Source organism: Hydrogenophaga sp. RWCD_12, from assembly GCF_046604225.1.
In the GTDB taxonomy this organism is placed as follows: domain Bacteria; phylum Pseudomonadota; class Gammaproteobacteria; order Burkholderiales; family Burkholderiaceae_C; genus Hydrogenophaga.
In genome coordinates, this window is record NZ_JBKIXC010000003.1 from 222,523 (window position 1) to 279,373 (window position 56,851).

49 protein-coding genes (1 of these 49 cut by a window edge) are annotated in these 56,851 nt (G+C 67.1%); 26 read left to right on the forward strand and 23 right to left on the reverse strand.

What is annotated here, in order from left to right; translation table 11 throughout:
• The first annotated feature begins 68 nt into the window (after positions 1–68).
• Genes ACLIJ1_RS13025 through ACLIJ1_RS13060 form a run of 8 tightly spaced genes read left to right on the forward strand, consistent with a single transcriptional unit; the run spans position 69 to position 8,654 of the window.
• Positions 69–503: a hypothetical protein gene (locus tag ACLIJ1_RS13025; RefSeq protein WP_411365962.1), complete on the forward strand. Its 435-nt coding sequence runs from the start codon at positions 69–71 to the stop codon at positions 501–503.
• A 48-nt stretch (positions 504–551) separates the two neighbouring features.
• Entirely contained in the window at positions 552–914 is a 363-nt protein-coding gene (locus tag ACLIJ1_RS13030; protein ID WP_411365963.1) for a response regulator, read from the forward strand.
• A 36-nt stretch (positions 915–950) separates the two neighbouring features.
• Positions 951–3,092 carry a chemotaxis protein CheA gene (locus ACLIJ1_RS13035; protein WP_411365964.1) on the forward strand — a complete coding sequence of 714 codons (2,142 nt, stop codon included), beginning with the start codon at positions 951–953 and terminating at the stop codon, positions 3,090–3,092.
• Positions 3,093–3,122: 30 nt separating this feature from the next.
• Positions 3,123–4,007 (forward strand): CheR family methyltransferase, encoded by an 885-nt coding sequence (locus tag ACLIJ1_RS13040; protein ID WP_411365965.1) that lies wholly within the window; start codon positions 3,123–3,125, stop codon positions 4,005–4,007.
• A complete protein-coding gene (cheD, locus tag ACLIJ1_RS13045) occupies positions 3,994–4,707 on the forward strand; it encodes a chemoreceptor glutamine deamidase CheD (RefSeq protein WP_411365966.1) in 714 nt (237 codons plus the stop codon). The genes ACLIJ1_RS13040 and cheD overlap by 14 nt, the downstream gene beginning before the upstream one ends.
• A gap of 12 nt (positions 4,708–4,719) precedes the next feature.
• Positions 4,720–5,817: a protein-glutamate methylesterase/protein-glutamine glutaminase gene (locus ACLIJ1_RS13050; RefSeq protein WP_411365967.1), complete on the forward strand. Its 1,098-nt coding sequence runs from the start codon at positions 4,720–4,722 to the stop codon at positions 5,815–5,817.
• A gap of 42 nt (positions 5,818–5,859) precedes the next feature.
• The gene (locus ACLIJ1_RS13055) at positions 5,860–6,366 is read left to right on the forward strand and encodes a hypothetical protein (RefSeq protein WP_411365968.1); all 507 of its coding nucleotides are present in this window, start codon (positions 5,860–5,862) and stop codon (positions 6,364–6,366) included.
• Positions 6,363–8,654 carry an ATP-binding protein gene (locus ACLIJ1_RS13060; RefSeq protein ID WP_411365969.1) on the forward strand — a complete coding sequence of 764 codons (2,292 nt, stop codon included), beginning with the start codon at positions 6,363–6,365 and terminating at the stop codon, positions 8,652–8,654. The genes ACLIJ1_RS13055 and ACLIJ1_RS13060 overlap by 4 nt, the downstream gene beginning before the upstream one ends.
• A gap of 102 nt (positions 8,655–8,756) precedes the next feature.
• Here the strand turns inward: ACLIJ1_RS13060 and ACLIJ1_RS13065 are convergent, their stop codons facing one another.
• The 5 genes from ACLIJ1_RS13065 to ACLIJ1_RS13085 all read right to left on the reverse strand — a co-directional run bounded on the left by ACLIJ1_RS13065 (position 8,757) and on the right by ACLIJ1_RS13085 (position 12,996).
• The gene (locus tag ACLIJ1_RS13065) at positions 8,757–9,428 is read right to left on the reverse strand and encodes a hypothetical protein (protein WP_411365970.1); all 672 of its coding nucleotides are present in this window, start codon (positions 9,426–9,428) and stop codon (positions 8,757–8,759) included.
• Positions 9,429–9,529: 101 nt separating this feature from the next.
• A complete protein-coding gene (locus ACLIJ1_RS13070) occupies positions 9,530–10,069 on the reverse strand; it encodes a VOC family protein (RefSeq protein WP_411365971.1) in 540 nt (179 codons plus the stop codon).
• A 42-nt stretch (positions 10,070–10,111) separates the two neighbouring features.
• Complete coding sequence (locus tag ACLIJ1_RS13075) at positions 10,112–10,336, reverse strand: DUF2783 domain-containing protein (protein WP_411365972.1); 225 nt, start codon at positions 10,334–10,336, stop codon at positions 10,112–10,114.
• Between the two features lie 17 nt (positions 10,337–10,353).
• On the reverse strand, positions 10,354–12,054 hold the full coding sequence (locus ACLIJ1_RS13080) for an FAD-dependent oxidoreductase (protein WP_411365973.1): 1,701 nt from the start codon (positions 12,052–12,054) through the stop codon (positions 10,354–10,356).
• A 486-nt stretch (positions 12,055–12,540) separates the two neighbouring features.
• Complete coding sequence (locus ACLIJ1_RS13085; RefSeq protein ID WP_411365974.1) at positions 12,541–12,996, reverse strand: universal stress protein; 456 nt, start codon at positions 12,994–12,996, stop codon at positions 12,541–12,543.
• Between the two features lie 82 nt (positions 12,997–13,078).
• Between ACLIJ1_RS13085 and ACLIJ1_RS13090 the strand changes: the two genes are divergently transcribed.
• The 5 genes from ACLIJ1_RS13090 (at position 13,079) to ACLIJ1_RS13110 (ending at position 17,325) form a co-directional block, all read left to right on the forward strand.
• Entirely contained in the window at positions 13,079–14,218 is a 1,140-nt protein-coding gene (locus ACLIJ1_RS13090; protein ID WP_411365975.1) for an NAD(P)/FAD-dependent oxidoreductase, read from the forward strand.
• Positions 14,219–14,340: 122 nt separating this feature from the next.
• A complete protein-coding gene (locus ACLIJ1_RS13095; RefSeq protein ID WP_411365976.1) occupies positions 14,341–14,715 on the forward strand; it encodes a hypothetical protein in 375 nt (124 codons plus the stop codon).
• A 46-nt stretch (positions 14,716–14,761) separates the two neighbouring features.
• Positions 14,762–15,235, forward strand: a complete 474-nt coding sequence (locus tag ACLIJ1_RS13100) for a MarR family winged helix-turn-helix transcriptional regulator (RefSeq protein ID WP_411365977.1) — start codon at positions 14,762–14,764, stop codon at positions 15,233–15,235.
• A gap of 93 nt (positions 15,236–15,328) precedes the next feature.
• Complete coding sequence (locus tag ACLIJ1_RS13105; protein WP_411365978.1) at positions 15,329–16,366, forward strand: Rieske 2Fe-2S domain-containing protein; 1,038 nt, start codon at positions 15,329–15,331, stop codon at positions 16,364–16,366.
• Entirely contained in the window at positions 16,363–17,325 is a 963-nt protein-coding gene (locus tag ACLIJ1_RS13110) for a PDR/VanB family oxidoreductase (protein WP_411365979.1), read from the forward strand. Before ACLIJ1_RS13105 ends, ACLIJ1_RS13110 begins: the two co-directional genes overlap by 4 nt.
• Here ACLIJ1_RS13110 and ACLIJ1_RS13115 read toward each other — a convergent pair whose 3' ends face one another.
• From ACLIJ1_RS13115 to glmS, 4 genes are all read right to left on the reverse strand, one after another.
• Positions 17,326–17,763, reverse strand: coding sequence for a response regulator (locus tag ACLIJ1_RS13115; RefSeq protein WP_411365980.1), 438 nt, complete (start codon positions 17,761–17,763; stop codon positions 17,326–17,328).
• On the reverse strand, positions 17,760–21,548 hold the full coding sequence (locus tag ACLIJ1_RS13120; protein ID WP_411365981.1) for a PAS domain-containing protein: 3,789 nt from the start codon (positions 21,546–21,548) through the stop codon (positions 17,760–17,762). Before ACLIJ1_RS13120 ends, ACLIJ1_RS13115 begins: the two co-directional genes overlap by 4 nt.
• Positions 21,545–22,606: an ABC transporter substrate-binding protein gene (locus ACLIJ1_RS13125; RefSeq protein ID WP_411365982.1), complete on the reverse strand. Its 1,062-nt coding sequence runs from the start codon at positions 22,604–22,606 to the stop codon at positions 21,545–21,547. Before ACLIJ1_RS13125 ends, ACLIJ1_RS13120 begins: the two co-directional genes overlap by 4 nt.
• Before the next feature lie 152 nt (positions 22,607–22,758).
• Positions 22,759–24,621, reverse strand: a complete 1,863-nt coding sequence (gene glmS, locus ACLIJ1_RS13130; RefSeq protein ID WP_411365983.1) for a glutamine--fructose-6-phosphate transaminase (isomerizing) — start codon at positions 24,619–24,621, stop codon at positions 22,759–22,761.
• A 145-nt stretch (positions 24,622–24,766) separates the two neighbouring features.
• On the opposite strand from glmS, the gene ACLIJ1_RS13135 reads away from it, so the two are divergent.
• A complete protein-coding gene (locus tag ACLIJ1_RS13135; RefSeq protein WP_411365984.1) occupies positions 24,767–25,279 on the forward strand; it encodes an Lrp/AsnC family transcriptional regulator in 513 nt (170 codons plus the stop codon).
• An 81-nt stretch (positions 25,280–25,360) separates the two neighbouring features.
• Positions 25,361–26,065 (forward strand): DUF2726 domain-containing protein, encoded by a 705-nt coding sequence (locus ACLIJ1_RS13140; RefSeq protein WP_411365985.1) that lies wholly within the window; start codon positions 25,361–25,363, stop codon positions 26,063–26,065.
• A gap of 46 nt (positions 26,066–26,111) precedes the next feature.
• Here ACLIJ1_RS13140 and glmU read toward each other — a convergent pair whose 3' ends face one another.
• On the reverse strand, positions 26,112–27,521 hold the full coding sequence (glmU, locus tag ACLIJ1_RS13145) for a bifunctional UDP-N-acetylglucosamine diphosphorylase/glucosamine-1-phosphate N-acetyltransferase GlmU (protein ID WP_411365986.1): 1,410 nt from the start codon (positions 27,519–27,521) through the stop codon (positions 26,112–26,114).
• Between glmU and ACLIJ1_RS13150 the strand changes: the two genes are divergently transcribed.
• On the forward strand, positions 27,520–28,428 hold the full coding sequence (locus ACLIJ1_RS13150; RefSeq protein ID WP_411365987.1) for a DUF6279 family lipoprotein: 909 nt from the start codon (positions 27,520–27,522) through the stop codon (positions 28,426–28,428). The two genes, glmU and ACLIJ1_RS13150, sit on opposite strands and share 2 nt — an antisense overlap.
• 30 nt (positions 28,429–28,458) lie before the next feature.
• On the opposite strand, the gene ACLIJ1_RS13155 is transcribed toward ACLIJ1_RS13150, so the two are convergent.
• Positions 28,459–29,721: an anion transporter gene (locus ACLIJ1_RS13155; protein ID WP_411365988.1), complete on the reverse strand. Its 1,263-nt coding sequence runs from the start codon at positions 29,719–29,721 to the stop codon at positions 28,459–28,461.
• Positions 29,722–29,841: 120 nt separating this feature from the next.
• On the opposite strand from ACLIJ1_RS13155, the gene ACLIJ1_RS13160 reads away from it, so the two are divergent.
• Positions 29,842–30,264 carry a PKD domain-containing protein gene (locus ACLIJ1_RS13160; protein ID WP_411365989.1) on the forward strand — a complete coding sequence of 141 codons (423 nt, stop codon included), beginning with the start codon at positions 29,842–29,844 and terminating at the stop codon, positions 30,262–30,264.
• Between the two features lie 65 nt (positions 30,265–30,329).
• Here ACLIJ1_RS13160 and ACLIJ1_RS13165 read toward each other — a convergent pair whose 3' ends face one another.
• Both ACLIJ1_RS13165 and ACLIJ1_RS13170 read right to left on the reverse strand, forming a co-directional pair.
• Complete coding sequence (locus tag ACLIJ1_RS13165; RefSeq protein ID WP_411365990.1) at positions 30,330–31,319, reverse strand: MBL fold metallo-hydrolase; 990 nt, start codon at positions 31,317–31,319, stop codon at positions 30,330–30,332.
• A 111-nt stretch (positions 31,320–31,430) separates the two neighbouring features.
• A complete protein-coding gene (locus ACLIJ1_RS13170) occupies positions 31,431–32,027 on the reverse strand; it encodes a TetR/AcrR family transcriptional regulator (protein ID WP_411365991.1) in 597 nt (198 codons plus the stop codon).
• Between the two features lie 155 nt (positions 32,028–32,182).
• Between ACLIJ1_RS13170 and ACLIJ1_RS13175 the strand changes: the two genes are divergently transcribed.
• Complete coding sequence (locus ACLIJ1_RS13175) at positions 32,183–32,560, forward strand: TfoX/Sxy family protein (protein ID WP_411365992.1); 378 nt, start codon at positions 32,183–32,185, stop codon at positions 32,558–32,560.
• On the opposite strand, the gene ACLIJ1_RS13180 is transcribed toward ACLIJ1_RS13175, so the two are convergent.
• Positions 32,546–33,046, reverse strand: coding sequence for a DUF2917 domain-containing protein (locus tag ACLIJ1_RS13180; protein ID WP_411365993.1), 501 nt, complete (start codon positions 33,044–33,046; stop codon positions 32,546–32,548). The genes ACLIJ1_RS13175 and ACLIJ1_RS13180 overlap by 15 nt on opposite strands.
• A gap of 127 nt (positions 33,047–33,173) precedes the next feature.
• On the opposite strand from ACLIJ1_RS13180, the gene ACLIJ1_RS13185 reads away from it, so the two are divergent.
• Positions 33,174–34,190, forward strand: coding sequence for a LysR substrate-binding domain-containing protein (locus tag ACLIJ1_RS13185; protein WP_411365994.1), 1,017 nt, complete (start codon positions 33,174–33,176; stop codon positions 34,188–34,190).
• 6 nt (positions 34,191–34,196) lie between these two features.
• On the opposite strand, the gene ACLIJ1_RS13190 is transcribed toward ACLIJ1_RS13185, so the two are convergent.
• From ACLIJ1_RS13190 to ACLIJ1_RS13215, 6 genes are read right to left on the reverse strand one after another with little or no spacing between them, the layout of a single operon-like run.
• Complete coding sequence (locus ACLIJ1_RS13190) at positions 34,197–35,714, reverse strand: hypothetical protein (protein ID WP_411365995.1); 1,518 nt, start codon at positions 35,712–35,714, stop codon at positions 34,197–34,199.
• A complete protein-coding gene (locus ACLIJ1_RS13195) occupies positions 35,695–37,134 on the reverse strand; it encodes an ABC transporter substrate-binding protein (RefSeq protein ID WP_411365996.1) in 1,440 nt (479 codons plus the stop codon). Before ACLIJ1_RS13195 ends, ACLIJ1_RS13190 begins: the two co-directional genes overlap by 20 nt.
• A complete protein-coding gene (locus ACLIJ1_RS13200; RefSeq protein ID WP_411365997.1) occupies positions 37,131–37,709 on the reverse strand; it encodes an SCO family protein in 579 nt (192 codons plus the stop codon). The genes ACLIJ1_RS13195 and ACLIJ1_RS13200 overlap by 4 nt, the downstream gene beginning before the upstream one ends.
• Positions 37,706–39,592 carry a YncE family protein gene (locus tag ACLIJ1_RS13205; RefSeq protein WP_411365998.1) on the reverse strand — a complete coding sequence of 629 codons (1,887 nt, stop codon included), beginning with the start codon at positions 39,590–39,592 and terminating at the stop codon, positions 37,706–37,708. Before ACLIJ1_RS13205 ends, ACLIJ1_RS13200 begins: the two co-directional genes overlap by 4 nt.
• Positions 39,589–40,155: a hypothetical protein gene (locus tag ACLIJ1_RS13210; RefSeq protein ID WP_411365999.1), complete on the reverse strand. Its 567-nt coding sequence runs from the start codon at positions 40,153–40,155 to the stop codon at positions 39,589–39,591. The genes ACLIJ1_RS13205 and ACLIJ1_RS13210 overlap by 4 nt, the downstream gene beginning before the upstream one ends.
• A gap of 32 nt (positions 40,156–40,187) precedes the next feature.
• The gene (locus ACLIJ1_RS13215; protein ID WP_411366000.1) at positions 40,188–46,412 is read right to left on the reverse strand and encodes a hypothetical protein; all 6,225 of its coding nucleotides are present in this window, start codon (positions 46,410–46,412) and stop codon (positions 40,188–40,190) included.
• Between the two features lie 275 nt (positions 46,413–46,687).
• Here ACLIJ1_RS13215 and ACLIJ1_RS13220 point away from each other — a divergent pair, with 275 nt between their 5' ends.
• Complete coding sequence (locus tag ACLIJ1_RS13220; protein ID WP_411366001.1) at positions 46,688–47,602, forward strand: DMT family transporter; 915 nt, start codon at positions 46,688–46,690, stop codon at positions 47,600–47,602.
• Positions 47,603–47,614: 12 nt separating this feature from the next.
• Here the strand turns inward: ACLIJ1_RS13220 and ACLIJ1_RS13225 are convergent, their stop codons facing one another.
• Positions 47,615–48,775, reverse strand: coding sequence for an alpha/beta hydrolase (locus ACLIJ1_RS13225; protein WP_411366002.1), 1,161 nt, complete (start codon positions 48,773–48,775; stop codon positions 47,615–47,617).
• Positions 48,776–48,779: 4 nt separating this feature from the next.
• Positions 48,780–49,412 carry a 5-formyltetrahydrofolate cyclo-ligase gene (locus tag ACLIJ1_RS13230; RefSeq protein WP_411366003.1) on the reverse strand — a complete coding sequence of 211 codons (633 nt, stop codon included), beginning with the start codon at positions 49,410–49,412 and terminating at the stop codon, positions 48,780–48,782.
• 18 nt (positions 49,413–49,430) lie between these two features.
• On the opposite strand from ACLIJ1_RS13230, the gene ACLIJ1_RS13235 reads away from it, so the two are divergent.
• The 6 genes from ACLIJ1_RS13235 to ACLIJ1_RS13260 all read left to right on the forward strand — a co-directional run bounded on the left by ACLIJ1_RS13235 (position 49,431) and on the right by ACLIJ1_RS13260 (position 56,077).
• A complete protein-coding gene (locus tag ACLIJ1_RS13235) occupies positions 49,431–51,416 on the forward strand; it encodes a transglycosylase SLT domain-containing protein (RefSeq protein WP_411366402.1) in 1,986 nt (661 codons plus the stop codon).
• 43 nt (positions 51,417–51,459) lie between these two features.
• Positions 51,460–51,780, forward strand: a complete 321-nt coding sequence (locus ACLIJ1_RS13240; protein ID WP_411366004.1) for a metal-sensitive transcriptional regulator — start codon at positions 51,460–51,462, stop codon at positions 51,778–51,780.
• A gap of 102 nt (positions 51,781–51,882) precedes the next feature.
• Entirely contained in the window at positions 51,883–52,566 is a 684-nt protein-coding gene (locus tag ACLIJ1_RS13245) for a glutathione S-transferase family protein (protein WP_411366005.1), read from the forward strand.
• Positions 52,567–52,695: 129 nt separating this feature from the next.
• Positions 52,696–53,994 carry a multifunctional CCA addition/repair protein gene (locus ACLIJ1_RS13250; RefSeq protein ID WP_411366006.1) on the forward strand — a complete coding sequence of 433 codons (1,299 nt, stop codon included), beginning with the start codon at positions 52,696–52,698 and terminating at the stop codon, positions 53,992–53,994.
• Between the two features lie 8 nt (positions 53,995–54,002).
• A complete protein-coding gene (locus ACLIJ1_RS13255; RefSeq protein ID WP_411366007.1) occupies positions 54,003–54,710 on the forward strand; it encodes a response regulator transcription factor in 708 nt (235 codons plus the stop codon).
• The gene (locus ACLIJ1_RS13260) at positions 54,707–56,077 is read left to right on the forward strand and encodes a sensor histidine kinase (protein ID WP_411366008.1); all 1,371 of its coding nucleotides are present in this window, start codon (positions 54,707–54,709) and stop codon (positions 56,075–56,077) included. Before ACLIJ1_RS13255 ends, ACLIJ1_RS13260 begins: the two co-directional genes overlap by 4 nt.
• Here ACLIJ1_RS13260 and ACLIJ1_RS13265 read toward each other — a convergent pair whose 3' ends face one another.
• Positions 56,078–56,851, reverse strand: partial view of an ABC transporter ATP-binding protein gene (locus ACLIJ1_RS13265; RefSeq protein ID WP_411366009.1) — the 3' portion only. 300 nt of this gene lie beyond the right edge of the window; 774 of the gene's 1,074 nt are visible here — the last part of the coding sequence; its start codon lies beyond the right edge, outside the window — the gene reads right to left on this strand; it ends in the stop codon at positions 56,078–56,080.

Here is a 56,851-nt window from a genome sequence, read left to right on the forward strand (position 1 = left end):
GTACTGCCCCGACGCACCAAGGCCTTGAACAGCCGGGCCTGTCGGCACTGAGAACCAAGGACCTACCCATGACGCCGCAAACCTCGCCGTCTGTCTCCCTGCCCGTGAACCTGGTGGCCGACCTCCAGGACTCCCTGCTCATGGCGATGACCGATCTCAAGCGTCTGGAAGGGCTGCTGGACCACGCGACCGGCAACCTGCTGGAGCGCTTTTCCACTGCCAACCATGCGCTGGGCAATCTGGCCGCCAGCAAGGACACCGACGACCTGCTGAGCATCCGCCACAGCCTGCACCAGGCCGTGACCGAGCTGCAGTTCCACGACATGGCAACCCAGCTGATCGTGCACACCGGCAAGGTGTTGCAGGGTTGCGCCTGGAAGCTGGCCGACGAAACCATGGAGGCGGAAGAAGGCGAAATGGCCATCACGCCGGACCCCATGCCCGACCGGCCCAGCCCGGTGACGCAGAACGAGATGGACGCCGGTTCCATCGACCTTTTCTAAAGCCGCCCCCCCGTTTGCCGATATCGGTTCGAACCACGGAGAACCCTCATGCAATCCATTCTTGCCGTCGATGACTCGGCTTCCATGCGAAAAATGGTGTCTTTCACCCTCACTGGCGCCGGATTTCACGTCGTCGAAGCGGTGGATGGCCAGGACGCTTTCGAGAAGGCGCAGGCCCACCACATCGACCTGGTGCTGACCGACCAGAACATGCCCCGCCTCGATGGCCTGGGCCTGACCCGCAAGCTGCGGGACCACCCCAAGTTCAAGACCACGCCGATCCTGATCCTGACCACCGAGTCCAGCGACCAGATGAAGCAGGCGGGGCGCAGCGCTGGCGCCACGGGCTGGCTGGTCAAGCCGTTTGATCCGGGTCGCCTGATCGAAGTCATCCAGAAGGTCATTCGCTGACACGTCGCCAGGCAGGCTGCGACCAAGGAGTTTTTCATGGGTGAATCGATGCAAGAAAGCACGTCGGCCGGTGGCAACATCGACCTCAGTCAGTTCTATCAGATCTTCTTCGAGGAAGCGGGCGAGAATCTGGAACAGATGGAGCAGATGCTGCTCGCACTGGACCTGGAACAGGCCGACGACGAAGAGCTCAACGCGATCTTCCGCTGCGCACACTCGATCAAGGGCGGCGCCGCCACCTTCGGCTTTGCCGACGTGGCCGAGCTGACGCACCAGATGGAGTCGCTGCTGGACAAGCTGCGCCGCCACGAGCTGCAGCCCACGCCGCCGATGGTGGACGTGCTGCTGGAGTCGTCGGACGCGCTCAAGCTGCTGCTGGCCCGCCACCAGGGACAGGGTGTGGAGCCTCCGGCCACCGCCGACCTGGTCGCCCGCATCAGCGCACTCGCCCATGGCGAAGGCGCTGCGGCTCCCGTCGTTGCCCATGCGGCGCCAGCACCCGCTGCATCCCCGGCCGCCGCTCCGGCGCCCGTCGCCAGTCCCGCCGCAGCCGACGGCGAACGCCACCTGGTCATCCGCATCGGCCCGCTGGACCACCCCGAACAGGCCGACGGCATCGTCGAGCTGTTCCGCGACATCTCCGGCCTCGGCCGCATCGAAGCCTTGCCCGGCGACGACCCCAAGGTCCGCGCGTTCGATGTGTTCACGCGCTCGGCCGACACCGACCTGCTGGACCTGTTCACCTTCCATGTGAGCAAGGAGCAGATCCAGATTGCCGCAGCGGGAGCCCCTGCCGCGACAGCCGCAGCCGCGCCCGCACCGGCGAAGATCGCCGGTGAAGGCACGGATTTCGGCTTCTTCGACAACGCCCCCGGCACGCCCGGCGAAGCACCGGTTGCCGCCGACGCCCAGGCCGAGCCGGCACCGGTCGCGGTCGCGCCCGCACCGGTGCCTGCGGCGCCGGCCAAGCCGGCTGCCCGCGCCGACGCCCGCGCCCCCGCGCAAGGTGGTCTCGAATCCAGCACGCTGCGCGTGTCGGTCAGCAAGGTGGACCAGCTGATCAACCTGGTCGGTGAACTCGTGATCACCCAGGCCATGCTGGCGCAGAAGAGCCGCGAGCTTGACAGCACCGTCAACCAGCAATTGCTGGCCGGGCTGGTCGACCTCGACCGCAACACCCGCGACCTGCAGGAAGCGGTGATGTCGATCCGCATGATTCCGATGTCGGTGGTTTTCAACCGCTTCCCGCGCATGCTGCGCGACCTGGCCGCCAAGCTGGGCAAGAAGGTGGAGCTGATCACGCACGGTGAAGCCACCGAGCTGGACAAGGGCCTGATCGAGAAGATCACCGACCCGCTGACCCACCTGATCCGCAACAGTTGCGACCACGGCATCGAAATGCCCGACGAGCGCCTGGCCAAGGGCAAGACCGAACACGGCAACATCACGCTGTCGGCCTCGCACCAGGGCGGCTCGATCCTGATCGAGGTGCGCGACGACGGCAAGGGCCTCTCGCGCGAGAAGCTGCTCAAGAAGGCGCGCGAAAAGGGCATCGACGCTCCCGACTCGATGCCCGACTCCGAGGTCTGGGCACTGATCTTCGCGCCCGGCTTCTCCACCGCCGACGTGGTCACCGACGTCTCCGGCCGCGGTGTCGGCATGGACGTGGTCAAGAAGAACATTGCCTCGCTGGGCGGCACGGTCGAGATCGACTCCGCCGAAGGCTACGGCATGAGCGTCAAGGTGCGCCTGCCGCTGACGCTGGCCATCATGGACGGCATGAGCGTGCGCGTCAGCGACGAGACCTACATCCTGCCCCTGTCCTCGGTCATCGAATCGTTCCAGGTCAAGGCCAGCGACATCAACACCGTGGCGCAGGGTGCGCAGCTGGTCAAGGTGCGCGACGAATACATGCCGGTGATCGAGCTGGAACGGGTCTTCAGCGTGCCGCGCTTCGAGTTCAACGGCGACAGCCCGATCATGGTCGTGGTCGAAGCCGACGGTTCGCGTGTCGCCCTGATGGTCGACGAACTGCTCGGCCAGCAGCAGGTGGTGATCAAGAACCTGGAGTCCAACTACCGGCGCGTGCCCAACGTCTCGGGCGCCACGATCCTGGGCGACGGCAAGGTCGCGCTGATCCTGGACACCTCCGGTCTGGTGCGCCGTTCGCGCCACTGACCGCGGTTCCCCCACACCACAGGACCACCGATGCTGCAGCAGACCCGCCCTTCCTCACGGCCCCCGGCAACGGTGCTGGACCTGCCGGCGTTCGAAGACGGACCGTTGTCGCAAGGCCGCGAGTTTGTCTGGTCCGACGCCGACTTCGGCCGCATCAAGGCACTGATCTACAAGAAGGCCGGCATCAGCCTGCACGACGGCAAGCACGCCATGGTCTACAGCCGCATCTCGCGCCGCCTGCGCGAGACCGGCCACACCAGCTTCAAGACCTACCTGGACGCACTGGAACAGCACGACGGTCCCGAGTGGCAGGAGTTCATCAACGCCCTGACCACCAATCTGACCGCCTTCTTCCGCGAGCAGCACCACTTCGGTGTGCTCGAAGAACTGCTGGCCGCGAAACGGTCGCACCCCTGGCGCATCTGGTGCTCGGCCGCCTCCACCGGCGAAGAACCCTATTCGATCGCGATGACCGCGGCCGAGACGCTGGGCGCCTCGGGCAACTTCCACCTGGTCAACAGCGACATCGACACCAAGGTGCTGGCCACCGCTGCCCGCGGGGTCTACAAGGCCGACGGGGTCAAAGGCCTGAGCGCCGACCGACTGCAACGCCACTTCATGCGCGGCAAGGGCGGCAACGCCGGCCTGATGCGCGTCAAGCCCGAGCTGCAGAAGCACATGGAGTTCCTGACGGTCAACCTGATCCAGGACTTGCCGTTCCGCGAACCCTTCGACATCGTGTTCTGCCGCAACGTGATGATCTATTTCGACGCCACGACCCAGCGCCAGGTGCTGGAACGCATCCACCGGGTGATGAAGCCGGGCGGCATGCTGTTCGTCGGTCACGCCGAAAACTTCAGCGATGCGCGAAGCCTGTTCTCGCTCCGCGGAAAGACGGTCTATGAGCGCATTTGATGCCACCCCGCAGAGCGGGCTCCGTTCGACCCAGCCGCCGTCCTTGTCGGGCCTGGCCAGCCGGCCGACACCGCCCGCGGCTTCCCGCAGCCGGCTGGACGTGCTCAAGGCCCGTCCGGCCAAGCCTGGCGAAGCTTCGTTTTTCTACCGCGATCACCACTTCAACGTCGACACCGTCAAGGTGCTGCCCGGCGAGTACTACGTCACCACCGACGACATGATGATCATGACGGTGCTGGGCTCGTGCATCGCCGCCTGCATCTGGGACCCGAAGGTCAAGGTCGGGGGCATGAACCACTTCATGTTGCCCGAAGGCGCTGGCGACACCTCGGGCCGCTATGGTTCCTACGCGATGGAACTGCTGATCAACGAAATGATCAAGCTCGGCGCGCGCCGCGAATCCATGCAGGCCAAGGTGTTTGGTGGCGGTCAGGTGATGCACAGCTTCACCACGATGAACGTCGGCGAGCGCAACACCGCCTTCGTGCTGGACTACCTGCAGACCGAACGCATCGCGGTCATCTCCAAGGACGTGCTGGACATCCATCCGCGCAAGGTCTGCTACTTCCCGGCCACCGGCAAGGCCATGGTCAAGCGGCTGGCCCATTCGCACCCCGAAACGCTGGAAAAGCAGGAAGTCCGGGGCAACGCGGCGACGGTGGCCACCACCACGTCGGGCGGCTCGGTCGACCTGTTCTGAGGGAGAAAAACAATGGCAAAAATCCGAGTGGTGGTGGTCGACGATTCCGCACTGGTGCGCAGCCTGCTCACCGAAATCATCAACCGCCAGTCCGACATGCAGTGCGTGGGCGCGGCGAGCGATCCGCTGGTGGCGCGCGAGATGATCCGCGAGCTCAACCCGGACGTGATCACGCTGGATGTCGAGATGCCGCGCATGGACGGGCTTGAGTTCCTCTCGCGCCTGATGCGTTTGCGGCCGATGCCGGTCGTGATGGTCTCCACGCTGACCGAACAGGGCGCCGACATCACGCTGCGTGCGCTGGAAATGGGTGCGGTCGACTACGTGGCCAAGCCGCGCATCGGCATCACCAGCGGCCTCAACGAGCTGGCCAGCGACATCGTCGACAAGATCCGCATCGCTGCCGCCGCGCACGTGAAACGCCTGGGCCCGGCGCCCGCGCCAGCCGCTGCGGCGGTGTCGCACGGTGCGCCACCTGCCGAAGCCCCGCGCGCGCCGCTGCCGCGGATCTCGACCGAAAAAGTCATCTGCATCGGCGCCTCCACCGGCGGTACCGAGGCCATCCGCGAAGTGCTCACGCCCCTGCCGGCCGACTCGCCGGCGATCGTGATCACGCAGCACATGCCGCCGGGTTTCACCACCAGCTTTGCCGCCCGGCTCGACTCGCTGTGCAAGATCCGCGTGGAGGAAGCGCGCCACGGCCAGCGCATCCTCCCGGGTCACGCCTACATCGCCCCCGGCGGTCACCACCTGCGCATTGACCGCAGCGGCTCCAACTACGTGGCCGTGGTCGAGGACACCGAACCCGTCAACCGGCACCGGCCCTCGGTCGAAGTGCTGTTCCGCTCCGCCGCCCGCGTGCTCGGCCCCAATGCGCTGGGGATCATGCTCACCGGCATGGGCGGCGACGGCGCGCAGGCGATGCGCGAGATGAAAGACGCCGGCAGCTACAACTATGTGCAGGACGAAGCCAGCTGCGTCGTCTTCGGCATGCCCCGCATGGCGATCCAGGCCGGCGCGGCCCACGAAATCCTCCCCCTCAACCAGATTGCTTCGGCCGTGCTCAACCGCCTGGCCAGCAACCCTGCCCTGGTGCGACACCGCATCTGAGGCCCATTCAAAACCAGTGTCCATCCACGGAGTCGTTGTCCCATGAAAACCCGCCGTCTCTTCCACGTCAGCGCCCTGCTCTGCGCGCTGTCGCTGTCCGGTGCCGCCCTGGCCCTGGACGCGCCCAAGGAGCGTCCCATCCTGGCCGTCAGCGGCAAGATTGCCGAGAAGAACGCTGGCGACGTGGCCCGCTTCGACATGAAGATGATCGAAGCCCTGCCGCAGCACACCTTCACCACTGCCACGCCCTGGTTCGACAAGCCGGTCAAGTTCACCGGCCCGCTGCTGTCGGACGTGCTGGCCGCCGTCAAGGCCAGCGGCAGCACGATCAGTGCGGTCGCCATCAACGACTACAAGATCAGCATCCCCGCCGGCGATGCCGCCAAGTACAAGGTCATCGTGGCACGCCAGATCGACGACAAGCCGATCCCCGTGCGTGAAAAGGGTCCGCTGTTCGTGGTCTATCCGTTCGACAGCAGCGCCGAGCTGCGCACGTCCACGTACTACGAACGCTCCATCTGGCAACTCAAGGCACTGGATATCCAATGAACGTCACATTGCCGAATCTGGCCCGCTGGCAAGGTCGGCAATGGGCCCTTGCGCTGTCGGCGTTTCTGATCGTGACCCTGACGCCACTGGGCTGGATCCAGTGGCGCCAGTACAAGCTGCTGGAAGCCGCCTCGAACAACCAGGTCGACTCGATCATGTGGCAGGCCTACCAGCTCGAGCGCGAGATGGGCCGGCTGGAGCATTCCCTCATGGATGCACAGAAGTCGACCACCCCGGTGGACGGCTTCGAGCTGCTCGAGCGCTACGAAGTCTACCTCAGCCGCATCGAACTACTGACCAAGATTCCCCGCCGCGACCTGCTCGACAAGTCGTTCGAGTACACGACGGCCATGGGCAAGCTCAAGGAATTCAACACCCTGGCCGACCAGCTGTTTGCCGATCCCCAGGCCCTGGCGGCCAGCAAGGAAAAGCTGGCGAAGCTGGACGACGCGGTGGAACCGCTCAAGCCGGTGCTGGGTGAGCTCACGCGCGAGGCCAATCGCGCGGTCGCCCGGTACGTCGACGAACGCAATGCCCAGCTGCAACAGCAGGGCATGCTGGTGATCGGCCTGGCGGCCGCCCAGATCGTGGTCATGCTGATCTTCGTGGGGCTGCTGGTGCGGCACATCCGCAAACAGCATCACCAGTACGCACGGCTACAGAAGCTCAGCCGCGAACTCGCCGACGCCCGCGACCAGGCCGAGGCCGCCAACCACGGCAAGAGCATTTTCCTGGCCAACATGAGCCACGAAATCCGCACCCCGTTCCAGGGCCTGCTGGGCATGCTCAACCTGCTGGACAACGCCTCGCTGAGCAGCCAGCAGCGCGACTACCTGGGCACGGCCCGCGACTCGGCGATGCACCTGCTGGGCGTGCTCAACGACATCCTCGACGTCTCGACCATGGAGTCCGGCACGCTCAAGCTTTCCGTCGCACCGATCCACCTGCCCAGCGTGGTGCACGAGGTCGATGGCCTGATGCAGGTCTCGGCGCGCGACAAGGGCCTGGAACTGAACATCTACGCCGCCGCCGACCTGCCGCAATGGGTCGAGGCGGACGCCACGCGCCTGCGCCAGATCATGTTCAACCTGATCAACAACGCGATCAAGTTCACCAGCGAAGGCAGCGTGATCGCCGAGCTGACGCGGGCACCTGCCGGGCAATCCGGCGTGGTGCTGACAGTGCGCGACACCGGCATGGGCATGGACGAAGAAACAGTGCTGCGCCTCTTCACCCGCTTCTACCAGGCCGACAACTCGCTGCGCCGCCGCATCGGTGGCACCGGGCTGGGTCTGGAGATCTCGCGCAACCTGGCGCGCATGATGGGCGGCGACATCGAGGTGTCCAGCCAGCTGGGTGTGGGCTCGTTGTTCACGGTGCGGCTGGACCTGCCGGAAACCAAGGCGCCGGTCGAAGAACAGCCGACCTCGATGCTGTCGACACTGACGCGCAAGCTGCGCGTGCTGGTCGCCGAAGACCACCCGATCAACCTCAAGTACATGGCGATCCTGCTGGAGAAGATGGGCCACGAGGCGGTCTTCTGCGAGAACGGGCAGGAAGCCCTGGAACTGCTGGCCCGCGACAGCTTCGATGTCGTTTTGCTGGACTACCACATGCCGGTGCTCGACGGCCTGGCGACCACCGAGGCGATCCGCAAGCTCGACAGCCCGGTGTCCGAGATCAAGGTGATCCTGGTCACGGCCGACGTGGTCAACGACACGCGCAAGCGGGCGACCGAGGTGGGCGTCAACGAGTTCACCAGCAAGCCGCTGCAGTCCGACGACCTGCAACGCGCGCTGCGCCGCTGCGGCCTGCTGGACGATCCGGGAATGACGGTCGAAGAGATCGATCCCGCCACCTTGCGCGGTTCCACCAGCCCGTTCCCGCTGTCGTCGTACGAAGTACCGGTGCGCATGCCCGACCTGAGTCACGCTGCGGTCGGCCTGATCGACAGCGAGTCGTACCGCGAGATCCTGGACATGATGCCCGAGGAATCGCTCGACGAGTTGCTCAAGACCCTGTTCGATCCGCCGGAAGGCACGGTGCACGTGCTGGCCCAGGCCATGCTCGACCAGGACCGTGAAGCGACCGGCTACAACGCCCACAAGCTCAAGGGCACAGCGATGCTGATGGGCTTCCGTGCGCTGGTGAAAACTTCGGCCCAGATCGAGCACATCGCCACCCAGACCGAAGACCCGGTGTCGCCGGAACTCGGCCAGCAACTGCTGCGCGAAGCCGACCTGACCCAGAAGGCGCTGCGGCATTTCGAACTGCGCCAGGCGGCCTGAGTTTTCCGCCCGGTCACTTCTATCAGGCCCAAACAAAAAGGCAGGTCATTTGACCTGCCTTTTTTGTGTGCCGGTGATCCGGCGATCTGAGTCGGTGCCGGTTCACACCCGCTGGTTGATCAGACTTCCGGCCCCGAGCGGCTCCCAGCTGCCGGCGCCCTGTTCGGTGTAGGCCGTGGGTTCCAGTTCGCGACGCAGCGCGGCCGGAATCGGCTCGATGCCGGGCAGCTCGACCTGCGTCTGGATCGCTGGAGACGCAGGCTTTGGTGCGGCCGTGGGCTCGACGCCAGAGATCGCCGGGAGGGCGCCCACCGCAGCGCCGTCGCCCGGGATGGCGTCGGTCTTTTCACGGCCCAGCACCACGTCGACCACCGCCGCACTGGCTTTCCACACCGAGGCCAGCACTTCCTTGAGCTGGACCTTCTGTTCTTCCTTCTCGCGCGCCTTCTGCTCTTCTTCCAGGCGCTGTTCGTTCTGGATCCTGTTTTCTGCGGCACGGTCGGCGACCGACATTGCGTCGCCGTCCTTGTGGCCGCGCGGCAGCAGGGGTGCCGGCTGTGCAGCTGGCGCGCCGGAAGTTGTTTCGGGCGTCGCGCGGCTGACCGCCGGCGCGGACGCGCCTTGCGGCTTCTGGCCTTGACGGCCGGAATCGGTCTGCGCATCGCCGGAGGACGATGGCGCGGCGCCGACCGCAGGCACGGCCTGTACCGGCGCCGTCGGCATCGGCGGCGCGGTGGGCCAGCTCACGGGCTGGCTGGAGCTGATGTTCAACATGGTTAACCCCTCTTTCGGGTTGGGCGGAAGTGGCTTTTCCGCTGTTCCCAAGGGTTTTCGACCATCTAAACCGGAACTTGAGGGGTATTCACCCCCCAATTTCAGCTGGCAGCGAATTCTTTTTCGTGCATCCAGGCGGCGTGCTTGGGCGCCCGCTTGGTCTTCGACCACTCGTTGAGCATGTCCCACTTCACCTCGTCGAGCTTCTTCATCATCTCTGGCGTGGCGGTGTTGGCCGCCAGCTCCAGGCGGTGGCCGTTGGGATCGAAGAAGTAGATCGACTTGAAGATGGTGTGGTCGGTGACGCCCACCACCGGGACGCCGGCCGCTTCCAGCCGTGCCTTGGTGGCTTCGAGCTCGGCCACGGTGTCGACCTCCAGCGCGATGTGCTGCACCCAGTCGGGCGTGTTGGGGTCGCGCCCCATCTCGGGCGCGTTGGGCAGCTCGAAGAAGGCCAGGATGTTGCCGCCGCCCGCGTCCATGAACAGGTGCATGTAGGGGTCGGGCGCGTGGGTCGAAGGCACCTGGTCTTCGGCGATGGCCAGCACGAAGTTCATGCCCAGGTGCTTCTGGTACCACTCGACGGTGGTCTTGGCGTCCTTGCAGCGGTAGGCGACGTGGTGGATCTTGCGGATGTTCATGGAGGGTCTCCTTCGGGTGTTCCGTGGTCGGATTGGCTGGGTTCAGACGCCTTCGCGGGCGATCGCGAGCGCCTGCTTCAAAGCGGAGATGTCACCGACCTGGTTGGCCAGCAGCAGGATCAGCTTGGCGTTCAGCATCTGGCTCTGTTCGTCGCTGAGGTCGCGGTGGGTCTCGATCAGCGCTTCGTAGAAATCGTCGCCGGGCGTGAAGTCGCGAAAGTAGCGCTGACCGGGTTCGGCGAGATTGGGTTGCAGTTGCAGGGTCATGAAAGGTCTCCTCGAAGTCAGGCAGCGACGGCTTCGGGCTGGGAAGCGGCAATGCCCAGGGTCTGCCCGGTGGCGCGGGCCAGCGCGGCTTGCACGGCGGCCAGGTCGGTGCGGCGCCAGCGCGCGGCCACGTGCTGGTCGGGGCGGATCAGGTAGCTGGTGCCCGGACGGGCGTCGTAGCGCTGGGCGAACAGGCCGTCGCGGTCCTGCAGCACGGCAAAGCCAACGGCCGTTCCGCCGTGCGGCGTCACCAGCACCGTCTCGACCGGCACCGCGCCGGCGGACAAGGCCGTGGCCTGCGCGCGCAGCGACGGTTCGAGCTGGCCCGGGTCGTCCACAAAGGCCAGCAGCACGAAGCGGTTGCCCAGCTGGTCGAGCAGCCAGGCGTCCTGCCCGGCCACGCGCACCGGCGCGTCGTCCAGCGGCGCACCCGGGACCATGTTGCCTTCGAAGGCGTCCACGTCGGGTGTGTTCAGCGCCGAGTGCACCAGGAAGGCGGGCACAGAGAGACGCCCCGAGTTCACCAGCTTGCGCGCAAACGGCTGGGTGCGCGCCAGCTCCAGCGCGGCGTTGCGGAACAGTTTGCTGACCGCGCTCTTGGGCGTGATGAAGTCGGTCGATCGGGTGGAGTTGCGGATGTTCTCGTCGGCCGCATACGTCCGGTCGGCGTCGTAAGTGTCCAGCAGCGCCTCGGGCGCCTGGCCCTTCATCACCAGCGCCAGCTTCCACAGCAGGTCGTCGGTGTCCTGGAAGCCGGAGTTCGCGCCGCGCGCACCAAACGGTGAGACCTGGTGCGCCGCGTCGCCGACGAACAGCAGCCGGCCGTGGCGGAAGCTCTTCATGCGCCGGCACTGGAAGGTGTAGATGCTGGCCCACTCCAGTTCGAACTCGCGCTCATCGCCCAGCATGGCCTTGACGCGCGGGATGATCTTCTCTGGCTTCTTCTCTTCTTCCGGGTCGGCGTCCCAGCCGAGCTGGAAGTCGATGCGCCAGACGTTGTCGCTCTGCTTGTGCAGCAACACCGACTGGTTGGGGTGGAACGGCGGGTCGAACCAGAACCAGCGCTCGGCCGGGAAATCGGCCTTCATGATCACGTCGGCGATCAGGAAGCGGTCCTTGAACACATGGCCCTCGATGTCCAGGCCGAGCTGGCGCCGCACATTGGAACGCGCCCCGTCGGCCACGATCAGCCAGTCGGCGTCGATCTCGAAGTTGCCGTCGGGTGTTTCGACGCTGACGCGTGCGCCGTCGTCCAGCGGCTGCACGCCAGCGACCTTGTATTTCCAGCGCAGGTCGGCGCCGAGCTCGGTCGCGCGGTGAACCAGCACTTCTTCGAGGTGGTACTGCTGCAGGTTGATCATGCCCGGGCGCTTGTGGCCGGCGTCTGGCACGAGGTTGAAACGGTAGACCTCTTCTTCGCGCATGAAGGTGCGGCCAACGTTCCAGCTCACGCCCTTGTCGACGATGGGGTCGCCGACACCGAGACGGTCGAGGATTTCGAGGGCGCGCTTGGCGTAACAGACGGCGCGCGAGCCGAAGGAGACGCTGTCTTCTTCGTCGAACAGCAGCACGTCCAGTCCCTGCAGGCGGGCATCGATGGCCGCGGCCAGGCCGACCGGGCCGGCGCCGATGACGATCAGCGGTTTGCGCTGGGGCGCGCCGGCAATGAGGTCTGCCGGGCCGCGGTAGGGGAAGGTGGGGTAGGTGTAGGTGCCCATCGAGGTGTGTCTCCTGCGTGGTCTGCACCGGCGTGTTCTGGTCCGCCGGCCGGGTGGTTTGGTCCGGGGCGTACTGTAGCTCAGAATTTCTTATTGGTAAATACGTTTCTCTAAACGTAATTTCTTTTGCACCGGCAGTAGCGGCTCTATCGGCGTTTCTCGGCAGCATCTCTGCAGGCCGAAAGCGGTCTGGCGCCCTGCGCCGCTCATGTCCCCCGACGGCCTATGGCCGTCTCCTCCTTTACTTCGCTCTGCAGGGCACCAGACCGCTTTCGGCGAGGCATTGCAGGCGCGCCCACATTGGTTTCCCAACATTTGTGCGAGCGCCAACGGCGTGGGGCGACCGACGCAGCGAAGTAAAGGAGGAGGACCGGCACAGCCGGTCCGGGGGACATGAGCGGAGTTGGTCACCCCACGTCGTTGGCGCAGAGAGAGGGGGAGTCAAAAAGTGCGACGAGTGAAGAGAAGCCGCCAGAGAAACCAAAACTACTCGTCCTCTTCAGACAGCGCGACAGGCTCCCGCACCACCGTCACCGGCACGGGCGAATGGTCCACCAGATGCTGCGTCACCGACCCCAGCAAGGCCGCACGCAAGCCACCGCCCGTACCCGCCGCCATGATCACCGCATGACAGCCGTGTGTCTCCACCAGATCGACCAGCGTGTTCGCCGGATCGCCCGTGATCACCACCTGCTCGACCTTCTGCCCGGCCGCTTCCAGCAAGGCCACCGCCGGACGCAGCAGGTCGTGGCCCGCCTCGGCATTCACCTTCTCCAGCACTTGCGGATCGTGCGCCACCACCATCTCGTACAGCGTCGCACTCTCCTGGACGTTTGCGACCACGAAGTGCGCCCTCAGACCCGAGTGCACCAGGCGCATCGCGTGGTTCACCGCCAGCAGCGCATGGGACGAACCGTCGACCGGGATCAGGATGTTCAGCATGGTGCGTTCCTCCGTCGGTTGGGACACACTGACAGGGCATCAGCGCGTGGATTCATGATGCCACGCAAGTTCTTCGCACACCATGACCTCCCTCAATCCACATCCCGATGTCATCGTCATCGGCGCCGGCATGGCCGGTGCTTCCGTCGCCTGGTGGCTCGCGCCGCACGCTCGGGTCCTGTTGCTCGAAGCGGAAAGCCAGCCCGGCTACCACTCGACCGCCCGCTCGGCCGCGCTCTACATGGCCAGCTACGGCTCGGCCCAGGTGCGCGCCCTCACTCGTGCCAGCCTCGGTTTCTATGTATCACCGCCCGACGGGTTCTGTGAACACCCCCTGCTTTCTCCGCGCGGAGCGATGATGGTCGCCACGCCCGAACAGATGCCTGCGCTGCAAGAACACTGGGCCATGCTGGCGCCGATCAATCCGCTGGCGCAGCGGCTCTCGGGTGCGGAAGCCGTCGAACGGGTGTCGGTGTTGCGGCCGGAATGCGTGGCTGGCGGCGTTTACGAACCTGACGCGGCCGACATGGATGTGCACGCGATCCACCAGGGCTTCCTGCGCGGCGTGCGGAGACACGGCGGCGAGCTGGTCTGCGGCGCGCCAGTGACTGCGCTGCAGCGCCGGGGCGGCGTCTGGACCGTGCGCTCCGGCGAGCGGCAGTGGCAGGTACCCGTGGTCATCAATGCGGCCGGCGCCTGGGCCGAAGTAGTGGGCCGGCTGGCGGGCGCACTTTCCATCGGCCTGGTGCCCAAGCGGCGTTCGGCCTTTGTGTTCCAGCCGCCGACCGGTCTGGCCTGCGCAGGCTGGCCGCTGGTGTTCGGCGCAGCCGAAGACTGGTACATCAAACCCGACGCCGGCCTGTTGCTCGGGTCGCCCGCCAACGCCGACCCGGTGCCGCCGCAGGACGTGCAGCCCGAGGCGCTGGACATCGCGATGGCGATCCACCGTATCGGCGAGATGACCACCTTGCAGATCACGCGCCCGGTGCGCACCTGGGCCGGCTTGCGTTCCTTCGTTCCCGACGGCGGCCTGGTGGGCGGCTTCGACGCGCAGGCCGAAGGCTTCTTCTGGCTCGCCGGCCAGGGTGGCTACGGCATACAGACCGCGCCTGCGATGGGCGAAGCCTGCGCCGCACTGGTCCGCGGTCAGCCCCTGCCCGGTCGCATTGCTGCACAAGGCCTGACGGCGGACGACCTGGGCCCGGCGCGACTGGCGGGGTGATCCAGCAGCCACAAAGTCTCAAGGTGCAACGCGGTGTGACGATGAACCTGTCAACACTGACAGTGGCAGGCATCCCTCTTTGTGATGTGATGCGCTGGCGTTTCCGAACCTCCACACCTGACATGGACAACCAGACACCGGAACTGTTCACTGCTTCGGCCTGGGGCTGCCTTCCCCCGGCTGCCGCGCGCCTGCAACCGCTGTCCGCGCGGGAGCCGGACAATCTTGGGCCAGGCACCCCCTTGTCGCCGCCCGAGCCGACCCTTGTCGAATCGCTGGGTTTTCCGCGCGACACGCCGCCCCGCCTGCTGGCCCGGGTGCTCGAAGACATCCATGCCACCGCGCCCGGGCACCGCGTGGACCGGCTCTACACCCCCGGCGTGCTCAGCCGCCTGTTCAGCCAGTCGGCCGCGCAGGCGTCTTATGCCATGGCCATCCTGTCGATCGTCGAGTCGCGCCACTACGCTTCGACGCTGGAGCAGCTGCGGAGCGCCTGACGGTGCCGCGTAAGATCGCGGCTCCATCCCGCCGCCGATCGCTCCCGTGAACTCGGATCCCCCGAATACCCCGTCGCTGCAGGCCGAACCTGGTCACCTGATCCGCCGCGCCCACCAGCTGGCGGTCTCGGTGTTCCACGACACCCACGGGCGCCAGATCACTCCCGTCCAGTACGCGGTGCTGCGCGCTCTGCAGGACGCGCCGGGCATCGACCAGGTGACGCTGGCCGACAAGGTGGCGCTCGACACCTCGACCACCGCCGACATCGCCACCCGCCTGGAAGCCAAGGGCTGGATCGTGCGCGAACTGCTGCCCCGTCGCCAGCGCGCCCTGCGGCTGACGGCCGAGGGCGATGCGGTGCTGGCCGAAATGCTGCCGCGCGTGCGGCCCATGTATTCGCGGCTGCTGGATGCCCTGGAGCCGCAGGAGCGCGACGAATTCCTGCGCCTGCTGGGCAAATTCGTGCACCTCAACCAAAGCGGCGCAGACAGCAGAACCCCGGGAAAACCCGAAGCCTGAACGGCTTTTCAACGCCCGGCGTCCTGCCTACAATCCGCTTCATTCAGCATACTGAATGAAGTCATTCCAAGCCCGCCGACACAGGAGACACACATGTTCCCCCTCAACACCTGGTACGTGGCCTGCGCGGCCCACGAAATCGCCGACAAGCCCCTGGGCCGCACCATCTGCAACCAGGCGATCGCGTTCTACCGCGCCCTGGAAGGCAAGGTCGCTGCGGTGGAAGACTTCTGCCCGCACCGCGGCGCCCCGCTGTCGCTGGGCTTCGTCAGCGAAGGCAAGCTGGTCTGCGGCTACCACGGGCTGGAAATGGGCTGCAACGGCAAGACCATCGCGATGCCCGGCCAGCGCGTCGGCGGCTTCCCCGCCATCCGCAGCTTCCCGGTCGAGGAGCGCTACGGCTTTGTCTGGATCTGGCCCGGCGACAAGGACAAGGCCGACCCGGCACTGATCCCGCACATGGAGTGGCACGACAACCCCGAGTGGGCGTACGGCGGCGGGCTGTATCACGTGAAGGCCGACTACCGGCTGATGGTCGACAACCTGATGGACCTGACGCACGAGACCTATGTGCACAGCAACAGCATCGGCCAGCCGGAAATCGACGAGACGCCCTGCAAGACCACGGTGAACGGCGACGAAGTGGTCACCAGCCGCTTCATGAACGACATTCCCGCGCCGCCGTTCTGGAAGGCTGCGTTGCGCGCCAAGGGCCTGGCCGACGACGTGCCGGTGGACCGCTGGCAGGTCTGCCGCTTCACGCCGCCCAGCCACGTGATCATCGAGGTCGGTGTCGCCCACGCCGGCCATGGCGGCTACGACGCGCCGGCGGATCACAAGGTCTACAGCAAGGTGATCGACTTCATCACGCCCGAGACCGACACCTCGATGCACTACTTCTGGGGCATGGCGCGCAAGTTCAAGGCCGATGACGCGGCACTGACGGCGCAGATCCGCGAGGGCCAGGGCAAGATCTTCTCGGAAGACCTGGAGATGCTGGAACGCCAGCAGAAGAACCTCAGCGCCTTCCCGGAGCGCGCGCTGCTCAAGCTCAACATCGACACCGGCGGCGTGCAGTCGCGCAAGGTGATTGATCGCCTGATCGCCGAAGAGAAGGGTGAACCGGCATGAGCGCCACCATCCGGGTGCGCGTGGCGGAGCGGCGCGCGGAAGCGCTGGACATCTGCGGTCTGGACCTGGTGGCCGCCGACGGGAGCGCGCTGCCAGCCTTCACCGCCGGCGCCCACATCGATGTGCACCTGCCCGGTGGCCTGGTGCGGCAGTACTCGCTGTACAACGCACCGGGTGAGACACAGCGCTACCGCATCGCCGTGCTGCGCGATGCTGCCTCGCGCGGCGGCTCGGCGGCGGTGCACGAACACCTCCAGCCCGGCACCGAACTGAGCATCGGCCAGCCGCGCAACCTGTTTGCGCTCGACGAATCCGCCCCGCACCACCTTCTGCTGGCCGGCGGCATCGGCATCACGCCGCTGCTGTCCATGGCAGAGCGCCTCTCGGCCATGGGCGAATGCTTCGAGCTGCACCACTGCACCCGCTCGCCCGGGCGCACGCCGTTCCTGCAGCACATGGCCGCATCGCCGTTTGCACGCCACGTGCAGCACCACCACGACGACGGTGCGCCCGAACAGAAACTGGACCTCGCGGACACCCTGGCGCGGGCGCCCGCAGGCACCCACCTGTATGTCTGCGGACCGACCGGGTTCATGGACGCCGTGCTCGCGGCGGGGCGCTCCGCCGGTTGGCCCGAAGAGCGTCTGCACCGCGAATACTTCGCGGCAGCACCCGCAGACAGCAGCAGCGACGGCAGCTTTGAAATGGAGATCGCCAGTACCGGCCGCGTGGTGCCGGTGTCCGCCGGCCAGAGCGCCCTGGCGGCCCTGCTGGCCGCTGGACTGGACATTCCGATGTCCTGCGAACAGGGCGTCTGCGGCACCTGCCTGACCGGCGTCAAGGCCGGCACGCCCGAGCACCGCGACCAGTACCTCACGCCCGAGGAGCGCGCGGCGAACAACCAGTTCCTGCCCTGCTGTTCGCGCGCCAGCAGTGCGCGCCTGGTGCTCGACCTCTGATCAGTAGCGGTCGGTGCGCTCGTTGAGCACGCACCAGTACAGCTCGATCTGCTCCGCCACCTCGACGAACTTGCTGAAGCTCACCGGCTTCTCGATGTAGGAATTGACACCAATGTCGTAGGCGGTCTTGAGGTCGCGGTCTTCGCGCGACGAAGTCAGGATCACCACCGGGATGCGCCGGAAGCGCTCGTGCGTCTTGAGCTGCCGCAGCACCTCCAGCCCACTGACCTTGGGCAGGTTGATGTCCAGCAGGATCACCGCCGGCACCTGCTCGCCCGCCTCCCAGCGCGGGATGAAGGCCAGGGCTTCTTCGCCGTCGCGGGCGATCTGGACGTGGTTGGTCAGGCGCTTCTTGTTGAAGGCGCGCAAGGTCAGGTCCAGGTCCATCGGGTTGTCCTCGACCAGCAGGATCGGCGGCGGCTGCAGCGAAGCGTTCATTCGGGAAACTCCAGATAGAAAGTGGCTCCGGCTCCGGGCGAGCTCTCGGCCCAGACCCTGCCGCCCATGCGCTGCACGGCCTTGGACACCAGCGCCAGTCCGACGCCGGTGCCCGGAAACTCCTCCGCGCGGTGCAGCCGCTGGAAGATGCCGAACATGCGATCGTGGTATTTCATGTCAAAACCCACCCCGTTGTCACGTACCCAGATGACACGGCGACCCGCTTCCAGACGCGCGCCGATCTGCACCAGCGGCGGATGGCTGTCGCGGCTGAACTTCAGGGCATTGCCGATCAGGTTGCGCAGCACCACCTGGATGCCTTCGCGGTCCAGCGGCAGGGTGAAGCTGGTCATGTCCAGCCGGATCTGAGCACCCTGGCGCTCGATGTCGTCCTGATAGCCGTCCAGCACCGCATCGACCAGCCCCTTCACATCGACCGGTTCCGGCGCCATGTCGCGCCGCTCCATGCGCGAATACTCCAGCAGGTCGGAGATCAGCTCGCCCATCTGCTGCACGCCCTGGCGGATGCGGCGCACGAACTGGTGCCCTTCTTCGTCCAGCTTGGGACCGTACTCCTCCACCAGCAACTGGCTGTAGCCATCGATGCCCCGCAGCGGCGCCTTGAGGTCGTGCGAGACGGTGTACGAAAACGCCTCCAGCTCCTGGTTGGCCTGGCTCAGCTGTGCCGTGCGCTCGGCCACCCGCTGCTCCAGCTCCTGGTTGATCTGGCGCAGCCTCTCTTCGGCGCGCACCGACTCCGTGATGTCCAGCAGGGTGCCGATGTAGCGCGGCTTGAGGCCCTGTTCGTCGCGGTTGATGCGTCGTGCGGTGCGACGCATCCAGCGCATCGGCCCTTGCTCGGGGTTGGTCCGGAACACGAAGTCTTCCGGTGGGCCGCCTTCGCGGATGCGTTGCATGTCCGCCACCACCTGCGGACGGTCATCCGGGTGGATGCGGTCCAGGTACTGCTCGTCGGATGGCGGCCGGGACGCGGGCTCCAGCCCCAGGTTGCGGAACAGCTGGGCCGAGACCTTCAGGCGCTGGGTCTGTGCATCGCCCGCCCAGCTGCCCAGCAGCGACACGGTTTCGGCTTGCTCCAGCATGTCGCGCAAGTCTTTGGCCGCCTGGTCGGCCAGCACCCGCTCGGTGACGTCCATCGTGGTCCCAAAGATGCGCAGCACCTGCCCGCTCCCATCCCGTGCAACACTGGCCCGCTCCTCGACATGGCGCACGCCGCCCGGCGTGACGATGCGGTGCTCGATCTTCATCACGTCCGAACCCTGGTGGGAACCTGTGCGCTCGACATGGGCCTTCACCCGCGCCAGATCGTCCGCATGCACCACGTTCAGGTAGGCCTCGATGCTGGGCGTCACCTGGCCGGGCTCATAGCCCAGCACCCTGAAATGGTGATGGGACCAGCTCACCCGCCCCTCGGGCAACTCCACGCTCCAGCTGCCGATCAGCGCCACCGACTGGGCTTCGTCCAGCCGGGCTCTCTCCAGACCCAGTGCGGTCTCCGCCGCCTTGCGCTCGGACATGTCGCGCAGGATCGCCGACAGGTACATCAGCTGGCCATCGGGGCCGTGGTGGGCCATGATGAGTTGCGACATCGGCACTTCCTGACCCTGGGCGTCGTACACCGCCGTCTCGCCCAGCCAGCGGCCGTGCTGGATGGCGGCCGGAATCCCTTCTTCACGCACCTTGGTGGCTGCCCATGGCGGATGCACACGCTCGATCACATCGGCCAGTGGCGTGTCCAGCGGCAGCCCCAGCATGTCGTAGCCGGCCCGGTTGAAATAGAACACCCGACCTTGTGGATCGGCCATGCTCACGATGTCCGAAGTGGCCTCCAGCACCGACACCAGCCGGTCGCGCTCGTGCTGGGCCTCGACCAGCTCGGTCTCGTCCAGCACCATCCCGACGCAGCGCACGAACTGCCCGTCTTCGCGTTCGAACTCCGCGCGCACGTGCAGGTGACGCACACCACGGACGGGGTTCAGGATCCGGCAACGGAGATCACACGGCTGACCGGTATCGGCACCCCGACGGACCGCCTCCCGCACCAACGCCCTGTCCTCCGGCACCACCAGGGCGTCAGCCTCTTCCAGGGTGAACTCCGGTCGGTCGGGATCGGTGCCGTAGATCACCAGGGCATGCGGCGAAGCAATGAACCTGCGGTTGCGCAGGTCCAGCGTCCAGCTGCCCATGTGACCAATGCGCTGCGCCTTGAGCAACTGATCCTGCATCTGCTGCAGCGCCTGTTCGTACCGCTTGCGTTCGGTCACGTCCTGGATGGTCGAGAACAACTGCCGGACCTGCCCACCCTCGTCGTGCACCGCACGCACGTCGATCTCGGTGTGCACCAGGTGCCCGTCCTTGCGCACGAAGCGCTTGGCCATGCGGTACCCGCTGCGCCGGCCAGCGATCAGCTCGTCGAACAGTGACACGTTGCGCTCCAGGTCTCCCGGCGGCGTCATCTCGGCCCAGTTCATGCGCAGCAGTTCGTCCCGCGAATACCCGAGGATGTGGCACAGCCGGTCGTTGACCTGCAACCAGCGCTTGTCGGCCGGGGAGGAGATCGCCATGCCCAGGAACGGCAGCTCGTAAAACATCTGCAGCAGCCCGGCTTGTTCCCGCTGGGCCCGCTGGGCTTCCTTGCGCTCGGTCACGTCCAGCAGGATGCCGCTGATGCGCACCACCTCGCCGCGTTCGTCCCGTTCGTGGCGGGTATGGTCGCTCACCCAGGCCGTGGAGCCATCGGCCCGATGGATGCGGTACTCCTGTCGGTACTCGTCGGGGCCTTCGGCGAGGAACCGGTCCACCTCGTCCCCCACCCATGCGGCATCGTCCGGATGCAGCAGGGAGGCAAACGGCACCTTGCCCTCCACCAGCGCCTTCGGGTCATAGCCCCACTGGCGGATGTTGTCGTTGACGTAGTGCACCGGCCAGCCGGGCTCCCGTCTCCACTCGATTACCACCAGCGGCGAACGGTTGACCAGTTCGCTCATGTGCAGGGCAACAGCCCGGTCGGCCTGCAGCTGTTCGGCCATGCGGTCGGCGGCCCGCCCGATCAGCGCCAGCTCGTCGCGCCCGTCGATCCCCGAGCGCACCGTCAGGTCTCCCGCCCCCATCGCACCCAGTGCGCCCGCCAGGCGCAACGCCCGCCGGAACCACATCACGTGCAGCAGCAGCGCCAGGAGCCCCGCAAAACCCAGCGCCGCACCCGCCTCGATCGACAGATCTCGCAGCGCAGCCTGCCGGTGTTGCGCCAGCGGAATGGTGATGTCGACCAGCGTGACCAGACGGTGTCCGTCCAGCAGCGGCACCCAACCGGTGATGAGCGGGTGGTCCTTCACCTGGACCATGTCGATCGCCGGACGCACTGGCCCCTGCAACAGCGCGGCCACCAGATCGCGCTGCTCGACCCGCGCCAGCGCCTGGTCCAGTGGCACACCGATGTCCGAGCGGGAGAGGGACGCCAGCACCCGGTTGCTGCCATCGACCAGGTAGGCGTGACTGAGACCGTCCAGCACACCCAGGGACGACACGATGCGACGCAGCATCATCGTGTCGCCATTGCCCAGACCGATGTCCAGCCGGCTCTGTTCGATGCTCAGCCGGTCCCTCAGGCGCTCACGCTCGAACTCGACCACGTCGGTCGAGATGTGGTGCATCTGCCCCAGGTACCTCAGTCCGATCGCCCCCAGCGCCAGCAGGAAGATCATCAGGGGCACCATCCGGTGCCCCGCCATGCCCAGCAGCGCCTGGCGCAGCGCCCGCCTCATGGCTGGCGCTCCTGCAGGCCGCGCAAGCGCTGTGCCCAGTCTTCATCGAGCAGGCGTCCCCAGTCGGGCGACTCCTTGAGCAGCCCCATCAGTTGCAGGGTGAGCGCGAGCCCTTCGGACTGCTGGCCCAGCTCGCGCGGGTGGCCCGACAGCAAGGCCAGACTTTCCTGGGCGCTGTAAAACCGCAGGCCCTGCAGGGTTGCCAGATAGTCGGCGGGCGTGAGATCGACACCGACAGCGAGCACCTGGGCAGCGAGCTGCGGTTCGCGCTGCATGGCCTGCAGCCCGCGCTGCCAGCCGGCGGCCAGCGCCTCGACCTGATCGGCATGGCGGGCCAGCACCCGTTCATGCACCACCAGCACGTCGACAATGTCTCCCGACATCTGGCGGCTGTCGAAAATGGCGGAAAAACCCGCCGCCCTCATGGCACCAGCCAGAGGTTCGAACGTCACCGCCGCATCGACACGTCCCGTGCGCAGGGCGGTCAGATGCTGGGAAGCCTCCATGTTCTGGACGGCAACCTCGTGCGGCTGCAGGCCACCGGCTTGCAGCAGACGCTGCAGCATCAACGCGCCGACCGTGGTCTTCTCGACCGCCAGGCGCCGGCCACGCAACTCGGCTGGCGACCGGATGTCCGACCGTGCCACCACCACATCGGCACCGGCGGACGCCGACAACACCGCCACGATGCGGACATCCACGCCCTCGTCGGCCAGGCGCAGCGCCTCGTCCAGGGTCAGCGCAGCCCCGTCCAGCAGTCCGTTGCGAAAATGGCGCAGCGCCTCGGAGCTGGACGACAGCTCGACCACCTTGACCAGCTTCGTGTCCAGCAGGGCCTTGTCGCGGGCCAGCACCAGCGGGTCGTAGCCGACCCAGGGGTTCATGCCCACCTTGAGGGGGGGCGTTGGTGCCGGCTGGCAGGCAGTCAGCGCACTCGCCAGGGCCGCGACACCCAGCCCGGACAGCAGCCGGCGCAGGCAACGCCACACGAACAGCGGCACGACCCGCGTGTCGCACGGGGTCGGCGACCTCCCTGTTGACGGTGAAACGTGGGTCATGCGTGCGTTGGGCGACAGCAATCCTGAATCATTTTGTCACCTTCATTCTCGACGACAAACGGATTTGCTGCGCCCGTGCGCACCCTGTACACCAAAGCGCTAATGGATGGCTGAGCCCTCAATCAAAAGCGCTCAACAGCCAGTCCTCCGGCCTATTCCACGGTCACCGACTTGGCCAGGTTGCGCGGCTTGTCGACGTCGGTGCCCTTGGCCAGGGCCGTGTGATAGGCCAGCAGCTGCAGCGGCACCACATGCAGCAGCGGACTGAGCGCGCCGTAGTGTTCGGGCATGCGGATCACGTGGATGCCTTCGCCGCTGGCAATGCGCGTGTCGGCATCGGCCAGCACATAAAGCACGCCGCCACGTGCGCGCACTTCCTGCATGTTGCTCTTGAGCTTTTCCAGCAGAGCATCGTTGGGCGCCACCGTCACCACCGGCATCGCGCTGGTCACCAGGGCCAGCGGGCCGTGCTTGAGTTCGCCGGCCGGGTAGGCCTCGGCGTGGATGTAGCTGATTTCCTTGAGCTTCAAGGCGCCTTCGAGAGCAATCGGGTAGTGCAGGCCGCGGCCCAGGAACAGCGCGTTGTCCATGCGCGCGAAGTCCTCGGACCAGCTGATGACCTGCGGCTCCAGCGCGAGCACGGCCTGCAGCGCGACCGGAAGGTGGCGCATGGCCTTGAGGTGTTCGGCTTCCTGCTCGTCGCTCAGGCGGCCACGCACCTGCGCCAGCGCCAGCGTGAGCAGGAACAGGCCCGCCAGCTGGGTCGTGAACGCCTTGGTCGAGGCGACGCCGATTTCCACGCCGGCGCGGGTGATGTAGGCCAGCTTGCACTCACGCACCATCGCGCTGGTGGACACGTTGCAGATCGTCAGCGTGTGCGCCATGCCCAGGCCCTGCGCGTGGCGCAGTGCGGCCAGCGTGTCCGCCGTCTCACCGCTCTGGCTGATGGTGACGACCAGGGTCTTCGGGTCGGGCACGCTGGTGCGGTAGCGGTATTCGCTGGCAACCTCGACCTGCGTCGGGATCTGCGCGATCTCTTCGAGCCAGTACTTGGCCGTGCAACCGCTGTAGTAGCTGGTCCCGCAGGCCAGGATCAGCACCCGGTCGATCTGCTTGAAGATGCCGTAGGCGCCGTCACCGAACAGTTCGGGTGTGATGCCACCCACGCCTTCGAGCGTGTCGCCGATGGCGCTCGGCTGCTCGAAGATTTCCTTCTGCATGTAGTGGCGGTAGGGCCCGAGTTCGGCCGCACCGCTGTGCGCATGCACCGTCTTCACCGGGCGCTGCGCCGCGTCGAAGCTGCGGCCCTGGCCGTCGGCCACCCAGTAGCGTCCCAGCTGCAGGTCGACCAGGTCGCCCTCTTCCAGATAGACGATCTGGTCGGTCACGCCCGCCAGCGCCATCGCGTCGCTGGCCAGGAAGTGTTCCTTGCCGCCGTCGCCGACCCCGAGCACCAGCGGCGAACCGGCGCGTGCGCCGACCACGCGGTGCGGCTCGTCCTTGTGGAACACCGCCAGCGCGTAGGCGCCGTGCAGCTGGGCGATCGCCGCCTGCAATGCCGCAAAGATGTCGCCGTTGTAGAGCGAGTCGATCAGGTGGGCGATGACCTCGGTGTCGGTCTGGCTCTCGAACACGTAACCCTTGGCCTGCAGGGCGGCGCGCAACTCGTCGTGGTTCTCGATGATGCCGTTGTGGACCAGCGCCACCCGGCCAGCCGAGCCGTTGCTCGAGGTGTTGCCCGGCCCGTGGCTGAAGTGCGGGTGCGCGTTGTGCACCGCCGGGGCGCCATGCGTGGCCCAGCGGGTGTGGGCGATGCCGGTGCCGCTGGCGATGTGCTCGGCCTTGACCTGCTCGATCAGCTCGGCGACGCGGGCCGTGCTGCGCGCGCGCCGCAGGCCGTCAGAGTGCACCGCCACCCCGCAGGAGTCGTAGCCGCGGTACTCCAGCCGCTGCAGACCCTGCACCAACACGGGAACCACATCTCGCCCCGAAACGCCCGCCACGATGCCGCACATAGTCCGTCACTCCAGATGATTGTTGAATCGACAGGGTGAATGCTAGGAGTCGCACGAAGAAATAGGCTTTCAAAAAGATTTCCTTCGTAGAATTTTCAGCCGACAATTCTCAGGAAGATCTATTTATTTCATTTTAAGTCATTTGATGGAACAAGAATTTCTTGATGCCACCGACCTGCGCCTGCTGGAACTGCTGCAGGACGATGCCAGCCGGCACAACCAGGCGCTCGCGGCGCTGGCCCACGTGTCGCCTCCCACCAGCCTGCGGCGCATCAAGCGCCTGCGCGAAGCCGGTGTGATCGAGCGGGAAGTGGCCATCCTGAATCCGGAGCGACTCGCGACCGTGACGGGCCATGGCCTGACCGCCCTGGTGGAGATCACGCTGGAGCGCCAGGGTGCCGAGCACTTGGATGCGTTCGAAACCCATGTAGTGCCCGACCCCGCGGTGCAGCAGTGCTACCGCGTCAGCCCCGGCCCGGACTTCATGCTGGTCGTGCACACCCGCGACATGCCGGCCTATCTCGCTCTGGCGCAGCGCCTGTTCACAGCCAGCGCCAACGTGCGCAACGTCAAGGCCTTCTTCAGCGTCAAGCGGGCCAAGTTCGACCCGCGCCTGCCGCTCGTCGCCTCTGCCGGCACACCGTCGACCCACGAGTAACAAAGGGTTAATTGGCTGTTTTCAAAGTAACACCAACCTAGAATCGCCACACAAAAATTTTGATAGCAGACCGGAGGTTTCATGTTGCCGTTGTGGATCGCATTCTTGCTGGCTGTGGTGCTGGTTGCCGGTGGCATCTGGGTGTACCGGCGCTACTTCCGCAAGGTCTCCGGTCGCGAAGACCGTTACACGCCCGAACGCATCCTGACCCCGGAACAGGTCAGCATGCTGGATTACTTGCGTGACACCTTTCCGGACCAGGTCGTGTTGCCTAACGTGGGGCTCAAGGACATGCTGTCGGTGCGGCGCGCCAGCGACCGCGAACGCGCCATGGACCGCCTCCGCAGCGAGAAGGTCGACTTCGTGGTCTGCGATGCCGAAGGCCGTCCGGTGTTTGCTTTCGATGTCGAGCAGTACCACCTGAGCGATGCCAAGGCCAAGGCCCACCGCATCAAGATCAAGAACCGCATCCTCAAGACCGCTGGCGTGCGTTTCCTGTTCCTCAAGAACAGCATCCACCGCATGCCGGCCCCGAACGACTTCCGCCGGCAGCTGGATCTGGCGGCGCTGCCGCGCCCGAAGCAGCAGGACGCCGAACACGGCGAGAGCATGCGCCAGCAACTCGAATCCAAGATGTCCGAGTACGACACGCTGGTCTACCCGAACACCGGCTTCAAGGAATCCGAGGTGATGGGCCTGAGCGGCCTGATGGGACTGGGCGACGCCAAGGCCGATCGCAAATCCGAGCGCGACCGCCAGATCGAGAACGTGCGCCGCCGGGCCTGACCCGCACGGACACAGCCACCCGCGAGGGCTGACGCCGGTTCCGGCCTCAGCCCTTTTTCTTGGCCGGTCGTGACCAGTTCGGAATCACCACCTGCCGGCCACGCGCCACGCTCAGCGCGCCGGGCAGCGTGTCTTTGGTGATGGTCGAGCCACCGCCGACCGTGCCGCCCGCACCAATGGTGACGGGCGCCACCAGCACGCAGTTGCTGCCCACATGCACATCGGCCTCGATCACGGTGCGGTGCTTGTTGGCACCGTCGTAGTTGGCGGTGATGCTGCCGGCGCCGTAGTTCACCCGCTCGCCGACCACCGCATCGCCCAGGTAGGCCAGGTGGTTGGCCTTGGCGCCATCGGCCAGGGTTGAGTTCTTGACCTCGACGAAGTTGCCGATGTGTACTTCGCGACCGAGCTTGGCACCCGGGCGCAGGCGGGCAAACGGCCCGATCAGGGCACCGGACCCGACCGACACGCCGGCCTTCTCGCCCTCGATGTGGGTGAAAGGATGAATGACGGCACCGTCGCCGATCACCGCATTGGCGATCACGCAATTCGCGCCGATGCGCACGCCGGCCCCGAGCTCAACGCGGCCTTCGAACACGCAGTTGACGTCGATCTCCACGTCCTGGCTGCAGACCAGTTCGCCGCGCACATCCAGCCGCGCCGGGTCGGCCAGCCGCACGCCCTGCACCATGAGCACGTCGGCAACGCGGCGCTGATGCGCGCGTTCCAGCTCGGCCAGCTGCACCGGGCTGTTGACGCCCGCCACCTGCAGCGCATCGGTGATGCGGTGCGCCTGCACCGTCAGGCCATCGGCCACCGCAAACTTCACCACGTCGGTCAGGTAATACTCGGCCTGGGCGTTGCGGTTGTCCAGCCGAGCCAGCCAGCCACGCAGCAGCTTCGTGGGCACAGCCATGATGCCGCTGTAGATCTCGGTGATGGCGCGCTGCGCTTCGCTGGCGTCCTTGTGTTCGACGATGGCCGTCACCGAACCGTCGGCTGCGCGCACGATGCGCCCATATCCGGTCGGGTCGGGCATTTCCAGCGTCAGCAGGGCCAGCCGCTGACCGCCGCACAGGTCGAGCAAGGCCTGCAGGGTCTCCGGTTTCGTCAGCGGCACATCGCCGGACAACACCAGTGTCACGCCGTCGTCGGCCAGCACCGGCACCGCCTGCTGCACGGCGTGCCCGGTGCCCAGTTGCGGCTCCTGGCGAACGAACTGCAACTTCAGCGCCGCGCCAGAGTCCAACGCCGGAGCGATCAAACCGGCCTCGACCTGATCGGCGCCGTGGCCGGTGATCACGACCACCGAACGCGCCGATACCCGGGCCGCCGTGTCGATCACATGTTGCGCCAGTGCGCGTCCACCCAATCGGTGCAACACTTTGGGCCTGCTGCTCTTCATGCGCGTGCCTTTGCCGGCCGCCATCACCACCACATCCACAGGGAATGACATGAATACCTTTCCTGAGGCCACCAAGGGCACATCCAACTATCCGAGGATTATCGCCCGCGGCCTCCTGCTGGCCCTGCTGCTGCAGCTGCTTTCGGCCTGCAGCATGCTGCGCCTGGCCTATGGGCAAGGCCCCAGCCTGGCCTACTGGTGGATCGACGGCTACGCCGATCTCAGCGAGCTGCAGACGGTGCAGATGCGCAAGGACATCGACGGCTTCTTTGCGTGGCACCGGGGCAGCGAGTTGCCCTACTACGTCACCAGGCTGCAGCAATGGCAGCAACTGGCCACCGCCGAGAGCAACACCGACCTGGTGTGCGCCCAGTTCGATGTGTTGCGTGCGGCTTACCTGCGTGTGGTCGACCGCAGCCTGGAGCCCATGGCGCGACTTGCGCTGACGATGACGCCAGCCCAGCTTCTGCACCTGCAGCGCAAGTACGCCAAGAACAACCAGGAGTACGAGCGCCTGTACATCCGCGTGAACAACGAAGAGCGCATCGCCCACCTGATGGACAAGGCACTGGAGCGGTACGAGCCGGTGTACGGCAGCCTGAACGATGCCCAGCTCAAGCTCCTGCGCGAGCGCATCCGCCAGTCACCGTTCGATGCGGTGCGGGTGAATGCCGAGCGCGTGCGCCGGCAGGCCGACCTGATCAAGACCCTGCGTGAACTGCAGGCCGACCGCAGTGCCACGGTCGCGACGGCCACCAACGCGCTGCGCCGCTGGCACGAACGCGTCATGCAGTCACCCATCCCGGGGTTTGCTGCCTACAGCGATGGGCTGGTGCGCAACGGCTGCGAGCAGTTTGCCGCGATCCACAACACCACCACGCCCGAGCAGCGTACCCACGCGGTGCAGGTGCTCAAAGGCTACGAGACCGACCTGCGCGCGGTGGCCGCGCCGTACTGATCACGGCGCGCAACGGCCAACCGTGGGGACTCAGGCCAGCCACCAGACCGCGGCCAGCGAGACCACTGTGACCGGCAAGCCGGTGACGGCGTGGCGCTTCCAGTCGAGCGTGATCCCCTCCTTGGCAGCCAGGTCCGCCACGATGAGGTTGGCGATCGACCCCACCAGCAGCAGGTTGCCGGCGAAGGTGCTGACCAGCGCCAGCCGGATGCCCGCAGCCGCCGGGTCGGCACCCAGGTGCGGCAGCAACAGCATCACCGCCGGCACGTTGGACACCAGGTTGGACAGCAGCGTGCCGACCACCAGCAACGCGCCAGGCTCCGACAGGTGCACCCCTTGCGCGCCCAGCCAGGCCACCGCTTCGTTGGCCAGCCCGGTCTGCGCGAACGCATGGTTCACGACAAACAGGCCGATGAACAGCAGCAGCAAAGGCCAGTCCACATAGCCCATCACGTCGGCCGAATGCAGGCGCCGGCTCAGCAAAAGCACCGCTGCGCCGACCAGGGCCGCGACCTCGCGGTTCCAGTCGGTGAACAGGAACACCCCCATCAGCAGCACCGCCACGGTCAGCCCCTTGGTGGTCTGCCAGCGGTCGAACGGCGCCTCGTCACCAGCGCCCGGTATCCGTTCAGGCGGCCGGGACGGCACAGGCGCTCCAGCCCTGGCACCTGGCCCGAATGCCAGCCACGCCCACAGCAGCAGCAGGCTGACACCGACAGGCAGTACCGCAGCCTTCAGGTAGCTCCCGAAAGGCAGCTGCAGCACCGAGCCGATCAGCATGTTCTGCGGGTTGCCGATCAGCGTCGCGGCCGACCCGATGTTCGCGGCGCAGGCCAGCCCCAACAGGAACGGCACCGGGTGAAGCCCACGACGCAGGCACAGCCGGGCCACCACCGGCGTCATGGCCAGGCAGACGATGTCGTTGGAAAACACCGCCGACAGGACACCCGCCACCACGATCAGCGCCGCCAGCAAACCGGCCCGGGACAGCGGCAGCGCGCCCACCCGGCGCGTCACCTCGGTGTAGAAGCCGCCCATCCGCATCTGGGCCGACACCACCATGAAGGCAAACAGCAACACGATCGTCGGCAGGTTGACCGACTGTGCCGCCTCTTCCAGCGGAATGCCCGACAGCGCAATGACCGCGATGGCCCCCAGCAGGGCCACGCCCGAACGGTCGAGCTTTAACCGCGGCAAGCCACCGAGGAACATGCCCAGGTAGACGATGGCAAAGACCAGGGCAACGCCCCAGCGCGCGGTGTCGGTCGATGAAAAAGCGGAGGAAAGGGCCATGAAAGCTACAGATGGATACACGATTGTCGGCGCCAGAAGGTGGCCCGCCGCCGGGGCAAAGGCATTACCATCCTTGGAATCAGCCTTCGGGAGCACCGCATGACGATATCCAACAAATGCTTGAGCCTCTGGAAAATCTACCTCGCCAGCCTGCTGGCCCTCGCGCTGACGGGCTGTCTGCCGGTGCCGATTTTCGAGGTCACGCCCAGCACCGCGCGCGCCGGCACCGAACTGACCTTCGACGCCTCCGGTTCGGTGGTCGCCACCGTGCCCGAAGGCAATGTGGCCGTGGGCTGGTCCTGGAGCTTCGGCGACGGCGAGACCGCCAAGGGCGAAACGGTGACCCACACCTATGACAAGGCCGGCACCTACACGGTCAAACTGACCGTGACCGACAGCGCCGGGCGCGAGGCCTCGATTGAGGAACCGCTGGTGGTCAAGGAAGCACTGGTCACGACCACCACTGACACCACTGACACGACAGACAGTACCGACTCCAGCACGACGACCACGACATCGACCACCGCGACGACCGCGAAGTAGGTCGCGTTAGCCCACAACAAAAAACCCGCCAAGGCGGGTTTTTTGTTGTCTGCGAAACGCTGCGATCAGCCCTGCAGCGACTTCCACATTTCCATGTCGCGCTCGGCGGTCCAGATGCGCGGATTCTTGATGCCTTTGGCTTCGTCGTAGGCACGGCTGACGTCGAACGGCAGGCAGTGTTCGTAGATGAACACGTGGCCGAACACCGGGTCCATGCTCTTGCGGGTGTGGGCCATCGCGCCCTTGAGGTCCATGTTGGCGGCCGCCGCTTCCTTGCCGGCCTGGAACAGGGTGGTGACCCAGCGCTTGGTGTAGTCCAGCGCCTTGTTGACATCGGCGTTGCCCTTCATGGCTTCGCCGCGGCCGGGCACGATGAACTCGGCGTTCAGGGCGCGCAGGGCTTCGAGCGTGGCAGGCCACTCTTCCAGTTGCGCGTCACCGGTGTAGACGCCGGCTTCGTACTCGACCAGGTCGCCGCTGAACAGCACCTTTTCTTCCTCGACCCAGGCGATTGTGTCGCCGCGCGTGTGGCCATGGCCGGGGCTCCAGATCTGCACCACCACGCCGCCCAGGTTGATCGAAAGCTTGCCGGGTTGCTCACCCTTGGTCGGATCACCGCCGCCGATCACCATGCTCGGCCAGGTCAGTCCGGGCACCGAGTCGGCGCCGCGGAACAGGCGCGGGAAGCGCTCCATCTCGCTCTGCATGTCCTGCGCACCACGCTCCTGGATCAGCTCCAGCGTGCCCTGGCTGGCGATGATTTCGGTCGCGCCTTCGGCAAAGTAGGCGCTGGCACCGAGCACGCGCACCGCGTGGTAGTGGGTCAGCAGCACGTACTTGATCGGCTTTTTGGAGACTTTGCGGATCTGCTTGATCAGGTCGCGCGCCATGGCCGGGGTGGCGGTGGCGTCGCTGACCATGATGAATTCGTCGCCAATGATCACGCCCGAGTTCGGATCGCCTTCGGCGGTGTAGGCCCAGCAATGCTCACTCAGCTGTTCGAAGGTGATCTTCTTGTCTTGCAGGTCGGCCTGCGAGGCGAAGGCTTTGCTCATGGGATGGTCTCCTGTGGGATGTGTGAAGGGCGCCGGCGGCGAACCGAGGAATTTTACTTAATCGAAATCGATTACGGATAAGTAAACAAAAGACCCCGCAGTTTGCTGGGGTCAACCCAGGCCGCGTTCCAGTACCGCCACCACCTCGTCGGCGAACGCGGCGTAGCTCATCGGCCCGCCCGGGCGCAGCCAGGTGAAGGTCCAGTTGATCATGCCGAACAGCATCATGGTCAGCGCGGTCTGGTTGACGGGCGTCACGCGGTCCGGGTAGGCGCGCTTGAGGAAGCGGGTGAAAGCGGCCACAACATCGCGCTGGCGGTTCAGGATCAGCTCGCGCTGCACCTCGCCCAGGAACTTGGTGTCCGACACCAGCGCCACATGCCGGGTGGCCGAGCTTTCGTACTCCGTCAGGAAGGCACGCACCAGTTCATTGAGGGCGTCGCGCTCGGACAGATTCTTGCGCTGCGCGCGCGCCTCGGCCTCGCCGATCAGCGCCAGCAGGCGCTGGGTGTAGCGGTCCAGCAAGTCGAACAGGATCGCTTCCTTGCTTTCGTAATAGTGGTACAGCCTCGCCTTGCTGGCGCCGCAGGCGGTCGCGATGTCGTTCATGCTCGCGGCCGGGAAGCTCTGGCGCGCGAAGCACTGGGCGGCAACGTCGAGGATTTCCTCGCGCTTGAGGTCGTGGGTAGCGGACTTGGGTCTGGCCATGAAACATTGTCCCACCCCCGCGCCGCGCTTCGCGCGTCACCCCCTCAAGGGGGCGGCGCGAGTGGCCCGGCGAAGCCGGTTCCACCGCGCCCTGGATCAATGCCCTTCACTCGGCTGTGCTGGCGTTGTCCGTGTTCCCTGACTACGATGCCGGGATGGCGACCCGACCCATCTCCGATCCCCTTGTGCTGCATGCCTGCGAGCTGTTGTCCTGCCTCGGCCCGGTGCAGGCCAGGCGCATGTTCGGCGGCTACGGGCTGTCGGTGGACGGGATGAACGTGGCGATCATTGCGTACGACACGCTGTTCCTCAAGTCGAACGAGCAGACCAAACCGCAATGGCTGGCGGCTGGTGCGCGGGCCTTCGAGTACGAGGCGCGCGGGGAAATGCGCCAGACCCACTACCACACGCCCCCCGACGAGGCGCTGGAGTCGCCGGCGCTGATGGCGCCCTGGGCCCGGCTGGCGCTGGAGGCGGCGGTCGCCGCCCGCCAACCCAAACCGCGCCGCCGCAAGCCTTCAGGACCGCAGTGACTCCAGCGGCGTGAGCACCCGGCCACGCCCCGCCACCAGAAACTCGCCGTAGCCCAGTAGGCCACGCAGCACCCGCGCCAGCGCCAGCCCCGACTGACCCATCGCCGCCCCCAGCTCGCGCAGGGGCAGCAGCACATCGCGGCCGAACCTGTCGGTCTCCATGGCCGGCGCCGCAGCCTCGGTCCAGTCAAAGCACACAGGGTCCGACGCACCGCGCGGTGCCAGCGGCTCCATCACCAGCCGGGCACCCGCCGGCACCAGCAACACGTCGCCGTCCTGCAGGAAGCGGTCGCCCGCCCCATCCGGCGACATCACACCCGGTTCACCGAGCGTGACCCAGACGCGACCGCGCCGGATGCGCAACACCGCCGTGTCCTTCGGGCGCAGGCTCATGGCGCAACCAGGGTGAAGGCGCCAGGCACCGGCCCGGGAAGCGCTGGCAGCGGGAGAGAGGGCAGGGGAAACGGGGTAAACGACGGCAGACATGAGGCACTCCTTGGACTTCGACACGGATGCCATCTTCCCGCCGGCGTGTCGACACGTCCAATGAAATGGGGCTAAGCTATTGATTCCGCATCCGCATCAATCGACCCGCCCGCGAGGCGCACCGCCCATGACGCTGCCCCCCAGCCACCCCCGCACCCGGCCGATCTCCGCCGGCAACCTGCGGGCCTTCGAAGCCGTCGCCCGGCACCTGAACTTCCGCGCCGCCGCCGAGGAACTTTCCCTCACGCAGAGCGCGGTCAGCCGCCAGATCCAGGCGCTGGAGGACGAGGTCGGCACCGCCCTCTTCCTGCGCCACACGCGGGCCGTCGAGCTCACCAGCGCTGGCTCGATCCTGCTGCGGGCGTCGAACCTTGCGCTGGAAAAGATTGATGCGGCCGTGAGGCTGATCCGCCAGAGCGCGGGGCGCCGCAGCGTGGCGATCACCACCTGGGCTTCGTTCGCCTCGATGTGGCTGATTCCGCGCCTGGAAGCCTTCCAGCGCGAGCACCCCGACATCGACATCCGCATCGACGCCACCGACGCTGCCGTGGACCTTGCCACCGCAGATGTCGACCTCGCGATCCGCTACGCGGCGCCCGAAACCATCACAGCCGGCGCGGTCCGGCTGTTCGGCGAACAGCTCACGCCGGTGGCCAGCCCCTGGCTGCTGCGCGAACACCGCATCGCCAAGCTCGACGACCTGGCCAAGGTCACCCTGGTGGAGGCCGGCGACGCACACCGCACGCGCCACCTGGAGTATCTGACCTGGCAGCGCTGGCTGGACCATTTCGCACCCGCCACGACCGGCAGCCCGCGCACCCGCGCCAAGGCCCGCCTGTCGCCGCAGCGCTGGCTCTACTTCAACTACGCCAGCCAGATCGTGCAGGCCGCGCTCACCGGCCAGGGCGTGGCGCTCGCGCGCCTGCCGCTGGTGGCCGAGAGTCTGGCCAATGGCGACTTGGTCGAACCGTTGCCGAAGATGCGGCTGGACTCCCCGCTGGTGTACTGGCTGGTGGTCGCGCCGCATACGCACCAGCGGCCCGAAGTCAAGGCGTTTTGCGAATGGCTGCTCAGGGAAGCCGAACGCACGCGACAGGCGATCGGCGACGTGCCCGACCCCGACACGGTGGACCACATAGACTGACGCAATTCAGAGGCATGCCAGGCTGTTGTCGGCGCGGCGCTGTGAAGCTGGGTGGCCTGAGTCAGGAAACGGCGTCAGCGGCCCGATCGGTGGCCGTGCGGCATCTGCCAGCCCGTCCCGTCCAAGGGTACCGAGCAGACCACCACCGTTTTTCAGGAAGCAGAAGTTCTCGAACGGAACACCCACCGGCAGTCGCGGACGACCGAAGCGTGTGTTCTCGGGGTAGATGTATTCGCCGACAGGGGCGGTGTACTGGCCAGAGTCCAGACCACCGGCAACCTTCACGCTGGAGTGACCTTCGATGCGGTAACGCACGTCGCGGGTGATGGGAAGAAAGTTCGCCTTGGCGGGCAGCGTCACCCGAACGCGACCAATCTGTGCCACCGGGCTCGGCGTGAGTGTGGTCAGCCTGCGCTCGACTTCCGTATTGCCAACCACGTCGATCACGAACACCTCAACCCGGCGGGACGGATCGGTGGTGAAACCGACCGTGCGAAAGCGCGAAGTCTCTTCCTGGTCGATACCGGGGAATACCTCGCCAAGCGTGCCCACCAAAGCCTCCTCGATGAAGACATAGGCCGGGTTGGCTCCTGGAGAGGTGTAAATCCCGGCCATCGCGTGGACCGCATGTGCCGCATGAAAGAAGGTGCCGGTGCCGGGACTGTCTTCGGTGAGCATGCCGTTGAACGTGATGTAGTCGCCCACCACCAGCGGGGCGGCGCGGCCGGGTTGGCACCCCGGCTGGGCTGGCGCCGTCGGCTCGGCTGGAATCAGCCCGCAGGTGAACCGACCGGTGTCTGGCGCCGGCGCACGGTTGGTCAGCGGGCAGGCCGGATCGATGGCCGGAGGCGCAACACGGGGGATGCACATCGGAAAGCCCGTGTCCGCCGACACCGGGGCGTTGCCGGGGTCGGCCGCAAAGCGTTCATCCATCGCTGTCCCACCCACCTTCGCCGCGTTGGCAAGACCGTAGCGGCCGGCCGGGTCGTTGATGCGGACGCGCGCGACCGCCAGGCCGCTCGCCGGGCCGACGAGCAATTCACCCTTGGCGTAGTCGATCGCTCGGATGAAGCCAGCACCGGCGTTCAAGTCCTGCTGCGTGATGTTGACCCAGCCGGCCACGTAGGTGCCGCCAACGATATTGCCGATCACCTGCACCTCGAAAGCCACCGGCGGGCGGGGTACGTCCTTCAGGGCCAGTCCACTGGGCTTGACGGCTGGGGAGAGCGCTGGAGCGCTGCCGGGGTGCGGGCCGCGGAACAGGTCGTTCAACGTCAGGTACTGACCAGGCATCTTGATCAGCAGGTTCCGTGGGAGCACCACGTCAATGCCATTGATCTTCATGGTGCCTGCCGACAGAGGGTCTGCCAGGCTGGTCACGTCGAGCTCCTGCAGGTACCCGAGCATCGAGAACGATGCGTTCGGCGTCTGCGCGGCAGCGGGCGAGGCCTGCAACGCCAGCAGCGTCCACGCGAGAAAGACAAGTCCGCGGAGACCGCGGCGTTCAGCGGCGTGTGGTTTCATGGGGATTCTCCCTCCAGAGGTAAGTCATGTCGAAACCGTGTCGCTGTGTCGGACTGAACGTCACCGAAAGGCCGACAGCGGGCTGAAAGCGGTGCAGAGAGTCCAGAGCACGTGCGAACCGTGCGGTGTCCACACCGCGGCCACTGCGCGCAAGCGCCTCGACAAACACCTGTGCGGCGGTATCGCCCAGAACCGCCCACAGCGTGGCGCCAGGCACCGCGGAGCGCTCTTCGGCAAGTGGAGGCATCGGCAGGGCCAGTACCTCTGTAACTGCACGACCGGCCTCTGAGGACGGTGGACCGGACACGACTGCCAGCGTCCCCAGACAAGCTGTGGCTGGGGCCGCCTGCAGTTGCGCACGTACACGTTCGATCAGATGCGGAGCCAACAGGGCGACGACCGGCAGCCGCCCTACCGTTCGCACCACAGCGTCGATCTGTGCATCATCGGCCACGCTGCGAACTCGCAGGCCAGGCAGTTCGCTCGCCAGTTCGCGGGAGAGCGCCGCTCCAGGAGGATGTAGCACGAGCCCTTCGCCGTTGGGCCCGCCGCAATGCGTCGAGAGCTCGGCCACCAGCCGGCGGACTTGCGCGTTGATGCTCGGCAGCAGGTACGTGAGCTGGGGCTGCGTCACGTCAGCGTGCGGGACGCCGAGGGTGGCGACCATCGGCACGTCATTTGCCCACAGCAACGCCCGCAATGCCGCGTCTGGCTCGGGAAGCAGACTGCCGACGAAAGCGAAGATGCCATCACCGGACGCCTGCCAGGCATTGCGTGCCGCAAGTGAGGCGCTCGCAGCATCCGGGCCGGCATCAAACACGCGCAGTTCGATGCGCCGGCCGAACACGCCGCCAGCGGCGTTCGTCGTGTTGAAGCGCCTCGTCAGCGCTGCATGCACCTGTTCTCCGACCCAAGCCTGCGGCCCGCTGAGAGGCAGCACGCTGGCAACGACAATGCGGTCCCCCTTGAGACCGGGCACTGGATCCGCATCGGTTGCGAGAACGCGCAGGTAGGCCAGCAAGGCGCGCTCTTCCTCCGGTGTGAACGCATAGCGTGGCATCGGCGCCTCCAGCGTCCGTGCCTGCCGACCGACTCCGCGTTCGAGCGCACCGAGAACGGCATCCGCATCCTGGTACGCGGACTGGTTGCCACGCGCCTGCATCAGCGATTGCCACCGGATCGGCGGTACTTCGACGCCTGCTTCACGCCGCGCCTCGCCCCGAAGACCGTGACACGAAGCGCATGCTGCGCCAGGAAGCGCTACACCCTGCACGGTGGCAGGAGCCGATGGCGCCAGCTCACCTCGATACAGCGCGCGCCCCTGCCGCACCAGCGCGTTTTCGTTGTCTGCGGCGGCGGCAACCAGGGTCGACAGTGCGAATGACAGTGCGCAAGCCGCACGAAGGAGCCTTGGATTCATGTGCGCAGCTCCTCAAACAGCCGCGTGGTCATCGCAGGCGGGTTCAGCGCAGACGTGCGCGCCCACCGACCCTTTACCTCATCACCGAGCCATAGCAGAGAAGAGTGCTGGTCGGCAGCGCCAGATGAAACGCCGAAGGCGCCGAGCACACTGCGTACCGGGGCCGGACTGCCCGTGAGCAGTACCCAGCCAGCCGCTGCACCCAGAGGCAGATCAAAGCGTCGCGCATAGTCCCGCAGTTGCGGCGGGCCATCACCGAGCGGGTCGACGCTGATCGAAACCACCAGCACGTCGCGCAACGCCGGAAGCGTCTGCCACTGGCGCGCCGCCTCGCGCAGCAGTGCGGTTTGTGGCGGACAGACGGTGGTGCAGCCAGTGAAGAAGAAGCTGACCACCACCGCCCTGCCACGCAGGAGCTCGGGCAGGCGCAGGGCGCGACCATCCTGATCCAGCAACGACACGTCTGGAACAGCCGGAGCGGGCAGCCAGTTCGCTGCACACGCCCCCCGCGGCCACACTGCACCGCCCATGGCGCCACAGGAAATCGCAGCAACGGCACGGCGGCGATTCATCATGGCGATCGCTCCGTGGGTGCCGCGCCGCCGATTGCCACAGGCAACGCCGGAGGCCAGACCATCCTACCGATCCGGCCGCGTTCGTAGCCCAGCTCAACGGCTGGCGCATGCACCATCAACTCGAACTCAGCGGTGGGCAGCGCTGCCAAAGTGGCTTTGTATCTGCCACCGCCCAGGCCCATGGCGCGGGCGCGCACCTGGGCGCCACCGCGCAATTGCATGGCGAGCACACGCACGTCCGGAACGTCAATCGGCTTTCCGAGAGCATCGGCAAGTCGGAACTCCACCACCGCACTACGCTCATCCAGCGGCCGCACGGCCATGAGTTGCAGCACAGGCGCCGTGGCTGCCTCAGCGGCCACTTCGGCGCCTCGGGCCTCGACGACGAAACAGGCAGTGACGGCCGGGCGCAGATTGCGCACGATAAGGTCATAGCGTCCTGCTCGGGTGATGCGCGATGTGGCCTCGAAGCGGCCGGTTGCGCGCTCGGCGAGGCTGGTGTCGAGCACACGCAGAGCACGCGCCTGGCGGCGGTAGTTGCTGAAGCTGCCCACCGGCACCATCATCCCTTCGGCGTAGCGATAGATGCTGCCATCGCCAGGACTCGCGACGAGCATCCCGTTGCCTTCAGGTGCAATAGCGAATACCGATGCGACGTTCAATGCCTCCGGGACATCGCCAGGTTTGCTGCGACCCATCGGTACCGCCACAGCTTGCAGGCGACCGCTGCGCGCCTGCGCAAGATTGACCACCATCACGTTCGGAGAATCCTCAATGCGCAGATAGGCGAACTCGCGCGAAAACGCGATCTGGTCGGGCCTGCCCGGAACGGCAAGACGGGCGACCACCCGCGGTGCAGCCAGGTCGACCAGGCTCGCCTCATCGGTGCGCGCATTGAGCACGAAGGCGCGGCGACCGTCGTCAAACAGTCCAAGCGCCACCACGCCACGTTCCAACGCCACGGTCGAAGAGACCGCCGCAGCGCCCGGATCCACAAGGCTCAGGGAGGCTCCGTTGATCGAAAGCACGGCGAGCCGCTGCGCGGCCGGACTCCATGCGGAGGCGACCGGCGTTTGACCGACGTCGACCTGTGCGGTCACGACCAGCCGCGTGCGTTCGATGAAACTGACGCTGTTGCTCTCGGAGTTGGTGACAGCGATCCAGGGCATTCCCGCCTCGGCCGTCAAGGTGTGAAGTCCCCGGCCGACCTGCACGCGCGCCACCTCACGTCCGCTGTCTGCATCCAGTGCCACCACCTGGTCGGAACCGTCGAGCCCGACCCAGACACGCCCGCCATCCTCATCCAGCGCAAGGCGCGTCGGCAGACTTCCCGCGCCAGTGGCAACAGTGCCAATCAGTCGCCGGGTACCGACATCGACGATCGCCACCTCGCCTCGATCGCGCAGGCTGACGAACAGCTTCTGTGTGCGCGGCGCAACCACCCAGTCGTGGCCGCGTCCCGGCAATGCCACGATCGATTCGAGTTTGCTGTTCTGCAGGCCGACGTGCGGATTGATGAACGCGATCGTGTCGTCCTGGTTCAGGGTCACAAGGCGGTAGCCATTCAGGTCGACATCGGCACGCGCACCGAGCGAGCCTGTGGCCAGCGTGGCCGCCTTCTCGTCGCAACTGCGTTCGGAGGCCACTGCCTCCGAACGGCGGGCCAGCATCCAGGCTCCCGGTCTAGCCCCTGGGACTCCAAGGCCACTGGCCGCATCAGTCAGCGCGATCCTGGTCATGGCCATACCGTCGTCGGTCTGGGAGAACCGGAGCTCGACCGCGATGCCACCCTGCTCCACCGTCTGTGCCCCAACGCTTTGACCAAGGGCAGCGACAACGAATGTCAGCACCCGCATCGGCTGGAGCAAGCGCCGGGCGTTCATGTCGCGGGCTCGAAAAAGAGGTGATTGATCGCGACCCGAAGGAAGTCGACCTTGTTCGCAGGATCGACCACGTCGAACCACGCCTCCGAGATGCTCCGGCCACCGATTGCACGCGCCCCCATGAACGGTGCACTGCCGCGCTGACGGCTCAGCGTGGCGACTTCTGCAAACGACTCCCATTTGCCGTCGTCAAGCCTGACCGCCATCTGAGCGAGGTAGTCGCGCCCCACCGGCCCCGACGCCGAGACCTGCGAACCAAGCCCGCGCAGAGGCGGGTCGAACAGCAGGTGAATGGGCATCTTCCCGGCGAGGTTGTCGCCAAGCAACACCGGGTCACCACTGGCAAAGTTGTAGTTGAACCCTTGCACCGTGCAGCGCGAAAGCGCCACCGGTGGCCCACCGATATCGACCGTGATCGTGCCCTCGTTGAAGTGGTAGGACTGGAGTGACTTGGTCATCGCTTTCGGTACGTCGACCGGACCCTGGCCGGGATGGTCCGTCCAGTCCAGAAAGAAGGCGTCAGAAAACTCGTTTGGGTCACTGTGAAAGCTCACATCGGCCATGGCAGGAACTCCTTGGATTGGTGCAGCAACGGTCAGCGCACCGGCGAAGCCGGCAATACGCGCAACAGGCCCCAGATGCCACCGTCGTAGACAAAGCTGGCCTGGCTGCGCCACAGATAGTCCATCGGGACCTCCCCTCGACCGCCAGCGTGCAGCAGGAGATTCACACCCATCAGCGGGCCGATGCCGTTGTAGCTGCCTTGCACCGTCCATGCATCCTGCATGGCGCTGGCATGGGTCCCGCGCAGTTCGTTGGATCCGAAGTTCCACGGCGCGGGATCCCAGTCGTGGCCGTGCAGGGTGAACGCCTGCTGCCGCGTGTGACCGCCCGGGTGCACGACGCGCATCCGCACCTCGCGGCCGGCGCGCGCGACAAACAGCGGCGTCTCAGGGTCGCAGGCGTGGCGGCCGTCCTGCGCGAGCAGGTCGATACCAGCCTGGCAGCGCACGACCTTCGAGGCCTTCGCGAAGCCCTGCGAGGCGAGCAGCGCGTCGGCCTGCGCTGGGGTGAGCGGCGAAGCGACGGCGTCGTTGCGGTGCGCCTTCGAGCTGAGTACGCCGCCATATTCGAATTCGTTGCGCTCCTCGAACTCCATCGATGGGTCGCCGCCACGGCGCGCCCACAGCGGCTCGGTGCGGTAGTTGACGGCCTTGATGCCGTAGTCGTCGGGCTCCTCGGCGCCTTTCAGGTTGGGCACCAGGTCGCCCTTGATCTTGGCGTCGACCGCGTCCTGCAGCACCAGCACGAAGTCGCGGTAGCGGCGGCCGTTCGCGGTGCAGATGGTGGCGCTGGTGTCGGTAGCGCGGTCAGCGGCACGTTCGTTCGCATCGTCCGATGCACACACGCGACTGCCCTGCGGGCCGATCACGAGCGCACCGATCGCACCATGGGCGGGATGCTTGACGACGTCGCCGAAGCTGCTGATGGGCAACGCGCCAAACTCCAATGGCGCGCTCTTCTGCGTGCCGTCGGCCTTGAGCTGGTAGTCACCGGCGTACCAGACCATCGGCTTGCCGGTGCAGTTCTGCTCGGGCTGGCCGGCGCGGCACGGTGGCACGAGGTTCCCCTGCGGACTCACCGATGCGGGTATGCCTGCAATGGGTGCAGGGCCACCGAGCGGCGTGGGCCTGCGGCCGGGACGTGTGGGCGCGGTCGATGTGGCGGCCTCGTTCGCCTTTTGCAGTTCGAGCGCGTTGACGCCGATGTTCGCGCCGTCGGCAAGCAGCCCATAGCGAGCGACCATGGGAGCCGACAAGCCGACACTGGACGACATCTTCAGCTGGTTGTAGTTGAAACCGTCGAGGATCATCGACATGAAGTTGTCGCTGAAGTGCGCGGTGGTCTCGACACCGCCAACCACCGGGCCGTCGGGCAACGTGGCGGGGAGGTGGTTGCGCACCACGACTTCCATGCAGGCTCCGGCCGGCGCGCGCAACACCAGCGGCTCGATGCGCCTTTGCCCGGCCTGCACTTCAGCGCGCAGCCGCGCGAGCACCTGGTCGTTGCGTTCGTTCACGCTGAGGCCGCGCGGTTCCTGCTCGCCGGGCCGGCGGTTGTTGCGCACGAAGACGATCGCATTCGGGTCGTCCAGGCCGACGCGGCGGTTGTAGGCGACGCCGCGCTGGCCGGACTGGCCGCAGGTACCGGTGAGGTCGCAGGCGCGCACCGCACTGATGTCGAAAAACAGTCGCTCCTCCCACGCCTTGCTCTTGCCTTCGGGCGTGCAGACCTGAGTGTCGCGGTCGCTGGCCGAGGGCATCGGCGGCAGCGGTATCGGCGAGCCGGCGAGCGCGTTGAGCCGCGCGACGCCGGGCTGCGGTGCCGCCGGCACCGGGTCGGGCGACTGCTCGGATACCTGAGCGCCGTAGCTGCGCACCAGGCCCCACATGCCGTCCCAGAGCTGGTCGACCGACGAGCCCAGATACATCGTGTCGAGCCGCGGCGTCGCGAGCGGATTGACCTGGATGTCGAACTCGAAATGTTCGGAAATGCCGAGCGGCTGCGCGCCCGTGTGGCCCGAGCGAGGGTTGTCCGGTTCCTTCAGCCACTTGTACCCTGTCATCGCGAACACATGCTGCGCTTCCTGCGCGCCCTGTATCAGGCGAACGAACAGCGGGTCGCCCTCGTAACCGGGCAGGATCGGCGTGGCCGGGTCACCCATCACGCGCCATGGCTCGATACGCTTGAGGCGACAGTCGCCGGGCAACTGGTCGACCGGGTAGAGCGCGCAGTTGAACTCGCGCCGCCAGCGTTCGACGTCGGCGAGCGCCTGGTCCACCTTCGGCGCAAGCGGCGTGGCTGCGAGCACCCCGCGCGAGGTGGGCGAAAGCGTCGCACCGTAGCTGCTGGACGCGATGGACCGGTCGCGCCCGGCATGCGCACGCGTGCTGAACACATTGGCCATGTCGCCCGTGCAGAGCAGGTCGCCTTCGGCACAGGGCTTCTGCTGGTAGTGAAAGCCACCGAGCAGCGGATCGGGCGTGCGCTCGGTCACGCGCAGCGGGACCGGCTCATTGCGGTAGTTGATGAGCTGCGTGCCTGGGTCTTCCGACGAGATGGCCAGCGGCATGGGCCGGTTGATCGCCACCTGGCGACGACCGAAACGCAACCCCGACAGGTCCCGCTGCTCGGGGTTGATCGGCTCAAGCGCCGTGTTGTAGAGCACCGAGAAGTCGGCGAAGGCGAGCGCGAATTCGCGGCGCGTATCGCGCGTGCGCAGGTTCTTCGTGCAGGCGGTGTCGGCATGCGGGTCGAGCGGGTTGGAGTTCTTGCGCGCGCCGCCGAAGGATTCGCCCGACAGGCACAGCGGCGAGACGATGTTGACGCGGGTCGCAGTCGGCCCGCCGTCGTCGCGCAGCGCGAGCGGTTCGCGCAGCTCCTTCGGGCCGACGCTGGCCACTGTGGCCCGGGCGCGGCATTCGCCGTCGAAACGGTCGGACAGGTTGGCGCCGCCGATCACCTTGGCGCGCTCGGCGGCGGCCACGGCAGTGTCGCCGCTGCACAGGCGATCCCAGTTCAGATCGTTCGCTTCGAGGGCGAGCCACACCGAGTTCGAGGGCTCGATCACGAGCGCGGCGTACAGGCCGTGCTGCTGGTGCGAGCTGGGACCGAAGTGGTCGTGCGTGAAGACGGTGCGCAGCGTGTAATCGCGTCCGGCGCCGGCGGCAGGCGGCGTGCGCGTGTCGAAGATCGGGTCGGCGTACCAGCGCTGCACCGTGCGCTGCGCGCCGCAGAACGGGTGCTTCTCGGCGAGTTCCTTCAACGGCATGGTGTCAGCGTTCGGCGGGCAGGTGCCGCGCTGCTTCAGCGCCTCGCAGCGCATGTCGCCGGCGGCGCACGGCGCCTCGAACAGTGGATGCGTCTTCATCGCCAACGGTGCGTCGCCTCGCTTGGCAGCCGCCACGTTGTAGGCATGAATGCGCTCGCGCACCTCTTCCGGCGAGTAGGTGCCGTCCTCGTAGTTCCAGCCATTGCCGGAACCATCGGACGAGGTCACATCGAACTTCACGAGGTGGATGTGCTGGCCGATGGTGTCGGTCGGCGTGTAGATCTGGAAGTCGTCGAGCGCGAGCGCGTTCGGCACGAAGTTGCTGTGCCGGAAGTTGATGCAGTCGCCGGAGTTGGCGCGGAAGAACAGCGGCTCGGGCAGGCGGTCGCGCGTGTTGGGGTCGATGATGTCCTTGATGTCCTGCTCGAGCGCGAGGATGCGCGCCTGCGGGTCGAACCAGCCGTGGCGGTTGACCGTCAGCTCGGTCTGGATCACGCCGACCTTGTAGTTGCGCCGCGGCGCCTTGTCCGGTGCGGGGCACGGGTCGGCGAACGGCGCACCGGCCACCGGCGCGCGGCCGTTGACCATGAAGTGGGCGGGGCCGGCGGCCAGCGCCGGCTGGCCGGCCACCGGCGCGGCGCGGCTGGACACGTAGGCCTTCGGTTCCTGCGTCCACTGCGGGTGCGGCTGCGTGGCCACGGTCACCGGGGTGAAGCCGGGTGCGTTCAACGTGCCGGCGTGGAAGTCCATCGCCACGCGTTCGGCCGGTTCGCCCTTCGGGTCGAGCAGCTTCATGCCGCCGAGCTCGGCCCATTCTTCGGCGAGGCCCAGCGCATTCGGCTTCGGAATCTGCGCGGCCACGCGTCGCGCGTTGAGCTGCGCCGTGAGCGAGCCCTTCGCGAGCGCGGCTTCCATCACGTCCTGGTTGGCGAGCGCGTGTTCGGTGCGGTTGCCCTGCGCTTCCCATCCGGTGAGGACGTGGCGTTGCAGGCCGCCGTCGGCATAGCGGCCGGGGGCGATCTCGTCCATGTCAAGCGGCGGCTGCGGCGGGCGGTGGCCCGCCTGGCCGGCGACGTAGAACGGATAGCCGGCGAAGGTCTCGGTGGGCATCAGCGCGAGCACCGCGCCGGGCAGCGGCACGAGCGCGGGGTTCTCGGTGCCGCCGGCCACTTCGGCGTCGGGCAGGTTGCGGTTCGCGCCGCCGTCCTCAAACACATCGTGCGCGCGCCACAGCTCCCACATGCCCTGCGCGAAGTGCGGGTAGAGGTGGCAATGGAAGATGGAATCGCCTGGCGAGAGGTTGCGGTTGCCGGTGCCGCCGAACTCGATCTCGTAGCTGAAGGTCGCCCCGGGGGAGATGGTCTGCGAATCGAGGTAGGTCGAGCCGGGCGCACTCGCGTCCATCACCCACTGGTGGGCGTGCAGGTGGAAGACGTGCGTCTCCTTCGGCCCGGCGTGGATGTTGCGAAAGCGCACCGGATCGTTCAGGTACGAGTGGTGCACGTTCGACGGGTCGTCGGGGTAGAGCGCGCCGACTGGCCGCTTGCCGTCCGCGCCCCAGCGCAGCACGAGCGCCGGGTCTCCATTCGCCCAGGAGCTGAGGAAGAACTCCTCGGCGCGACACTCCGGACAATCCTTCACCGGGCCGGTGCGGCGGTTGCGCGCGACGACCATCGCGCCCATGCCACCGACACCGTAGTTGATGCCCATCCCGTCCTTGATGTAGTGGAGCGGATTGGACTCGTCCTCCAGCTCGGCGAAGGCCTGCACAGCCTTGACCTCGTCGTGCATGATCACCGTGAACTCGCGGTAGGAGCGTCCGCAAGTGGTGCCAAACGCGTAACGGTCGCACGGACTGTTCGGAGAGGTCGTGTCGTGGTGGTCGGGTCCGGGGCCGGTGAGCACGACCATGGCGTTGAGATCGCTGTGCACGATTTCGTTGCCGTCGAGCATCGCCAGTATCGGTGTGCCGCGCTTCGGGCCGGCGACATAGCGTGCGCCGTCGTAGTCGAGTCGGCTGTATGGATGCGCACCAGCCGCGACCGGCCGCGATGCGGCGGCCAGGTCCGCGTGCGTGACTTGCGAGCGGTACCACTTCGCGCCGCGAGGCTGCACATTCACGGCACCGAACAGACCGGCGCCGAGCTGCCCGCCGTCGCCCTCGCCACCGACCGTGGCTCCGGTGGAATAAGCGAAGTAGGTACCCTCGCGAAACGCGCGCATTCGGTAGACGGCGCTCTGCCCCGGGTAGACCTGCCCGCCCTGCTGCGACAGCCGCGCGCGCAGTGCGGCCGGCGTCGCGGGGTTCACGGTCGCGAGGTTGAGGCCGACGTTGTCGCCGTCGGTGCTGCAGAGCCAAGGGTGTGCTTCCGTGGCCACCGGACATTCGCCTGCCGGTACAGGCACGACATCGAGCCCGTTGACGTGGAAGGCGGCGGCGCGGGTGTGCGGCAGGTCGTTGCTGATCGCCTGAGGACGCACAAGGTCGCGCCCGGTGGGTGCGCCGCTGCTTGCGTTGTAGACAGTGCCCGGAGGGCTTTCGAGGTGCGCAGGCACCGCGCCCCCATACTGCTCGGGTCCCTGTGAGCGCTCATCGGGTACGCCACGCATCAGCAGGTTGTGAAATCGCACCTCGAGGCAGTCGCCTTCGTTCGCGCGCAGCACCAGCGGGCGAGGGCGCTTGTCATCGCGCAGCTTCACGTGGCCCGGGGCTTCGGCGATATTGGCGTCGACGACCGGCGTGCCATCGGCAATGGCCGGGTGTCCGTGAAACACGACATCACGCCGCAGCGCAAACAGCATGCCGGCCGGGTTGAACGCTCCGTAGCGGTTCAGAACGATCGCCTGTTCAATCGCAACGACTTCGGCGGAAAGCATCCTCTCGCACTGCGAAGCGTGAGCACCCACGGTGCTCAACCCCAGGCCAACCAGCATGACCAGACCCCTGCAACGGACCAGGACAGCGACACGAGACGGTAGCGTGAGCATCATCCTCTCCTCTGCAATGCGGGTGGACAATCAATCGCGACCTGGGGCTCGTCAGTCTGGCAATTTCTAAGGTTCTGGAGCTGGGCAGCGTTGAAAGGAATGTGATCCGAAACGCATGGGACCACAAGCGCAGGACGGCCTCTGTGCCATGCAGACGTCCCCCAATGTGGGGATCGAACGGCTTCATGACGAGATCAGGATCGATCCCTGCACCTACCGGACTTCGTTGCGCATTGGTGCACACTGCTGCGTTCCCGATTTGCACCCAGAGTCCCATGACGCGCCCTTACTCCGCCCAAGGCAATCTCCGCAGCATCGTCAACATGATGCTGGCGGTGATGTTCTTCTCGCTCATGGACGCGGTGCTCAAGGCGCTCTCGGCGCACTACCCACCGCTGCAGATGGCCTGCCTGCGCGGGCTGACCGCGCTGCCGCTGGTGCTGGCCTGGATCCAGTGGCGCCGTGGCTGGGGCCGGCTGAAGAACCTGCGCTGGTCGCTGCACATCCTGCGCGGTTGCCTGGGCATCACCATGCTCTCGCTGTTCACGCGCGGTGTGAGCGAGCTGCCGCTGTCGGCGACTTACACCATCTTCTTCATCGCACCACTCCTGATCACCGCGCTGTCGGTGCCGGTGCTCAAGGAGCGCGTGCCCCAGGCGCACTGGTGGGCCATCGGCGTCGGCTTCGTCGGCGTGCTGGTGGCGATCCGGCCCAGAGGCGGCGACCTGCAGGCGGGCTTTGCCTCCACCGGTGGTCTGGCCGTGATGACGGCCGCCTTCTGCTACGCCGTGGCCGCCGTGGCGGGCCGCCTGCTCAGCCGCACCGACAGCACGGAATCGCTGATCCTGACCATGATGATCTTCATGAGTGTCGGCGGCGGCCTGATGGCCTGGTCGAACTGGAAGCCGGTCTCGCTGGACCACGCCGGGCTGCTGCTGGCGCTGGCGGTCACCGGCTTTCTGGGCCAGCTGACCATCAACGAGGCGTTCCGCAGCGGTCAGGCCAGCGCGGTTGCACCCTTCGAGTACACCGCCCTGGCCTGGGGCGTGGGGCTGGACTGGTTGATCTGGCACACGCTGCCTGCCGCCCACACCTGGGTCGGCGCGGCCATCATCATCGGCAGCGGCCTGTATCTGGTGAGCCGGGAAAAGCGCATCAGCGAAGTCCACGCCACGGCCGAACACCCCTGACGCACAGGCAAGTCAGCCGAAGCGTTGCCGCACCCAGGTGCTGACCAGCGCCACGCCCTGCTTGAGCTGCTCCGGCTGGCCCTGAAAGTAGTGGTTGGCGCCAGGAATGACCTGCATGGTTTTGTCGGCACTGCCGGCGGCTGCGAACATGATTCCGATGTCGGGCTGGGGCACGGCGTCGTCGGCGCCATGTTCGATCGCCAGCAACGGCACCGCGATCTGCCGCGCGCAGGCCTCGCCGTCGGCACGCGAGTCGTCGATGGACCATTGCGACAGCCAGGAGCGCAAGGTCGAGAAGCGCGCCATGCCCACCGGCCCGGTGTTCACCGTTTCTGGCACCCCCAGGTAACAGCGCCCCACCGGGCGGCCGTTGGGGTCGATGGAACCATCGAGGAACCGCGGATCGGCCAGCGTGCGGTGCGTGACAAAGCCCCGCTCCAGCTCGGCACCACCCCGCTGCTTCAGCGCCTCCAGCGTCTCTTTCACACGGGCCGTGATGCGGCGCATGCGCGACAGCTGGGCTGCGCGGTAGGCCGCCAGCCAGTCGGCCGGGTATGGTGGCTTCACCGGCAGATCGGGCGCATACAAGTCGAAGGCCAGGTCGCGCCGGTCGGGGTCGGCCTCGTCGGTCACGGACGGATCGATCCAGTCGCGCAGGCACTGGGCCCGCGAGCGGTGCGCAGCCTCCAGCACCACCGCGTCGGCCGGGATCAGGCCGGCGCCCACGATGTCGACCGGGTCACCGGCCGGGGTGTGGGTGATCGTCGGGTGCTCGGCCTGCGACTGGTAGAACAGTGCCAGCGAGCCCCCGCCCGACCAGCCCATCAGCACGACGCGCCGGAAGCCCAGCACCTCTTTGGCGTGGCGCACGCAGGCACCCATGTCCAGCGCGACCTTCTCCATGATCAGCGCGGTGTCGTTCTTGGCATAGCGGCTGCCCATACAGAGCACCGGATATCCGGCCGTGGCCAGCTCTGGCGGCAGCGGCAGCAGCTGCAATGTCGAGCTGGGATGCATCATCAGGAACACCTGCTCGCGCGAGGCGCCCGGTGCGCTGATCAGCACCCCTTCGAGGTTGACCGCGCCCTGGCTGCCCGAGAAGCCGTAGGTTTCGGTGAAGGCGCTGGTTTCGCGGTAGGCGATGTGCACCCACTGGTGCTGCAGGCACGCCACCGCTTCAGCCCTTCAGGGGCCACATCACGCCGGTGTCGGCGAGGATCGCGTCCAGCGGCACGTCGTGGATCTCCGGCTGCAGGTCGGGCAGGTAGGCAAAGTCGTAGCCCAGACCCACGGTGAACGGCTTGGGCTGCAGCGAAGCCAGGGTGCGGTCGTAAAAGCCGCCGCCGTAACCCAGCCGGTAGCCGCCGGGCCCGTAGCCCACGCACGGCACGAAGATCAGCGTCGGCTCGATGATCTCGGTGTCCTTCGGTTTCGGGATACCGTAAGCATCCTCTTCCATCGGGCAGCCGGGGTACCAGCTGTAGAAGGTCAGGGTCTTGTCGACCTTGTTGACCACCGGCAGGCCGATGCGGCGCTGGCGGGCGGCGCTCTGGGCGTCTTCCTCCAGCCCGGCTTCCTGCCAGCGGAACAGCGCCGGCAGCGGGTCGAACTCGCCCTTGATGGGCCAATAGGCCCCGATCACGGTGTCCGGCCGGTGGATCAGCCAGACCCGCATCACGCGCTGCAACAGGTCGTTGCGCCAGGCACGGTCGGCCAGGTTCTGGCGCTTCTCGATCAGCTGTTTGCGCCAGCCGGGTTTGGGGCCGGGTGCCGATGGGTCTTTCGCGGGGCTCACTGGGTTGTTGTCCATAATCGCCGCATGAAACTGATGCGCTTGAAACAGGGGGTTCTGCCCATTATGGCCGCCCTGCTGCTGCAGAGTGCAGCCTGGGCGCAGACCAGCGCCGACAGCGCGCTGCTGGAGATGCGCGAGGCCTTCCGCCGCAACGCCACCTCGACCCTCACTGCCCTGCTGTGGCGGGTGCAGGGACACCCGCTCGAACCGATGGCGGTGTACTGGGAAGCCAAGGCGCGCCTGGAGTCGGCCACGCCGGCCGACATGCGTTCGGCCATGGCCCGCATGGCCGGCACCTACTGGGAGGACCGGCTGCGCGCCGACTGGCTGCTGCAACTGGGCAAACAGCGCGACTGGACCACCTTTGAGACCGAGCTGCCGCGCTACCGCATGGGCGACGACAAGCAGATCCAGTGCTACGCCCTGATGCTGGATGCCGTGGCGCGCCGCCGCCCCTCCGACGAGGTCGCGCGGCAGGTCGCAACGCTGTGGCACGCCCAGCCCCAGGCCGAAGACGGCTGCGCCACCGCCGCCAAGGCCTTCCTCGACAGCGGTCACCTCAAGCCCGAGGTGGCCTGGCAGCGCGCCCGTCTGGGCATGGAAGGCAACAAGCCCGCCATCGTGTCGCAGGCGGTCAACCTGCTCAACCCGGACTGGGTGGTGATGGTCAACTCCATTGCCGCCGAACCGGCGCGCTACCTGAACGAGAAGATCACCGCCATCCGCCCGCGCACCAAGGAGCTGGTGACGCTGGCCATCATCCGGCTGGCCAGCCTGGACCCTGCCGCCGCGGCGCGCGAAATGGACCACACCCGCTGGAAGGCGCAGCTGACCGACGAAGAGCGCAGCTGGCTCTGGGGCGTGATCGGCAAGCGCATGGCGCAGACCACGGGGCTGCAGGACCAGGCGCTGACGGCCTTCGCCAATGGCCAGGACCGCCACATGCACGCCGACCACCTGGCATGGAAGGTCCGTGCCGGGTTGCGGGCCGGCGCCTGGGGCCATGTGCGCGACGCCATCGCGGTGATGGATGAACCGCAGCGCCAGGAACCGGCCTGGGTCTACTGGCGGGCGCGGGCCACGCAGGCACTCCGGGAACCCGACGTGCTCACCGCCCACATCGTCGCCGGCGGCCTCTACCGCCAGATCGCCGGCGGCCAGGGCTTCTACGAGCAGCTCGCGCTGGAAGAACTCGGCCGGGCCTGGGTTGAACCGCCGCCACCGCCACCGCTGACCTCGCAGGAACTCGCCTTCGCCCAGACCAATCCCGGTCTGCAGCGCGCGCTGGCCGCAATGCGCCTGGGTCTGCGCACGGAAGGCGTGCGCGAATGGAACTACACCACCAACCTGCACACGCGCGGCGGCATGGGCGATCGCGAGCTGCTGGCGGCGGCCGCGCTGGCCTGCCAGCTTGAAATCTGGGACCGCTGCATCAACACCAGCGAGCGCACGCGCGAGGTGCAGGACGCCTCGCAGCGTTTCCCGATGCCGTTCCGGCCCCAGGTCGTCAAGCGCACCAGCGAGATCGGCCTGGACCCGGCCTACGTCTACGGGCTGATCCGGCAGGAGAGCCGCTTCATCACCGAAGCGCGCTCGGGCGTCGGTGCCTCCGGCCTGATGCAGGTGATGCCGGCGACCGCCCGCTGGACCGCGCGCAAGATCGGCCTGACCGACTTCCAGCCGCACCAGATCGCCGACCGCGACACCAACATCCTGATCGGCACCGCGTACTTGAAGCTGGCGCTGGACGACCTCGAAGGCTCGATGCCGCTGGCCGCCGCCGCCTACAACGCGGGTCCGGGCCGGGCCCGGACCTGGCGCCAGGGTCCGACGCTGGCCGGCGAAATCTGGGCCGAGAACATCCCGTTCGAGGAAACCCGCGACTACGTCAAGAAGGTGCTGGCCAACACCACGCACTACGCCGCGCTGATCACCGGCCAGCCCCAGTCCCTGCGTTCGCGCCTGGGCATCGTCGGCCCGTCGGCGCATCCGGAAACCTACAACCGCGAGCTGCCCTGATTTTTTGGCACACTCGACCGGTCCCATCTTCACGGAAACCACCATGGCCAGCAGCACCGCCAAGACCAAGCCGACCGCCCCGGAAGGCACCCCCGCCACGTTCCGTGCGGAACATCAGCGCGACGTGGTCAACCGCCTCAAGCGGATCGAGGGCCAGGTGCGCGGCCTGATCGAGATGGTCGAGTCCGGCCGCCCCTGCGAGGACGTGGCGCAGCAGATGTCGGCCGCCCGCAAGGCGATGGACAAGGCCTTCTACCGGATGATGGCCTGCTCGGTGATGGAAGCGGTGTCGGTCTCCGAGTCGGAAGACCAGACCCTGCGCGAGGTCGAGCGCTCGACCCGCATCCTCGAAAAATACGCCTGAGCTCCATAAGGCTCTGCCGGTCCGAATCAATCGGGCCGTGTTTTGGCATCAATCCGGTCCGCGGCCGGCCTTAGCATGGCGTCTCCATTCACGGAGGACTCCATGTCACTGCAGCTCTACGTCGGCAACAAGAACTATTCGTCCTGGTCCATGCGCCCCTGGGTGCTCTTGACCCAGGCCGGCATCCCCTTTGAAGAAAAGATGGTGCGCTTCGACGCGTTCGACGCCACCTCCACCTTCAAGACCACGGTGTCGGCCATCAACCCGGTCGGCAAGGTGCCGGTGCTGGTCGACGACGGCTTCGCGGTCTGGGACACGCTGGCGATCGCCGAGTACGTGGCCGAGCGCTTTCCCGAAAAAAGTCTCTGGCCCGCCGACGCCAAGGCACGAGCCCGGGCGCGCAGCGTCTGCGCCGAGATGCACAGCGGCTTCACCGCCCTGCGCAACCACTGCCCGATGAACCTCGAAGCCTCGCTGCCCGAGATCGGCCGCATCGTCTGGCGCGACCAGGCCGGCGTGCGCACCGACGTGGCGCGGCTGACGGCGATGTGGACGGGCCTGCTGGCCGAACACGGCGGCCCGATGCTGTTCGGCGGCTTCACCGTCGCCGACGCCTACTTCGCGCCCGTCTGTACCCGGCTGCGCACCTACGCGCTGCCGCTGGAGCCGCAGATCCAGGCCTATGTCGACCGTGTGCTGGCGCTGCCCGGCGTGCAGGCCTGGACACAACAGGCGCTGGCCGAACACGATTTCATCGCCTTCGACGAACCGTACCGGGCGAGGTAAAGCCCCCACGCTCCACCGCTGCGCGGGTCGCCGCCCCCCGAGGGGACTGATCCGGCATGGGGCGGCCCGGCGCCGGATCTATGAGCCCCCACGCCCCGCTGCTGCACAGGTCCGCCCTACACTTGCCGGATGGACATCTATCTGGTGGGTGGCGCGGTGCGCGACGCCCTGTTGGCGCGGGACACCGCAGCGGCTGCCCATGTCGACCGCGACTGGGTGGTGGTCGGTGCCACGCCCGGTGACATGGCCGCCGATGGCTATCTGCCGGTGGGCAAGGACTTTCCGGTGTTCCTGCATCCGCAGACCCGCGAGGAATACGCGCTGGCCCGCACCGAACGCAAGACCGCACCGGGCTACCACGGCTTCCACTTTCACACCGATCCCGGCGTCACGCTGGAAGAGGACCTGGCGCGGCGAGACCTGACGATCAACGCAATGGCGGTGGCGCAGTCGCAGGCCGATGACGTACTGCGCGCCACCGTGATCGACCCCTACCACGGCCAGCGCGACCTGCAGGCGCGCATCCTGCGGCACGTGACCGGCGCCTTCGCCGAAGACCCGGTACGCATCCTGCGGCTGGCACGTTTCGCGGCCCGTTTTCCCGATTTCACGGTGGCGCCGGAAACCCGGGCCCTGATGGTGCAGATGGTGAACGACGGCGAGGTCGACCACCTGGTGGCCGAGCGCGTCTGGCAGGAACTCTCGCGCGGCCTGATGGAGCAACGCCCCAGCCGCATGTTCGAGGTGCTGCGCGATTGCGGCGCCCTCGCCCGCCTGCTGCCGGAGGTGGACCGGCTCTGGGGCGTGCCGCAGCGGGCCGACTACCACCCCGAGGTCGACACCGGCGTGCACCTGATGATGGTGCTCGACATGTCCGCGCGGCTCGGCGCCAGCCTGCCGGTGCGCTTTGCCTGCCTGTGCCACGACCTGGGCAAGGGCACGACGCCGGCCGACGTGCTGCCGCGCCACATCGACCACGAGGCCCGCAGTGCCGATCTGCTCCAGGGTGTCTGCGAGCGCTGGCGCGTGCCGCGCGACAGCCGCGAACTGGCCGACGTGGTGGCGCGCGAACATGGCAACGTCCACCGCAGCGAGGGCCTCGACGCTACCCCCACGCTGCGCCTGCTGGAGCGCTGCGACGCACTGCGCCGGCCCGAGCGTTTCGTCGACGTGCTGCTGGCCTGCGAATGCGACGCCCGCGGGCGCCTGGGTTTCGAGGAGCGCCCGTACCCGCAGCGCGAACGCCTGCTGCTGGCGCTGCGTGCAGCGCTGTCGGTCGACAGTGCCGCCATCGCACAGCAGGTCTCGCAAGCCCATGCCGGTGCCCGCGACCTCGGCCTGCGCATCTCACAGGCGCTGCACCTAGCCCGGTGCCGCGTGGTGGCACAGGCCCTGTCGCCCGCGCCGTCGACACCACTGCCCGGATAATCCCGCCCATGGCGCATTTGCTGATTGTGGAAGACGACGAGTTGCTGCGGGACGGCCTGGGCGCACAGCTCATGCAGGCCGGCCACCGCATCGACACCGCGGCCGACGGCGAACAGGCGCTGGCCCGGCTGGAATCCGGTGCCTACGAAGGCGTGGTGCTCGACCTGGGCCTGCCCAAGATCGACGGCCTGACGGTGCTGCGGCGGCTTCGCCAGCGCCTGCCTGCGCTGCCGGTGCTGATCCTGACGGCGCGCGACGGCATCGAGGACCGCGTCGAGGGGCTGAACGCCGGTGCCGACGACTACCTGACCAAGCCCTTCAACCGCGACGAGCTGCTGGCCCGCCTGCAGTCCATGCTGCGCCGCGCCAGCCTGCCCGCCTTTGGCCCCAGCCCGCAGGTCCCCGCGCCGCCGCCCTCCCCCGGCACCCTGCGGGTCGACCCGGTGCTGCCACGTGCCTGGCTGGGCAGCGAGCCGATCGACCTGACCCAGCGCGAATGGTCGCTGCTGGACCTGCTGGTGCGCCACACCGGTCAGGTGGTCAGCCGAGAAGACGTGCTCTCGGTCTGGCAGTCCGATCCCGGCGAGGCTGGCGTGAACTCGAACGCGCTGGAGGTCTATGTGCACCGCCTGCGGCGCAAGCTGGCCGGGTCGACGCTGAACATCCGCAACATCCGCGGCCTGGGATACCTGCTGGAAAACACCGGCGCGCCATGACGGCCGCGACCACCACCCGGCTCTCGCTGCGGCGCCAGCTGCTGCTGTGGCTGCTGCTGCCGCAGCTGGTGCTCTGGGCCGGTGGTGGTCTGCTGGCCTACCGGATCGCGCTGTCCTACGCCGAAAAAGGCATTGACCAGTCGCTCACGCAGTCGGTGCGCGCGCTGGCGCGCCAGGTCAAGCCCATCGGCTCGGGCCTGCTGATCGACTTCCCGCGCGCGGCGCAGGACGTACTGGAACAGGACCCCAAGGACCGCATCAGCTACACCGTCTCGTCGCCGCCGGGCCAGTTCCTGCTGGGCAACCAGAAGCTGCCGCAGCCGCCGGCAGGTATCGGCGGCACCGAGGAACCGCTGCTGTACGCGTCCGAGATCGACGGCAAGCCGTTGCGCATCGTGGCGCTGGACGTCAACTACGGCGAGACCGATGCGCCGCAGACGCTGCGCGTGCAGGTCGGCAAGAGCCTGGCCGTGCAGCAGCGCATCGCGCGCGAGCTGATCGCCGACATGCTGGCGCCACTGCTGGCAGCGGGCGTGCTGCTGAGTCTGGCGGTCTACGGCGGCATCCAGCGTGGCCTGACGCCACTCACGCGCCTGACCGCGCAGCTGGAGAACCGCTCGGTGAACGCGCTCTCGCCCATCGGAATGACGCAGGCGCCCAACGAGGTGCACGCCCTGGTGCAGGCCATCAACGGCCTGCTGGGCGAGGTGGCGCGCAACGTGAACCAGGAAAAGCGCTTCATCAACGACGCCGCCCACCAGCTGCGCACGCCGCTGGCCGGCCTGATCAGCCAGGTCGAACTGGCGCAGCGCGAGAACACCGATCCGGTACTGGGCGCGCGGCTGGGCAAGGTGCTCACGGGCGCCGAACGCAGCGCCCACCTGGTGCACCAGCTGCTGACGCTGGCGCGCACCGAGACCACGGCGCGGCGCGAGCCGCTGGACCTGGCCGCGCTGGCGCGCGAGGTGGCGCGTGAATGGACACCGCGCGCGGTCGCGGCCGGCGTCGACCTGGGTTTCGAAGGCGCGCAGCACCGCACGGTGCAGGGCGACGCGCTGCAGCTGCGCGAGGCCATGGCCAACCTGATCGACAACGCCCTGCGCTACACGCCGCGCGGCAGCGCGGTCACGCTCAAGGTCGAAGCCGACGGCGAAGCCACCCGGCTGCTGGTCGAAGACAACGGGCCGGGGCTGTCGGAGGCCGACATGGCCCATGTGTTCCAGCGCTTCTGGCGCGCCAGCGAACATCCCGGCGGCTGCGGCCTGGGGCTGGCGATCGTGAGCGAGATCGCGCGCCGCCACGGCGGCCAGGCGCGCGCCGAGAGCGTCAGCCCGCAGGGTTTCCGCGTGGTGCTGACGCTCGCCTGATCAGAAATCGATGCGGTTGCCGGAGGCGCGGTCGAACCAGTTGTTGTGCCGGCCGCTGACCGACATGCCAACCGTGTCACCCACATTGACCTTGGTGTTGGCCGGCTCGCGCACCGTCACCATGCCGGCCGCCGTCTTCACCACCACGTAGGTGTCGGCGCCGGTCGGCTCGACCAGGAACACCTCGCCGCGCCAGGTAGCGTCGTCGGCCAGGTGGATGTGCTCGGGCCGCTGGCCCAGCGTGACCTCGGGGCCGGCCGGACATGGCAGGTCCAGCGCGCCACCGGCGAACACGAAGCGGCCGTTGTCACCGCTGCGCTCGATGCGGCCGTCGACGAAGTTCATGGTCGGCGAACCGATGAAGCCGGCCACGTAGGTATTGGCCGGGCGGCGGTAGATCTCGTCCGGCGTGCCGATCTGCTGCAGGATGCCGCCCTTCATCACCGCGATGCGGCTGCCCAGGGTCATGGCCTCGATCTGGTCGTGGGTCACGTAGACCGTGGTGATGCCGCTGTGCTGGTGCAGGCGCTTGATCTCGGCGCGCATTTCCACGCGCAGCTTGGCGTCCAGGTTGGACAGCGGCTCGTCGAACAGGAACAGCTGCGGGTCGCGCGCCAGGGCGCGGCCCATGGCCACGCGCTGACGCTGGCCGCCCGAGAGCTGGGCCGGACGGCGGTCGAGCAGGTGCTCGATCTGCAGCATGGTCGCCACTTCCTGGATGCGCTTGTCGCGCTCGGGCTTGGGCACCTTGCGCATTTCCAGCGCAAAGCCGAT

Coding starts and splice junctions, on each gene's coding strand:
- ACLIJ1_RS13025 (WP_411365962.1), top strand. CDS start 69: ATGACGCCGCAAACCTCGCCGTCTGTCTCCCTGCCCGTGAACCTGGTG.
- ACLIJ1_RS13030 (WP_411365963.1), top strand. CDS start 552: ATGCAATCCATTCTTGCCGTCGATGACTCGGCTTCCATGCGAAAAATG.
- ACLIJ1_RS13035 (WP_411365964.1), top strand. CDS start 951: ATGGGTGAATCGATGCAAGAAAGCACGTCGGCCGGTGGCAACATCGAC.
- ACLIJ1_RS13040 (WP_411365965.1), top strand. CDS start 3,123: ATGCTGCAGCAGACCCGCCCTTCCTCACGGCCCCCGGCAACGGTGCTG.
- cheD (WP_411365966.1), top strand. CDS start 3,994: ATGAGCGCATTTGATGCCACCCCGCAGAGCGGGCTCCGTTCGACCCAG.
- ACLIJ1_RS13050 (WP_411365967.1), top strand. CDS start 4,720: ATGGCAAAAATCCGAGTGGTGGTGGTCGACGATTCCGCACTGGTGCGC.
- ACLIJ1_RS13055 (WP_411365968.1), top strand. CDS start 5,860: ATGAAAACCCGCCGTCTCTTCCACGTCAGCGCCCTGCTCTGCGCGCTG.
- ACLIJ1_RS13060 (WP_411365969.1), top strand. CDS start 6,363: ATGAACGTCACATTGCCGAATCTGGCCCGCTGGCAAGGTCGGCAATGG.
- ACLIJ1_RS13065 (WP_411365970.1), bottom strand. CDS start 9,428: ATGTTGAACATCAGCTCCAGCCAGCCCGTGAGCTGGCCCACCGCGCCG.
- ACLIJ1_RS13070 (WP_411365971.1), bottom strand. CDS start 10,069: ATGAACATCCGCAAGATCCACCACGTCGCCTACCGCTGCAAGGACGCC.
- ACLIJ1_RS13075 (WP_411365972.1), bottom strand. CDS start 10,336: ATGACCCTGCAACTGCAACCCAATCTCGCCGAACCCGGTCAGCGCTAC.
- ACLIJ1_RS13080 (WP_411365973.1), bottom strand. CDS start 12,054: ATGGGCACCTACACCTACCCCACCTTCCCCTACCGCGGCCCGGCAGAC.
- ACLIJ1_RS13085 (WP_411365974.1), bottom strand. CDS start 12,996: ATGCTGAACATCCTGATCCCGGTCGACGGTTCGTCCCATGCGCTGCTG.
- ACLIJ1_RS13090 (WP_411365975.1), top strand. CDS start 13,079: ATGACCTCCCTCAATCCACATCCCGATGTCATCGTCATCGGCGCCGGC.
- ACLIJ1_RS13095 (WP_411365976.1), top strand. CDS start 14,341: ATGGACAACCAGACACCGGAACTGTTCACTGCTTCGGCCTGGGGCTGC.
- ACLIJ1_RS13105 (WP_411365978.1), top strand. CDS start 15,329: ATGTTCCCCCTCAACACCTGGTACGTGGCCTGCGCGGCCCACGAAATC.
- ACLIJ1_RS13110 (WP_411365979.1), top strand. CDS start 16,363: ATGAGCGCCACCATCCGGGTGCGCGTGGCGGAGCGGCGCGCGGAAGCG.
- ACLIJ1_RS13115 (WP_411365980.1), bottom strand. CDS start 17,763: ATGAACGCTTCGCTGCAGCCGCCGCCGATCCTGCTGGTCGAGGACAAC.
- ACLIJ1_RS13120 (WP_411365981.1), bottom strand. CDS start 21,548: ATGAGGCGGGCGCTGCGCCAGGCGCTGCTGGGCATGGCGGGGCACCGG.
- ACLIJ1_RS13125 (WP_411365982.1), bottom strand. CDS start 22,606: ATGACCCACGTTTCACCGTCAACAGGGAGGTCGCCGACCCCGTGCGAC.
- glmS (WP_411365983.1), bottom strand. CDS start 24,621: ATGTGCGGCATCGTGGCGGGCGTTTCGGGGCGAGATGTGGTTCCCGTG.
- ACLIJ1_RS13135 (WP_411365984.1), top strand. CDS start 24,767: ATGGAACAAGAATTTCTTGATGCCACCGACCTGCGCCTGCTGGAACTG.
- ACLIJ1_RS13140 (WP_411365985.1), top strand. CDS start 25,361: ATGTTGCCGTTGTGGATCGCATTCTTGCTGGCTGTGGTGCTGGTTGCC.
- ACLIJ1_RS13150 (WP_411365987.1), top strand. CDS start 27,520: ATGAATACCTTTCCTGAGGCCACCAAGGGCACATCCAACTATCCGAGG.
- glmU (WP_411365986.1), bottom strand. CDS start 27,521: ATGTCATTCCCTGTGGATGTGGTGGTGATGGCGGCCGGCAAAGGCACG.
- ACLIJ1_RS13155 (WP_411365988.1), bottom strand. CDS start 29,721: ATGGCCCTTTCCTCCGCTTTTTCATCGACCGACACCGCGCGCTGGGGC.
- ACLIJ1_RS13165 (WP_411365990.1), bottom strand. CDS start 31,319: ATGAGCAAAGCCTTCGCCTCGCAGGCCGACCTGCAAGACAAGAAGATC.
- ACLIJ1_RS13170 (WP_411365991.1), bottom strand. CDS start 32,027: ATGGCCAGACCCAAGTCCGCTACCCACGACCTCAAGCGCGAGGAAATC.
- ACLIJ1_RS13175 (WP_411365992.1), top strand. CDS start 32,183: ATGGCGACCCGACCCATCTCCGATCCCCTTGTGCTGCATGCCTGCGAG.
- ACLIJ1_RS13180 (WP_411365993.1), bottom strand. CDS start 33,046: ATGTCTGCCGTCGTTTACCCCGTTTCCCCTGCCCTCTCTCCCGCTGCC.
- ACLIJ1_RS13185 (WP_411365994.1), top strand. CDS start 33,174: ATGACGCTGCCCCCCAGCCACCCCCGCACCCGGCCGATCTCCGCCGGC.
- ACLIJ1_RS13190 (WP_411365995.1), bottom strand. CDS start 35,714: ATGAAACCACACGCCGCTGAACGCCGCGGTCTCCGCGGACTTGTCTTT.
- ACLIJ1_RS13195 (WP_411365996.1), bottom strand. CDS start 37,134: ATGAATCCAAGGCTCCTTCGTGCGGCTTGCGCACTGTCATTCGCACTG.
- ACLIJ1_RS13200 (WP_411365997.1), bottom strand. CDS start 37,709: ATGATGAATCGCCGCCGTGCCGTTGCTGCGATTTCCTGTGGCGCCATG.
- ACLIJ1_RS13205 (WP_411365998.1), bottom strand. CDS start 39,592: ATGAACGCCCGGCGCTTGCTCCAGCCGATGCGGGTGCTGACATTCGTT.
- ACLIJ1_RS13210 (WP_411365999.1), bottom strand. CDS start 40,155: ATGGCCGATGTGAGCTTTCACAGTGACCCAAACGAGTTTTCTGACGCC.
- ACLIJ1_RS13215 (WP_411366000.1), bottom strand. CDS start 46,412: ATGCTCACGCTACCGTCTCGTGTCGCTGTCCTGGTCCGTTGCAGGGGT.
- ACLIJ1_RS13220 (WP_411366001.1), top strand. CDS start 46,688: ATGACGCGCCCTTACTCCGCCCAAGGCAATCTCCGCAGCATCGTCAAC.
- ACLIJ1_RS13230 (WP_411366003.1), bottom strand. CDS start 49,412: ATGGACAACAACCCAGTGAGCCCCGCGAAAGACCCATCGGCACCCGGC.
- ACLIJ1_RS13235 (WP_411366402.1), top strand. CDS start 49,431: ATGCGCTTGAAACAGGGGGTTCTGCCCATTATGGCCGCCCTGCTGCTG.
- ACLIJ1_RS13240 (WP_411366004.1), top strand. CDS start 51,460: ATGGCCAGCAGCACCGCCAAGACCAAGCCGACCGCCCCGGAAGGCACC.
- ACLIJ1_RS13245 (WP_411366005.1), top strand. CDS start 51,883: ATGTCACTGCAGCTCTACGTCGGCAACAAGAACTATTCGTCCTGGTCC.
- ACLIJ1_RS13250 (WP_411366006.1), top strand. CDS start 52,696: ATGGACATCTATCTGGTGGGTGGCGCGGTGCGCGACGCCCTGTTGGCG.
- ACLIJ1_RS13255 (WP_411366007.1), top strand. CDS start 54,003: ATGGCGCATTTGCTGATTGTGGAAGACGACGAGTTGCTGCGGGACGGC.
- ACLIJ1_RS13260 (WP_411366008.1), top strand. CDS start 54,707: ATGACGGCCGCGACCACCACCCGGCTCTCGCTGCGGCGCCAGCTGCTG.